Source organism: Chitinophaga sp. H8 (assembly GCF_040567655.1).
Taxonomy (GTDB): Bacteria; Bacteroidota; Bacteroidia; order Chitinophagales; family Chitinophagaceae; genus Chitinophaga; species Chitinophaga defluvii.
This window is the reverse complement of sequence record NZ_JBEXAC010000001.1, coordinates 57,672-115,342: the sequence shown is the minus strand read 5'-3', so window position 1 is coordinate 115,342 and position 57,671 is coordinate 57,672. Positions and strand designations below refer to the sequence as shown.

Annotated in this window: 50 protein-coding genes, 1 tRNA gene and 1 riboswitch (1 of these 52 only partly in view); of the genes, 13 read left to right on the top strand and 38 right to left on the bottom strand. The window is 44.5% G+C overall.

Annotation, left to right across the window (positions count from 1 at the left end; translation table 11 throughout):
- Positions 1–105: 105 nt before the first annotated feature.
- The 6 genes from plsY to ABR189_RS00440 form a co-directional block, all read right to left on the bottom strand.
- On the bottom strand, positions 106–747 hold the full coding sequence (gene plsY, locus ABR189_RS00465) for a glycerol-3-phosphate 1-O-acyltransferase PlsY (RefSeq protein WP_354658462.1): 642 nt from the start codon (positions 745–747) through the stop codon (positions 106–108).
- 126 nt (positions 748–873) lie between these two features.
- Positions 874–1,692 (bottom strand): 50S ribosomal protein L11 methyltransferase, encoded by an 819-nt coding sequence (gene prmA, locus ABR189_RS00460; protein ID WP_354658461.1) that lies wholly within the window; start codon positions 1,690–1,692, stop codon positions 874–876.
- Positions 1,693–1,734: 42 nt separating this feature from the next.
- Positions 1,735–2,538, bottom strand: coding sequence for an NIPSNAP family protein (locus tag ABR189_RS00455; protein WP_354658460.1), 804 nt, complete (start codon positions 2,536–2,538; stop codon positions 1,735–1,737).
- 160 nt (positions 2,539–2,698) lie between these two features.
- The gene (locus ABR189_RS00450) at positions 2,699–5,014 is read right to left on the bottom strand and encodes a polyribonucleotide nucleotidyltransferase (RefSeq protein ID WP_354658459.1); all 2,316 of its coding nucleotides are present in this window, start codon (positions 5,012–5,014) and stop codon (positions 2,699–2,701) included.
- An 83-nt stretch (positions 5,015–5,097) separates the two neighbouring features.
- Positions 5,098–5,370, bottom strand: a complete 273-nt coding sequence (gene rpsO / locus ABR189_RS00445) for a 30S ribosomal protein S15 (protein WP_354658458.1) — start codon at positions 5,368–5,370, stop codon at positions 5,098–5,100.
- Between the two features lie 144 nt (positions 5,371–5,514).
- Complete coding sequence (locus ABR189_RS00440; protein ID WP_354658457.1) at positions 5,515–6,213, bottom strand: cell division ATP-binding protein FtsE; 699 nt, start codon at positions 6,211–6,213, stop codon at positions 5,515–5,517.
- Between the two features lie 172 nt (positions 6,214–6,385).
- Between ABR189_RS00440 and ABR189_RS00435 the strand changes: the two genes are divergently transcribed.
- Both ABR189_RS00435 and ABR189_RS00430 read left to right on the top strand, forming a co-directional pair.
- The gene (locus tag ABR189_RS00435) at positions 6,386–6,757 is read left to right on the top strand and encodes a BlaI/MecI/CopY family transcriptional regulator (RefSeq protein WP_354658456.1); all 372 of its coding nucleotides are present in this window, start codon (positions 6,386–6,388) and stop codon (positions 6,755–6,757) included.
- Positions 6,754–8,391, top strand: coding sequence for a TonB family protein (locus ABR189_RS00430; protein ID WP_354658455.1), 1,638 nt, complete (start codon positions 6,754–6,756; stop codon positions 8,389–8,391). Before ABR189_RS00435 ends, ABR189_RS00430 begins: the two co-directional genes overlap by 4 nt.
- A gap of 287 nt (positions 8,392–8,678) precedes the next feature.
- On the opposite strand, the gene ABR189_RS00425 is transcribed toward ABR189_RS00430, so the two are convergent.
- Positions 8,679–9,857, bottom strand: a complete 1,179-nt coding sequence (locus ABR189_RS00425; RefSeq protein WP_354658454.1) for an AIR synthase related protein — start codon at positions 9,855–9,857, stop codon at positions 8,679–8,681.
- Positions 9,858–10,059: 202 nt separating this feature from the next.
- Between ABR189_RS00425 and ABR189_RS00420 the strand changes: the two genes are divergently transcribed.
- Positions 10,060–11,004 carry a bifunctional riboflavin kinase/FAD synthetase gene (locus tag ABR189_RS00420; RefSeq protein ID WP_354658453.1) on the top strand — a complete coding sequence of 315 codons (945 nt, stop codon included), beginning with the start codon at positions 10,060–10,062 and terminating at the stop codon, positions 11,002–11,004.
- Positions 11,005–11,017: 13 nt separating this feature from the next.
- On the opposite strand, the gene holA is transcribed toward ABR189_RS00420, so the two are convergent.
- Positions 11,018–12,013, bottom strand: a complete 996-nt coding sequence (holA, locus tag ABR189_RS00415) for a DNA polymerase III subunit delta (RefSeq protein WP_354658452.1) — start codon at positions 12,011–12,013, stop codon at positions 11,018–11,020.
- Between the two features lie 129 nt (positions 12,014–12,142).
- The gene (locus ABR189_RS00410) at positions 12,143–12,871 is read right to left on the bottom strand and encodes a ribonuclease H-like domain-containing protein (protein ID WP_354658451.1); all 729 of its coding nucleotides are present in this window, start codon (positions 12,869–12,871) and stop codon (positions 12,143–12,145) included.
- 103 nt (positions 12,872–12,974) lie between these two features.
- Here ABR189_RS00410 and ABR189_RS00405 point away from each other — a divergent pair, with 103 nt between their 5' ends.
- Complete coding sequence (locus tag ABR189_RS00405) at positions 12,975–13,937, top strand: DUF8428 domain-containing protein (protein WP_354658450.1); 963 nt, start codon at positions 12,975–12,977, stop codon at positions 13,935–13,937.
- Positions 13,938–14,326: 389 nt separating this feature from the next.
- On the top strand, positions 14,327–14,713 hold the full coding sequence (locus ABR189_RS00400) for a response regulator (protein ID WP_354658449.1): 387 nt from the start codon (positions 14,327–14,329) through the stop codon (positions 14,711–14,713).
- Positions 14,714–14,918: 205 nt separating this feature from the next.
- On the opposite strand, the gene ABR189_RS00395 is transcribed toward ABR189_RS00400, so the two are convergent.
- Positions 14,919–16,562, bottom strand: a complete 1,644-nt coding sequence (locus tag ABR189_RS00395; RefSeq protein ID WP_354658448.1) for an ABC-F family ATP-binding cassette domain-containing protein — start codon at positions 16,560–16,562, stop codon at positions 14,919–14,921.
- Positions 16,563–16,841: 279 nt separating this feature from the next.
- Between ABR189_RS00395 and ABR189_RS00390 the strand changes: the two genes are divergently transcribed.
- A complete protein-coding gene (locus tag ABR189_RS00390; protein WP_354658447.1) occupies positions 16,842–17,495 on the top strand; it encodes a carbonic anhydrase in 654 nt (217 codons plus the stop codon).
- A 44-nt stretch (positions 17,496–17,539) separates the two neighbouring features.
- A complete protein-coding gene (gene murI / locus ABR189_RS00385; protein ID WP_354658446.1) occupies positions 17,540–18,355 on the top strand; it encodes a glutamate racemase in 816 nt (271 codons plus the stop codon).
- Between the two features lie 210 nt (positions 18,356–18,565).
- Here the strand turns inward: murI and ABR189_RS00380 are convergent, their stop codons facing one another.
- From ABR189_RS00380 to ABR189_RS00340, 9 genes are all read right to left on the bottom strand, one after another.
- Positions 18,566–20,617, bottom strand: a complete 2,052-nt coding sequence (locus ABR189_RS00380) for a S9 family peptidase (protein WP_354658445.1) — start codon at positions 20,615–20,617, stop codon at positions 18,566–18,568.
- 205 nt (positions 20,618–20,822) lie between these two features.
- Positions 20,823–22,214 carry a Gfo/Idh/MocA family protein gene (locus ABR189_RS00375; RefSeq protein WP_354658444.1) on the bottom strand — a complete coding sequence of 464 codons (1,392 nt, stop codon included), beginning with the start codon at positions 22,212–22,214 and terminating at the stop codon, positions 20,823–20,825.
- A gap of 84 nt (positions 22,215–22,298) precedes the next feature.
- On the bottom strand, positions 22,299–24,116 hold the full coding sequence (locus tag ABR189_RS00370) for a hypothetical protein (RefSeq protein ID WP_354658443.1): 1,818 nt from the start codon (positions 24,114–24,116) through the stop codon (positions 22,299–22,301).
- A gap of 172 nt (positions 24,117–24,288) precedes the next feature.
- Positions 24,289–25,053: a succinate dehydrogenase/fumarate reductase iron-sulfur subunit gene (locus ABR189_RS00365; RefSeq protein WP_354658442.1), complete on the bottom strand. Its 765-nt coding sequence runs from the start codon at positions 25,051–25,053 to the stop codon at positions 24,289–24,291.
- 63 nt (positions 25,054–25,116) lie between these two features.
- Positions 25,117–27,090: a fumarate reductase/succinate dehydrogenase flavoprotein subunit gene (locus ABR189_RS00360; protein WP_354658441.1), complete on the bottom strand. Its 1,974-nt coding sequence runs from the start codon at positions 27,088–27,090 to the stop codon at positions 25,117–25,119.
- 19 nt (positions 27,091–27,109) lie between these two features.
- Entirely contained in the window at positions 27,110–27,787 is a 678-nt protein-coding gene (locus tag ABR189_RS00355) for a succinate dehydrogenase cytochrome b subunit (RefSeq protein ID WP_354658440.1), read from the bottom strand.
- Between the two features lie 141 nt (positions 27,788–27,928).
- The gene (locus ABR189_RS00350; protein ID WP_354658439.1) at positions 27,929–28,492 is read right to left on the bottom strand and encodes a hypothetical protein; all 564 of its coding nucleotides are present in this window, start codon (positions 28,490–28,492) and stop codon (positions 27,929–27,931) included.
- An 11-nt stretch (positions 28,493–28,503) separates the two neighbouring features.
- Positions 28,504–29,322, bottom strand: coding sequence for an N-acetylmuramic acid 6-phosphate etherase (murQ, locus tag ABR189_RS00345; protein WP_354658438.1), 819 nt, complete (start codon positions 29,320–29,322; stop codon positions 28,504–28,506).
- A 187-nt stretch (positions 29,323–29,509) separates the two neighbouring features.
- Positions 29,510–30,361 (bottom strand): N-acetylglucosamine kinase, encoded by an 852-nt coding sequence (locus tag ABR189_RS00340; RefSeq protein WP_354658437.1) that lies wholly within the window; start codon positions 30,359–30,361, stop codon positions 29,510–29,512.
- Positions 30,362–30,511: 150 nt separating this feature from the next.
- Between ABR189_RS00340 and ABR189_RS00335 the strand changes: the two genes are divergently transcribed.
- From ABR189_RS00335 to ABR189_RS00325, 3 genes are all read left to right on the top strand, one after another.
- Positions 30,512–32,122, top strand: coding sequence for a S41 family peptidase (locus ABR189_RS00335; RefSeq protein WP_354658436.1), 1,611 nt, complete (start codon positions 30,512–30,514; stop codon positions 32,120–32,122).
- An 85-nt stretch (positions 32,123–32,207) separates the two neighbouring features.
- Positions 32,208–32,777, top strand: coding sequence for a Crp/Fnr family transcriptional regulator (locus tag ABR189_RS00330; protein WP_354658435.1), 570 nt, complete (start codon positions 32,208–32,210; stop codon positions 32,775–32,777).
- A 76-nt stretch (positions 32,778–32,853) separates the two neighbouring features.
- Positions 32,854–33,186, top strand: a complete 333-nt coding sequence (locus tag ABR189_RS00325) for a DMT family transporter (protein ID WP_354658434.1) — start codon at positions 32,854–32,856, stop codon at positions 33,184–33,186.
- A 151-nt stretch (positions 33,187–33,337) separates the two neighbouring features.
- Here the strand turns inward: ABR189_RS00325 and ABR189_RS00320 are convergent, their stop codons facing one another.
- On the bottom strand, positions 33,338–33,922 hold the full coding sequence (locus ABR189_RS00320; protein ID WP_354658433.1) for a hypothetical protein: 585 nt from the start codon (positions 33,920–33,922) through the stop codon (positions 33,338–33,340).
- A 99-nt stretch (positions 33,923–34,021) separates the two neighbouring features.
- Positions 34,022–34,507, bottom strand: a complete 486-nt coding sequence (locus ABR189_RS00315; RefSeq protein ID WP_354658432.1) for a hypothetical protein — start codon at positions 34,505–34,507, stop codon at positions 34,022–34,024.
- Between the two features lie 163 nt (positions 34,508–34,670).
- Between ABR189_RS00315 and ABR189_RS00310 the strand changes: the two genes are divergently transcribed.
- On the top strand, positions 34,671–35,549 hold the full coding sequence (locus ABR189_RS00310) for a metallophosphoesterase (RefSeq protein WP_354658431.1): 879 nt from the start codon (positions 34,671–34,673) through the stop codon (positions 35,547–35,549).
- A gap of 244 nt (positions 35,550–35,793) precedes the next feature.
- Here the strand turns inward: ABR189_RS00310 and ABR189_RS00305 are convergent, their stop codons facing one another.
- From ABR189_RS00305 to ABR189_RS00285, 5 genes are all read right to left on the bottom strand, one after another.
- Complete coding sequence (locus ABR189_RS00305; protein ID WP_354658430.1) at positions 35,794–35,994, bottom strand: hypothetical protein; 201 nt, start codon at positions 35,992–35,994, stop codon at positions 35,794–35,796.
- A 91-nt stretch (positions 35,995–36,085) separates the two neighbouring features.
- Complete coding sequence (gene der, locus ABR189_RS00300) at positions 36,086–37,402, bottom strand: ribosome biogenesis GTPase Der (protein ID WP_354658429.1); 1,317 nt, start codon at positions 37,400–37,402, stop codon at positions 36,086–36,088.
- Positions 37,403–37,524: 122 nt separating this feature from the next.
- On the bottom strand, positions 37,525–38,394 hold the full coding sequence (era, locus tag ABR189_RS00295; protein ID WP_354658428.1) for a GTPase Era: 870 nt from the start codon (positions 38,392–38,394) through the stop codon (positions 37,525–37,527).
- A gap of 95 nt (positions 38,395–38,489) precedes the next feature.
- Positions 38,490–38,561, bottom strand: a tRNA-Met gene (locus ABR189_RS00290).
- A gap of 109 nt (positions 38,562–38,670) precedes the next feature.
- Positions 38,671–39,084: a single-stranded DNA-binding protein gene (locus tag ABR189_RS00285; protein ID WP_354658427.1), complete on the bottom strand. Its 414-nt coding sequence runs from the start codon at positions 39,082–39,084 to the stop codon at positions 38,671–38,673.
- A 183-nt stretch (positions 39,085–39,267) separates the two neighbouring features.
- Positions 39,268–39,361, top strand: a riboswitch (TPP riboswitch).
- 155 nt (positions 39,362–39,516) lie between these two features.
- Here ABR189_RS00285 and ABR189_RS00280 point away from each other — a divergent pair.
- A complete protein-coding gene (locus ABR189_RS00280; protein ID WP_354658426.1) occupies positions 39,517–41,898 on the top strand; it encodes a TonB-dependent receptor in 2,382 nt (793 codons plus the stop codon).
- Between the two features lie 152 nt (positions 41,899–42,050).
- Here the strand turns inward: ABR189_RS00280 and argH are convergent, their stop codons facing one another.
- The 10 genes from argH to ABR189_RS00230 form a co-directional block, all read right to left on the bottom strand.
- Positions 42,051–43,382: an argininosuccinate lyase gene (gene argH / locus ABR189_RS00275; RefSeq protein WP_354658425.1), complete on the bottom strand. Its 1,332-nt coding sequence runs from the start codon at positions 43,380–43,382 to the stop codon at positions 42,051–42,053.
- A gap of 11 nt (positions 43,383–43,393) precedes the next feature.
- Positions 43,394–43,975, bottom strand: coding sequence for a GNAT family N-acetyltransferase (locus ABR189_RS00270; RefSeq protein WP_354658424.1), 582 nt, complete (start codon positions 43,973–43,975; stop codon positions 43,394–43,396).
- Between the two features lie 35 nt (positions 43,976–44,010).
- The gene (locus ABR189_RS00265; protein ID WP_354658423.1) at positions 44,011–45,075 is read right to left on the bottom strand and encodes a M20 family metallo-hydrolase; all 1,065 of its coding nucleotides are present in this window, start codon (positions 45,073–45,075) and stop codon (positions 44,011–44,013) included.
- 3 nt (positions 45,076–45,078) lie between these two features.
- Positions 45,079–45,861 (bottom strand): acetylglutamate kinase, encoded by a 783-nt coding sequence (argB, locus tag ABR189_RS00260; RefSeq protein ID WP_354658422.1) that lies wholly within the window; start codon positions 45,859–45,861, stop codon positions 45,079–45,081.
- Between the two features lie 27 nt (positions 45,862–45,888).
- Complete coding sequence (locus ABR189_RS00255; RefSeq protein WP_354658421.1) at positions 45,889–46,848, bottom strand: N-acetylornithine carbamoyltransferase; 960 nt, start codon at positions 46,846–46,848, stop codon at positions 45,889–45,891.
- Positions 46,849–46,945: 97 nt separating this feature from the next.
- The gene (locus ABR189_RS00250; protein WP_354658420.1) at positions 46,946–48,073 is read right to left on the bottom strand and encodes an aspartate aminotransferase family protein; all 1,128 of its coding nucleotides are present in this window, start codon (positions 48,071–48,073) and stop codon (positions 46,946–46,948) included.
- 19 nt (positions 48,074–48,092) lie between these two features.
- Positions 48,093–49,079, bottom strand: a complete 987-nt coding sequence (gene argC / locus ABR189_RS00245; protein ID WP_354658419.1) for an N-acetyl-gamma-glutamyl-phosphate reductase — start codon at positions 49,077–49,079, stop codon at positions 48,093–48,095.
- A gap of 11 nt (positions 49,080–49,090) precedes the next feature.
- Positions 49,091–50,284 carry an argininosuccinate synthase gene (argG, locus tag ABR189_RS00240; protein ID WP_354658418.1) on the bottom strand — a complete coding sequence of 398 codons (1,194 nt, stop codon included), beginning with the start codon at positions 50,282–50,284 and terminating at the stop codon, positions 49,091–49,093.
- Between the two features lie 120 nt (positions 50,285–50,404).
- Positions 50,405–51,175 carry a GNAT family N-acetyltransferase gene (locus ABR189_RS00235; protein ID WP_354658417.1) on the bottom strand — a complete coding sequence of 257 codons (771 nt, stop codon included), beginning with the start codon at positions 51,173–51,175 and terminating at the stop codon, positions 50,405–50,407.
- 526 nt (positions 51,176–51,701) lie between these two features.
- Positions 51,702–53,789 (bottom strand): discoidin domain-containing protein, encoded by a 2,088-nt coding sequence (locus ABR189_RS00230; protein ID WP_354658416.1) that lies wholly within the window; start codon positions 53,787–53,789, stop codon positions 51,702–51,704.
- A gap of 276 nt (positions 53,790–54,065) precedes the next feature.
- Between ABR189_RS00230 and ABR189_RS00225 the strand changes: the two genes are divergently transcribed.
- Positions 54,066–55,460 carry a Gfo/Idh/MocA family protein gene (locus ABR189_RS00225; protein ID WP_354658415.1) on the top strand — a complete coding sequence of 465 codons (1,395 nt, stop codon included), beginning with the start codon at positions 54,066–54,068 and terminating at the stop codon, positions 55,458–55,460.
- A 270-nt stretch (positions 55,461–55,730) separates the two neighbouring features.
- On the opposite strand, the gene ABR189_RS00220 is transcribed toward ABR189_RS00225, so the two are convergent.
- On the bottom strand, positions 55,731–56,864 hold the full coding sequence (locus ABR189_RS00220; protein WP_354658414.1) for a redoxin domain-containing protein: 1,134 nt from the start codon (positions 56,862–56,864) through the stop codon (positions 55,731–55,733).
- Between the two features lie 21 nt (positions 56,865–56,885).
- Positions 56,886–57,671, bottom strand: the 3' portion of a protein-coding gene (locus ABR189_RS00215; RefSeq protein WP_354658413.1) for a RagB/SusD family nutrient uptake outer membrane protein. It continues 663 nt past the right edge of the window; only the last 786 of its 1,449 coding nucleotides appear in the window; the start codon falls outside the window, past its right edge; the stop codon is at positions 56,886–56,888.

Here is a 57,671-nt window from a genome sequence, read left to right as displayed (position 1 = left end):
TCGGTATGCCAATTCATCCCGGCAAAGGTAAGCACAAAAAAAAATGTGAAAAACAGACATAGTGCTGTGTTCCACATTTTTATTATTTGAAATTATTTATACTCCCTATTCCTTGTCTTTCCTGTTCTTAAACAGTGGCACTTTACTCTCATTGCCTTTTAACAGTCGCGTAATATTTTTCTGATGGGTCAATACCACCATCAGTGCTACGGCTATGGCAAATATGCGGTAAAATACTTCCGGCTCATTGAAGATATACAGAATGAGTATAGGAAACGCAATACTTGCTATGATAGAACTTAAAGAAACATACCTGGTTAAAAAGAGGATCATTAAAAATACACCTACACAGCAAAGTGCTACCAGCGGCTGAATGGCTAATACCAACCCAAAAAGTGTGGCAATACCCTTACCGCCTCTGAAACCTGCCCAGATAGGAAAGATGTGCCCTACTACGGCTGCCAGCCCCAACCCGATCTGAAAGTTGACCAGTTGTGTTAAATGCTCTGTATTCTGATAATAAGGAAGCAAATAAGCCAGTCTTACGGCGGCTACCCCCTTCAGCATATCAATCACCATCACAAAAGTACCCGCTTTAGGCCCCAGCACCCGGAATGTATTAGTAGCCCCGGCATTACCGCTGCCATACTCCCGGATATCCATGCCAAACACCCCCTTACTTACCCAAACAGCAGTAGGGATAGATCCAATCAAATAGGCGCAAAAAAGAAATAATAATTCTATCATCACAATAAGTTAGCAATGCTAAGATAACAAATAATGTGTTAAAAATACGGGAATATTAGAATATTTTATAACACAATAGTGGGATAATCAATGCATTTCATATAATCAATATAAAATTTCATCTTTTTATCCTGCTATAAACTGCATCGCCAGCCAATTATCCTTATCTAGTTTAGTCTGTAAATCAAAGCCTTGTGCCTGAGCCGATGCTAATATAGCAGCTTCATCTGCCGGCATAATACCACTAAGCAGTAAGATGCCACCGGGCAAAAGTAAACGGCGCATATCCCCCATAAATGCCAGTAAAATATTGCGGTTGATATTAGCCAGTACAATATTATAAGTGTCTTTTACCGCCTCCAGGCTATCCGCCTGCCATACTTTCACCAGTTTTCCCTGATTAGCCGTAATGTTTTCTTCTGTATTGGTAACGGCCCACTCATCGATATCAATGGCATCTACCTGGGCGGCTCCCAGCTTTTCGGCCAGGATAGCCAGGATACCGGTGCCTGTACCAAAGTCAAACACCTGCTTATCTTTAAAATCCAGTGCCTGCATCAGTTGTATCATGCAAAAAGTAGTGGCGTGATGTCCGGTACCGAAAGACATCTTGGGAGTAATCACTATCTCATACGTAGGGGCCGGGGTAAAAGGAGGATGAAAATCAGCCCGGATCCCACAAAAATCCCCTACCTGCACCGGTTGAAAATTACTTTCCCACACAGCATTCCAGTTGGTTTTTGCAATCGTTTCCCTGGTAAAGCTTACCTCATGCTGCTGTAATATTTCCAGCAGTGCGGCTTCATTAAAATCCTGCTCGGGTATATAAGCGACCAATGCAGTTGTTTGTTCTTCAAATCCCTCAAAACCAGCCTCCGACAGCTGTGCTACCAGCATATCCGTTAATTCCGGCCGGGTGGCAATCGTAATAGCAATGTATGACATGGCGGCAAAGATAAAGAAACATTATGGTCTGCTGCGCTCACATCAGATATCCGAATAATCTGCCGGATACAGGAACAGTATGGTAGACCCCGACACATTATGCTGATAGCCGGGATCCGCGCTTAATTTTTTCCAGTAAGGATCACTGCTGAAAGCCTTCCAATGCTCTTCCCTGGAGGCTTTATTTTCAAAAGTGGTCATATACATCAGGTTGGGCATACGGCTGCCGCTGAGCACCTCTCCATAAAATACCGCATTGAATCCAAGACGCTTGAATAAGCCTACTTCATCCCCTTTGTTAAACATCTGCACTTTATTACGGTACAAAGCTTCTGTGGGTCCTTCATAACTGCGTAATTCATATATCCTTTCCCGTTTGTTGCCCGTTAATGAGGAAAGTGTTAACTGCGGCTGCCCGGTAAATGCCTGTAGCAGGATAGACTCCATACGGGTATAGGGGGGTGTATCATAGCCTGCTTCCAGATATTCCTTTCCGGCAGCAGCATGTTCTTTGCTACCAGCCAGCAACTGCGGCAGTTTTACAAACTGGTCCATTGAGCGGTACGGTATCAGTACATAAATGCGCCGGTCGACAGCCGTATCATTTCCTACAGGTTTAAATACACCTACTTTGCGGATACCGGCCTTATGCAGGGCAGGGATAAATGCCTGTTCCAGGTATTTATCTATGGTGGCTTCCTGTGTGGCATCTTTCAGGTGATACACCTTTATTTCATAATATTCGCGTGCCGGCGGAGTTGCCCCGGCCCGTACATGGTTGCTGACTATAAATAACACCAGCATACTTATCAGGTAACGGTATCGCTTAAACGTTTGGACAGTCATACGTAACAAGTGGAATTAAAAGGTGAAAGGTATGACAGGAAAATTATCAGAAAGCAAGGGGATTTCATAAATTTTGTGAGGAGTGGTATAAAACAAAAACAGCCAGCTGTAAGGCTGGCTGCGTTTGCATTTATCTAATTTTCAGTTATCGGCAATATGACTACTCCTGATCAAAAGTAGGTTCCATTGGTTCCTGTGGTTTAGGCGGACGGGCATCGCGGTTTTCGCGTCTGTCATCACGTCTGTCAAACCCACCACGGCGATCTCCGCCACGGTCACCACCACCACGACGGTCACGGTCGCCACCGCGATCACCACGGTCGCCGCGTTCGCCACGGTCATCAGGTCTTTCTACATAACCTTCCGGTTTAGGCATCAGCACCTTGCGGCTCAGCTTAAACTTACCGGTTTTAGGATCTGTACCTGTCAGTTTCACTTTTACTTTTTCACCTTCAGTCAGCACACCTTCCATAGTTTCCAGGCGTTTCCAGGAAACTTCAGAAATATGCAGCAAACCTTGTTTGCCAGGCATAAACTCTACAAAGGCACCGTAAGGCATGATAGACTTAACGGTAGATTCGTACACCTCTCCTACTTCAGGAATGGCTACGATACCTTTCACCCAGGCGATGGCCTTATCCAGGCTTTCTTTCTGTGCAGAGAAGATACTTACTTCACCAGTTTCACCCACTTCCTCAATGTTAATGGTAGCACCGGTTTCGCGCTGTATTTCCTGTATAATTTTACCACCTGGCCCGATCACTGCACCAATAAATTCGCGGTCGATGATCAGTTTTTCCATGCGTGGTGCATGTGGTTTAGGTTCGTTACGCGGAGCCGGCATACATGCGTACATGGCTTCCAGGATATGCATACGGCCACGGTTAGCTTGTGCTAATGCGCTGCGCATTACATCCATGCTCAAACCATCTACCTTAATATCCATTTGTATACCACAGATACCATCACGGGTACCGGTTACTTTAAAGTCCATATCACCCAGGTGATCTTCATCCCCCAGAATGTCGGTCAATACTGCCCACTTTCCATCGGAAGCACGGGAAATCAATCCCATGGCCACACCGGAAACGTGCTTAGGTACAGGTACACCTGCATCCATCAATGCCAGGGAACCGGCACATACGGTAGCCATGGAAGAAGATCCATTAGACTCCAGGATATCAGATACTACTCTTACCGTATAAGCGTAATCGTTGCCAGGCATCATTTGCTTCAGGGAACGCATGGCCAGATTACCGTGTCCTACCTCACGACGGCCAGGGCCACGCATAGGTTTGGTTTCACCGGTAGAGAACGGCGGGAAATTATAATGCAGTATAAACTTGGTATAGTTAGAAGTAGCAGCGCTTTCAATCAGCAGCTCATCATCCGGTGTACCTAAGGTAACGGTGGTGAGGGATTGGGTTTCGCCACGGGTAAACAGGGCAGCACCATGCGGAGAAGGCAGTGCATCTACTTCCATGGCCAATGGGCGCACCTGGTCTAATACGCGGCCATCCAGGCGTACGGATTCGTCCAGGATCATGTTGCGGATCACTTCTTTTTCCAGGTCGTGCAGGTATTGTTTTACCAGCGGTTTGTCTTCGTCAGACAATTCACCCAGATGCTCTACCAGATCCACACCGATCTGTGCAAATGCATCGCTGCGGTCATGTTTCGCAGAAGCAGATTTTGCTACCTGGTAAACACGTTCTTTGGCAAAAGCAGCTACTTTGGCTTCCAGTTCAGGATTAGTGTAAGGTTTTGTGTATTCGCGCTTAGCGGTAACACCTTTCAGCTTACGTAATTCTTCCTGTGCTTTTACCTGTATGCGGATAGCGTTGTGCGCTGTTTCAATAGCAGTGATCAGGTCTTCTTCGTTACATTCTTTACTTTCACCTTCTACCATCATGATGTTCTTGTCGGTAGCGGCAATGATAAAGTCCATATCGGCTTTAGCCAGTTCAGTACGGTTCGGGTTAATGGTATATTTGCCGTCAATACGTGCTACCCTTACTTCGGAAATGATTTCCTGGATGGGCACGTCAGAAACAGCCAATGCAGCAGATGCAGCCAATGCAGCTAATGCATCCGGCATTACTTCTTTATCAGAAGATATCAGGGTTACCAATACCTGTACTTCGCAGAGATAATCATCTGGAAATAAAGGACGCAAAGCGCGGTCAATCAAACGGGAGATTAAAACTTCGTAATCGGAAAGACGACCTTCCCGCTTAAAGAAGGACCCGGGGATACGGCCAGCGGATGCAAATTTTTCCTGGTAATCAACAGTCAGGGGGAAAAAGGATTGGCCCGGTTTAGGCTCTTTATTTGCAACAACAGTAGCTAAAATGATGCAGTCACCCAAACGCACAGTCACAGCTCCATCTGCCTGGCGGGCTAACTTGCCGGTCTCGATGGTCACTATACGGCCGTCTCCTATATCGAATTTCACTGAAATAGGTGTCAGATTCATAAAAAAGTGAGGATTAAAAGGTATACATAAAAAAACTATTCCCAACCTAAAAAGTTGGGAATAGCGCTATAAAAAGGTCACAATTACTTCCTGAGACCTAACTTCTCGATAAGGGCACGGTAGCCGGAAAGATTAGTTTTGGACAGATAAGAGAGTAAGCGCTTTCTCTGACCAACCATTTTCATCAGACCACGGTGGGTAGAAAAATCTTTTTTGTTTTCCTTCAGGTGACCGGAAATGCTGTTGATACGCTCAGTCAGCAAAGCGACTTGCGCTTCCACAGAGCCAGTATTTTTATCACTTCCGCCAAATTCTTTAAAAATATTGGCTTTCTTTTCAACAGTTAAGTAAGACATCTTAATAAATAATAAAGTTTTTTTCTTGCTATTTTTCCGGTGCAAAGGTATATTAATTATTGGAAATAACAATCTTCGCCTTCCACCAACAAGAATTAATAATGAATAATTAAAAAATAATAACTATAATACAGTGACAATAGTCTAATTAGAAAAATTTACTGCCGCATTATCCGTCACCTGCCCATTCTCCGTACGTAATACCCTGGACGGAAACTTCTGCAATACAATATAATCATGGGTGGCCATCACAATCGCTGTATCATCTTCCCGGCAGATGCGGAACAACAGCTGCATAATGCCGTCTGAAGTTTCCGGATCAAGATTACCGGTTGGCTCATCCGCCAGTATCAACCGCGGAGAATTGAGCATCGCCCTCGCAATATCTATCCTTTGCTGCTCTCCTCCGGACAACTCATAAGGCATCTTAAACCCTTTGGTTACCAGGCCCACCTTATCCAGCACATCATTGATCTTATCTTCCATGGCCTTATTATCCTCCCATCCGGTAGCCCGCAGCACAAACTTCAGGTTATCATGCACATTCCGGTCTGTCAGCAACTGAAAATCCTGGAATACCACCCCCAGATTACGGCGAAGGTAAGGTACTTTTTTCCAATCCATTTTTTTCAGATCAAATCCAACTACCTGCCCCGTGCCATCGTGCAATGGCAAATCCCCATACAATGTTTTTAATAAACTCGATTTGCCTGTACCTGTTTTACCAATCAGGTACACAAACTCACCTTTATTCACACTGATGTTCACATTGGATAGAATCAAAGAGCTGCCCTGGTATATGTTTGCATTCGATAACTGTACTATGGGTTGATCTGCCGTCATGTCCTTTTTCTATTTATATCGGACAAAAATAACCAATTAAAAAATAACTCCTTATGAATGTGGGCAGGAATTATTTTTTCTACCAAAACTAAAAAAATAGTTTTCAAACTAAATATTTAGTTATACATTCGTAATAACGGATGCTTGCCTTAACTTTTAATCCGATTGTAGTATGAAAACACTGACCAAAGCAGAAGAACAGATCATGCAGGCCCTCTGGAAAACAGGCCCTGCCTTTGTGAAAGAGATCATAGATGAAATGCCCGAACCCAAGCCGCACTATAATACCATCTCCACCCTGGTAAAGATCCTCATAGAAAAAGGCTTCGTGGATTTCAAGGCATACGGCAAATCACACCAGTACTTTCCATTGATCACCAAAGAGGCCTATAGTCACAAAACACTTAACGGTATCGTGAAAGGCTATTTTGAAGGCTCCTTTAGTAATATGGTCTCCTTCTTCGTAAAAGAAAAAGACCTGAGTGTAAAGGAACTGGAAAGCCTGATTGAAAAAATTAAAGACACCCAAAAGCCAAAGTCATGAACCCATTCACTTATTACCTGGCCAAAATGCTGCTCTGCTCCGGCATTTTCTATATCTATTATTATATAGTGCTGCGCAACAACAGGTTTCACCAGTGGAACAGGTATTATATCCTGATGACCACCCTGCTGTCACTGCTGATACCACTGCTGCAAATACCTTTATCCTTTTCTGCCCAGCCGGAAACGCCCGCTGTACTGACTTATACGGCCCATATCATTACCCTGCGGGAGCACCTGCTGCCAGCTCCCCACCCGGTCAACTATACCCTGCTCTTTACCATAGGATATTGCCTGATCGCCACCCTCCTGCTCCTAAGGATCGGATATAGCTGTCTGAAAATATACCGGCTGATCAAAGCACAGCCCGTGCAGGCGATCCCTCCTTACCTGTTTGTGCAAAACCAGGCGGTGACAGCTCCCTTTTCTTTCTTTTCCTATATTTTCTGGGGTGCGCACACCAACCTGGAAAGCAGGGAAGGCAGGCAAATACTACGGCACGAACTGGTGCATATACACGAAAAACACAGCATAGACAAAATGATCATGGAAGTGATCACCGCCATTTGCTGGATCAACCCTTTCTTTCATCTCTTCAAAAGAGAGCTGGCTATCATTCATGAATTTATTGCAGATAAAAAGGCGGCGGCACAAAGCGATGTGGCCAATTACGCACAAACCATCCTGCAAATGGCACTACAAAGCAGCCAGCTGGCTATTACCAACAGTTTCTTCCATCCACCAATAAAACGCAGAATTCTTATGTTAACACAACTCAGACAACCTAAATTCAGCTACCTCCGCAGGCTGCTCGTATTACCGCTGGCCGCATTCATTTTTTGTTCCCTGGCATTTGTAACAGGCAATACCGGACAGGCGGCGGACCTGTCCGGCCCAATAGCTGTAAATGATACGGTACCTACTACTAAAACTACGCCTGTTCCTACCGTACCAACCACTCCGGTAGATCAAACGGACAAGGAAGAAGTATTTACTTTCGTTGAACACCCACCACAATTCCCTGGTGGGGAAAAAGCCCTGATTAAATACCTGGGAGATCATATCAAATACCCCAAGGCGGCGGTTGATAATAAAATAGAAGCTACCATATTTGTGCAGTTTCTGGTAGATAAAGAAGGAAATATAAAAAGGGTCAAAACGGTAGGCGCTCCCAAAGGTTACGGGCTGGAAGAAGAAAGTATGCGGGTAGTGAATGCCATGCCCAAATGGGTACCTGGTGTGCAAAACAAGCGAAAAGTGGCCGTGCAGTTCAATCTGCCCATCCGTTATTCCCTGCAGTCCAAAGCTCCTGCCGGCAGTGAACCCGTCTCTTTTATAGAACAGCCCCCACAATTCCCTGGCGGGGAGGCAGCACTGATGCAATATCTTAGCAAAAACATTAAATATCCTGCTGAGGCGGAGAAAAGAAAGGCAGAAGGGACCGTTTTTGTGCAAATGATCGTTACTGAAACAGGCGAACTAACAGCTATTAAAGTACTGGGCAAATCTCCCGATGGCGCCCTGGCAGATGAGGCAGTAAGAGTTGTGAAGGCCATGCCTAAATGGAAGCCCGGCAAACAGGATGGTAAACTCGTGGCTGTCCGGTACAATCTCCCGATTCGCTTTACGCTTTAGTTTTTTAGCGGTCAGGCTTTAGCTTTTAGCTAAAATACAGCTAATGGCTAAAGCCTGACAACTGCTTCAAAGGCAGGTCAGGCTTACCTTGAAGCATGCTTGAAGCATGGTTAAAGCATAGATAGAGCATAGATAGAGTATGAATAGTGTATAAAAGGCTATAAAAAGGGATATGGTAAAAACCGTATTATAATACTATATTAACCTTAATTAAAAACACATACCACATGATGCAATCAATCGCTGCATTTAAGCTAACAGCTAATAGCTAAAGGCTAACAGCTCAACTATAGATATACAAATTCGCCCTTTTCGCTGCGTACGGTTACCTGTTTCTGTTCGGCAGCGGCTACCCTGCCTACTACCTGTGCTTCGATATGGAAGCTTTGGGCAATACTGATGATGGCCGGAGCAAGCGCTTCCGGTACGTATATTTCCATACGGTGCCCCATATTAAATACCTGGTACATTTCTTTCCAGCTGGTACCGGACTGTTCCTGAATCAAACTGAATAAAGGAGGAATGGGGAACAGGTTATCCTTGATCACATGCAGCTTTTCAATAAAATGAAGCACTTTGGTTTGTGCACCACCACTGCAATGTACCATACCATGGATCTGATCACGGTACTGGGTTAATATTTGTTTGATAACCGGTGCATAGGTACGGGTAGGAGATAATACCAGTTTGCCGGCATCTATGGTACCAAATCCTGGTATGTCTATCTTGTCTGTAACTGATTTACTGCCGCTGAATACCAGTTCGGCAGGGATGCCGTTATCAAAGCTCTCCGGGTATTTACCGGCAATTGTTTTATTAAATACATCATGCCGGGCGCTGGTCAGGCCATTACTGCCCATCCCACCATTATATTCCTTTTCGTAGGTAGCCTGTCCGTAAGAGGATAGTCCTACGATCACATCTCCTGCCTGTATCCGGTCGTTAGAGATCACCGCTGCCCTTTTCATCCGGCAGGTAACGGTAGAATCTACGATAATCGTCCGTACCAGGTCGCCCACATCTGCGGTTTCTCCTCCGGTAGAATGAATACCGATACCATAACTACGCAGTTCTTCCAGGATCTCCTCTGTTCCGTTAATGATCGCAGCGATCACTTCTCCCGGCACCAGTTGCTTATTACGGCCAATAGTAGAAGACAGTAAAATATTATCTGTGGCTCCTACACAAAGCAGGTCGTCCAGGTTCATGATAATAGCATCCTGTGCAATACCTCTCCATACGCTCAGGTCACCGGTTTCTTTCCAATACACATACGCCAGTGAAGATTTGGTACCAGCACCATCTGCATGCATGATATTACACCAGTTGGCATCACCACCTAAAATATCCGGTACTATTTTGCAAAATGCTTTGGGAAACAATCCCTTGTCAATATTTTTAATGGCGTTATGCACATCTTCCTTACCGGCTGAAACACCGCGTTTGGCGTAAATATTCTGATCCACCTGGAATTAAAAGTTAAGGTAAAAGTTAAAAAGTTAAACCTACCGGCAAGAATTTAAAGTATATAGCTAAAAATTAAAGCCTGTAGATAAAAGTACTTCAAGCTGCAAAAGTAACAGATTCTCTGCATAATCGGGGCAACCTGCTGAAACATGCGCCAAATCGTTTAGATTTGCACGGCGTTTTTGACCGTTATTGATTTCTATGCAGGTTCACAGGGATTTAGACCACTTGCCGGATTTTAACCGCGCAGTGATCACCATTGGTACTTTTGATGGCGTACATGCGGGACACCGGTACATCTTACAACAATTAGAGCAGGCTGCCACAGCATGTAATGGAGAAACTGTGATCATCACTTTTGATCCGCATCCCCGTGAAGTACTGGCCCCACAGGCCAATCCCATCAGACTGCTCACTACACTCCCGGAAAAAATACAGCTCCTCGCCCAACAGGGCATTGACCACCTGGTAGTGGTACCTTTTAACCGTGCCTTTTCCGAGCTTTCCGCCATGGAGTACCTGGAAGATTTCCTGATATCCCGGTTCAAACCTCATACCATCATTATCGGATATGATCACCGCTTTGGTCACAACCGGGAAGGTGGGCTGGAATTGCTGGAAGCAGAACAACATAAATATGGTTTTCAGCTGATAGAAATACCACAGCAGGTAGTACACGACCTCACCGTAAGCTCTACCAAAATACGCAACAGCCTCCAGGAAGGCCATATAACGCTGGCCAACGAACTGCTGGGCTACCCCTATTTTTTAAGTGGGATTGTTATCCATGGCGATAAAATGGGCAGACAACTAGGCTACCCTACCGCCAATCTGCAATTGCCTGACCAGCGGAAACTCATCCCTGCCGAAGGAATTTATGCGGTGAAAGTGCAGTTAACCCTGGACCAGGAAGTTATGCATCTGAACGGCGTAATGAGCATAGGCACCCGCCCTACTTTCAATGGCAGCGATCTGCGCCTGGAAGTACACATTTTTGATTTTGATGCCGATATCTATGGCAGGGAATTAAGCGTATCTTTTATTGATTATATCCGGGCCAACCTGAAATTTGATGATATAAAGGCGCTGATTACCCAAATGGATAAGGACAGTGAAATAGCCCGTGCAAAATGTGCGGCTTTTTAACTTCTTTCCCGCTTTAGTTCATGATTTTATACATCATTTCCTTCATCAGTTCCCCATCTTCCACGCCGCTATCATTGATACCAATGCTACGCAGGTTATAGGTATGCAGGAGTAAAATGGCTTTTTCAGCCCCATCAGCGCCATACTGCCTGGCAGCCTGCATGTAATCCTTCAGAAAAAAAGGATGTACTCCCAGGGCGGCAGCAATTTCCTTCTCCCCCCCTTTTACACCGAAGATCAGGTTTATTTTACTGAAGAAATTATACAATGCAGGGATCACCATCTGTATAGGCGCCGCCTTGGGGTTAGCAGAAAAATATTGAATGATACGGATCACTTTTGCAAAATCCTTCTGGCCCGTAGCGTTCTGCAATTCAAAAACATTGTATTCCTTGCTGATGCCTACATACTTTTCAATATCGCTTTCATCTATCTTTTTCTTCTCCGGCAGGTTTACCAGCACCTTATCTATTTCATTGGCTATTCTTGACAAATCATTGCCGATATGATCTACCAGCAAAATGCACCCTTTCTGTGTAATGGCCAGCCCCTTGCTGCTCACATAACTTTCCACCCAGGCAGGCAGCTGATTGTCATACATTTTCTTGGTAGACAGCATCACCCCTTTTTCCTTAATCAACTTAGCCAGTTTGCTGCGGCCATCCACCTTTCCCTGTTTATAGGCTACTACAAACACCGTAGAGCTTAAAGGGTTTTCAATATAGGCTTCCAGCTTTAAAATATCCCGCATCGCCTGCGCTTCTTTTAATACCACCACCTGCCTTTCGGCAAACATCGGATAACGGCGGCAGGCATTTATCACAGTGCTCCAGTCAGCATCCTTACCATACAGAATAGTAAGATTAAATCCCTTTTCGGCCTCGTCCAGCAAATGATGCTCCGCATAACTGCTCACCTGATCAATAAAAAAATCCTCCTCTCCCTCCAGCCAGTACAGGGGCCGGAATTTCTTTTGCTTCCAATCTTTGATAATATCCTGGTAGTCCATGTTATTTTATAAAGCTGTTAGCTATTAGCTGTTAGCCATTAGCTAAGATTTTTTGGTCCTCAATTTATTTACTTATCCACCGCCGCAGTATTCAAATAACGCTGGCCCCTAAAAGCCAACTGCTAATAACTAACTGCTGATAATTACCACTTCCTCCTCTTTCAGTAAGGGCACTCCTTTAAACCGCAATAGCAGCTGGGCTACAGCTACTACATCTTTCTGGCAGTAAGTGGCTATCCGCAACAGGTCCTTTTCCTCCCAATATACCTTCCCTACCATACTGCCATCTATATCATCCTTGGGAGTAGGAATCCCCATCACTGCCGTCAGCAGTTTCAGGGAAGTATAATTCTTGAAATCACCAAAACGCCAGAGATGCAGGGTGTCCAGCATAGGCACTTCCCAGGGCTTAAACCCATGTAGCTGCAAGGATGGTGGTAAAGATAACTGCTGGATAACAGCACGCCTGCAAATATAAGGGATATCAAATTCGCGGATATTATGACCTGCAAATAAAAAACGGGGGTGCTTTGCATGAAACTTATTCACCAATTCTAAAAAATCCTGCAATACAACCCTTTCATCATCATTGTAAAATGACTTGATACGTAAATGATACCTGTTATCTTCTATGTAAAAGAAGCCTACCGAAATACATACGATCTTCCCAAATTCCGCGAAAAGTCCTGCCCTGTCTGTATATGCTTCCCTCCCATCCTCAGAATCGGGCACAATTTTTGCAATTTTCTCTATCCAGAGATTTTGCATTTCTTCCGGAAGATGCCCAAAGCCTTGAACACCGGGAGTTGTTTCAATATCCAACAACAGTAATTGGTCTAAAGCAATGTTAGGTAACACAGTTGAAAAACGGTTTATAACTTTTGTAAATTAAGTAAAATTTATAGCTACTTTTGAATTACGACTTTTAACCATATAATAAAAAAACATAAAACAAACAACTATGACTGAGAACACTTTCAACACACCTGCACCGGGTTCTCCCGGACCGGAAAAACCCCGCAGTAAGAATGGGCTAATTTACGGTATTTTAATTGCGGCGCTGGCAGGTACCTGGATATATATGTTGTATGACAAAAATAAGGCTAGTGAAACAATTGTGCAGCAGTCCACTCAGATAGACTCTATTTCCTCTTCCCGTGATGCCTTACAACAGGAATATAACGCGGCTAATGCCCGTCTGGATGACCTGATTTCTCAAAATAGCCGGATGGATAGCCTCGTAAAAACAAAGGATAAGGAAATTGCTGATGTAAAAGCAAGGATTCAGAGTATTCTGGCTAATAAAAATGCTACACAGGCACAACTGGCTGAAGCCCGCCGGCTGATAGAACAAATGAAATCTAATATCGAAGGATATACTCAAACTATTGAGCGCCTGGAAGGAGAGAAAATTGTGCTGGCAGGCGAAAGAGATGTGGCCCGTAAAGAAAGGGATTCCGTTTCTACTGTAAAGGATAGCCTGAACAAAAAAGTAGACCTCGGATCCGTATTGCATGCTTCCAATATTAAACTGGCTCCCATCAATGTAAAACGCAGCGGTAAAGAAGTAGAAACCACCAAAGCCAAACGTGCAGACATGATGCGGGTAATTTTTGACCTGGATGATAACAGGATCGCACCTACCGGCGACAAGGAAATCTATGTAGCTATCTCTGCTCCGGATGGTTCTCCCCTGGCTGTAGAAGCATTAGGCTCCGGCCGCTTCACCCTGGAAGATGGTACCGAAAAATTATATACGGCTAAGAAAACCGTAGCCTACGTAACCGGCCAGAAACAAACCGTGTCTATGGACTGGAAACAAAATTCTGATTTCAAACCAGGCGATTATGCCGTGGAAATCTACCATAACGGTTTTAAAATCGGTCAGGGTAAAGTAGTGTTGAAAAAAGGTGGCTTGTTCTGATCAAATACCAGAAAAATAATTTTTACAGCATAAGGGTGAAACAATCGTTTCACCCTTGTTTTTTTTATACTGTATGCCACAACATCTTACCACCTTTTCCTACAGGCAGATTAGTAAAAAGCATTAGTCTTTTTGCATATGTATATGATGATCATATTATTAACAACATAAGTTTTGTTAACGATTAGTTATTGGCAAAAACATATATAAAAATAAAATAAAATTAACTTTCTTTGCGTATGTTTTAGCGTATAGCCGGAGCCGGAAGACTGATTTACAACCCATGCTGTAGGAAAAACAACCTGAATGCAGACGAATATTGTTATGTGCCTTGCCGACTATTGGGAAAATAGTACCACCTCCAGACAAAACACACAAGCATAGAAGACATGAATAAACTAGTGTATGTTGTAGACGATGATGAAATATTTCATTTCATCATTAAAAAGATGTTAGATCAAGAAGCCGATAATGTGGTGGTTACTTCTTTTTTGTGTGCTGAAGAAGCATTGGAACACTTAACATCTCCAACACAACCCTTGTTGCCCTCTCTGATCATCCTGGACATGAATATGCAACGTATGAATGGCTGGGATTTTATCGAGGCTTTCCGTGATATTAAACCCTCTTTGCAACAACCCATCCCCATTATCATGTGTTCTTCCTCTATCGATGTAAGAGATATGCAAAAAGTACAGCGTACCCCCGAACTCATGGCTTACATTACCAAACCCCTTGACGCAAATAAAATGAAAGTAATCGGGGAATTTCTGTAAGCACACAGCTCCACTCATCCTCCTCCCTTTTAAATACAGGAATTCGCCTGAAAAAGTACAGGCATAAAAAAAGGCAGTTTACAGTTGATAAGCAAGCTTTTTAATATTGCTGCTTATCGGCTGTAAACTGCCAGCTTATGTTTAATTCCTTACTATTACAGACTAAACTGCTCCCTGCTTTTTCGCCATATACCGGTGCATAGCATTATGCTGGTACACCCTCTCCATAATATTCTTCACGCAGCGCTTTTACACGGTCATCCGCCAGATACTCATCAAACGTCATCAGCCTGTCAATTACGCCTTTAGGTGTTATTTCTATAATACGATTCGCTACGGATTGCATAAAGGTATGGTCATGCGTTGTAAACAATACCACGCCTTTAAAGTTGATCATACTTTCGTTGAAAGCCTGAATGGACTCCAGGTCCAGGTGGTTGGTAGGCTCATCCAGCACTAATACATTCGGGTCCTGCAACATCATACGGCTTACCATACAACGTACTTTCTCTCCTCCGCTCAATACAGCGGTCTTCTTCATGATATCATCCCCGCTAAACAGCATTTTGCCCAGGAAACCACGCAGGAAAGGCTCATCCACATCTGTAACGTGTGGGGGCACATACTGCCGCAGCCAATCCATCAGGTGCAGGGTTTTATCTTCAAAGAATTGTGCATTATCGTTTGGCAGGTAAGCCTTCGTTACGGTAGTACCCCATTCCAGCTTTCCACTGTCTGCATCTACTTCCCCATTAATCACTTCAAAGAAGGTGGTCAGCGCCATATGATCCCTGGACAGGAAAGCGATTTTATCACCTTTGTTTACAGAAAAGCTGATATCTGTAAACAATTTGCGGCCCTCATTGGATTTCTCCAGTTTTTCCACATTCAGAATCTGGTTACCCACTTCACGCAGCTGCTTGAAGATAATCCCCGGATATTTACGGTTTGATGGCTGAATGTCTTCCACCACCAGTTTTTCCAATGCTTTCTTACGGGAAGTAGCTTGTTTGCTTTTGGACGCATTGGCGCTAAAACGCGCAATAAAGTCCAGCAAATCTTTACGTTTCTCTTCCATCTTCTTGTTCTTGTCGGAAAGCTGACGGGCCATTAACTGAGAAGACTCGTACCAGAAGGAATAGTTACCGGTAAAGATCTGAATCTTGCTACGGTCCACATCCGCTACGTGCGTACATACAGCATCCAGGAAGTGACGGTCGTGTGATACAACAATTACAATATTTTCATAGTCGCCCAGGAAGTTCTCCAGCCAGCCAATCGTTTCCACATCCAGGTCATTCGTAGGCTCATCCAGCAACAGGATATCCGGGTTTCCAAATAATGCCTGCGCCAGCAATACCCGTACTTTCAAGCTACCACTGATATCTTTCATCAATATCTGGTGCATTTCTTCCTTTACTCCCAGATCCCCCAACAATACGCCGGCATCACTCTCTGCGGTATATCCACCCATCTCTCCATACTCTGCTTCCAGTTCTCCTGCACGCATACCATCTGCTTCGGTAAAATCTTCCTTGGCATAGATAGCATCCCTTTCCTTACCCACTTCCCAGAGCTTCTTATTACCCATCAATACCGTATTCAATACCGTAACTTCGTCAAATTCAAAGTGGTTCTGCTTCAATACGCTCATGCGCTCTCCTGCTGTAATCTCTACAGTTCCCTTGTTCGGCTCTATTTCGCCGGACAAAATTTTCAGGAAGGTAGATTTACCTGCCCCATTTGCACCAATTACACCGTAACAATTTCCTTTGAGGAAATTGAGGTTTACTTCGTCAAATAATACCCTTTTACCGAAAGAGAGCGTTACGTTTTTTACACTGATCATACTGACTATGAAATTTGAATCCGCAAAGGTACAAATTTATGCCCGCTTTCCAATTTAAAAGAACGTTAATCATATCCATTGATTTCAATGTACTTACAGGCCGCCCTATTATTTAAATAACCCTATTTTACATTCTATAAACAACTGTAAACAAATCAGATACCAGCCATTTTATCCACATTATATAGATTTTAACTGCAATACCTATCTTTATCGCCCGTTACAGATCAAATAAAATGCTGGTAAGCAAATGCTTCCGGCACTCAAATCATAAAAATTATGCCTGGATATAAACAAATATTCGAAAACAATAAAGCATGGGTAGCCTCAAAAATCGCAACTGATAAAGATTTTTTTGAGAACATGGCCAGGGAACAAAAACCGGATTATCTCTATATAGGCTGTAGCGATAGCCGGGTACCGGCTAATGAAATCATGGGCCTGGGTGGTGGAGAAGTATTTGTACACCGCAATGTAGCCAACCTGGTAAATAATACCGACCTCAGTGTAATGGCTTCTATCAACTATGCCGTAGTACAGCTGGAAGTGAAGCATATCATTGTATGCGGGCATTATTCCTGTGGCGGTGTAAAAGCAGCCATGCAGGCAGAAGACCTCGGCTTACTCAATCCCTGGCTCCGGAATATCCGGGATGTATACCGCCTCCATATGGTAGAACTGAATGCTATAGAGGATGAACATCAACGCTATGACCGCCTGGTGGAACTGAATGTACAGGAGCAATGTATCAATATTATCAAAACGGCGGCAGTGCAAAAGTCCTACGTGGCAAAAGGCTATCCGATCGTTCACGGATGGGTATATGACCTGCACCAGGGATTACTGATAGATCTCGAAATCGATTTTGAAGGCGTACTGCACGAAATCCAGAAAATATATGACCTTACCGGCCGCGGGCTTAAAAACCAATAAACCGACATAGGCTCATTATACGTATCACTAACCATTATAATTTTATGCAACAGGGACCCATCGGTGTATTTGATTCAGGATATGGAGGTTTGACCGTATTAAAGGAAATCATTGCTGAATTACCTGCATATGACTATATATACCTGGGCGATAATGCGCGCGCGCCCTATGGCAACCGTGGCTTTGATACCATACATGCCTATACGCTCGACTGTGTAAAACAATTGTTTGATATGGGCTGTCCACTGGTTGTCCTGGCCTGCAATACCGCTTCAGCCAAAGCACTCCGTACTATCCAGCAAAAAGACCTGCCCACCCTGGCTCCTACCAATCGGGTGCTGGGTGTGATACGCCCTACTACAGAAATGGTAGGCACCCTCACACAAACCGGTGAAATAGGCATACTGGCTACTCAGGGTACGGTCAACTCAGAATCCTACCCTATTGAGATCAGTAAGTTTTTCCCTCATGTAAAAACACAGCAGCAGGCATGCCCTATGTGGGTGCCGCTGGTAGAGAACAATGAGCATGAAAGTGATGGCGCCGACTATTTTGTGAAAGAATACCTGGACAAAATCCTGACCACTGCGCCCAATATAGATACCCTGGTAATGGGCTGTACCCATTACCCCTTACTGATGAAAAAAATAAAGGAATACCTGCCAGGGGGTATTACCGTTATCTCACAAGGCAAAATAGTGGCCCACAGCCTTAAAGATTACCTGCACCGGCACCCGGAAATGGAAGTTCGCCTAAGCAAAAAGGGCCTCCGTGATTATTACACCACAGACGACCCCGTTATTTTTGACCGTATGGCCGAAATATTTTTAGGAAAATCAGTTAGTTCGAGGAAGAAATAGAAGAGAAAGCTATTAGCTTTTAGCCTTTAGCTGTTAGCTTTTGTAATTCAAGCCTTTCAACAAAAGGCAGGAAACTAACAGCTAAAACAAAGGTTCCCAATCATGGTCTTCAACAAAGAAACGGAAGCCAAAAGCTAATGGCTATAAACTATGTTCTTCAATAAACGGCAGGAAGCTAATAGCTAATAGCCAAAAGCTAATAGCTAAAGATTAATAGCTGTTTTCCAGTTTCAACAAAAACGCAAATTCCAATGCTACATCCTTCAATGCTTTAAAGCGGCCGGATGCGCCACCATGACCAGCATCCATGTCGGTATGCAACAGCAGCAGGTTGCTGTCTGTTTTCATTTCCCGCAATTTAGCCACCCATTTAGCCGGCTCCCAGTATTGCACCTGAGAATCATGCAACCCGGTAGTAACCAGCATATTGGGGTATGCCTTATGTTCTACATTATCATAAGGAGAATAAGACTTCATATAATCGTAAGAATCCTTGTTCTTGGGATTCCCCCATTCGTCAAACTCTCCGGTGGTAAGTGGAATACTTTCGTCCAGCATCGTGGTCACTACATCTACAAAGGGTACCCCTGCCAATACCCCATGCCACAGGTCAGGACGCATGTTGATAACAGCGCCCATCAGCAAGCCTCCCGCACTGCCCCCTTTGGCATACAGGTGCGCTTTGCTGGTGTATTTATTGCTGATCAGGTATTCTGCACAATCAATAAAATCAGTAAACGTGTTTTTCTTCTTAAACATCTTACCATCTTCATACCATTGACGGCCCATTTCCTGGCCTCCACGGATGTGGGCAATCGCATAAACAAACCCACGATCCAGTAAACTCAACCGGTTGGAATTGAAAGAAGGCTCCATGGTAATACCATAAGAACCATAGCCATACAACAATAAAGGTGCTTTGCCATTCTTCTCAAATCCTTTTTTGTACACCAGCGATATAGGTACTTGGGTACCATCTTTAGCTGTAGCCATTAAACGCTCAGTGGTATAATGCTGCGGATCATATCCTCCTAACACTTCCTGCCGGCGCTTTAACTCATTCTTCCGGGTTTCCATGTTGTAGTCGTAGGTAGAATTAGGCGTCGTCATAGATGCGTAGGTATACCGCAATTCTTTTGTATCAAACTCCGGATTCACAGCAATGCTGGCTACATAAGCAGGCTCATCAAAATGCAGGTAATGCTCCTGCTGATTGTTGGAATTGATTACCCGCAATTGAGCAAGCCCGTTTTTGCGCTCCGACAGCACCATATAGTCCTTAAACAGTTCCATGCCTTGCAACAATACATCTGTCCGGTGGGGAATTACTTCCTTCCAGTTTTGTTTACCGGTTTTGTCCAGCGGACTTTCCATCAATCGGAAATTCTGTGCCTCCCAATTGGTAACGATGTAAAACTTATCGCCTTTATGATCCACCTCATACAGTACATTCTTTTCGCGGGGATAAAATACCCGGAAACCATTTTCCGGTTTGTCGGCATCCATAATCCTGCTTTCGGAGGTAAGTGTACTTTCACTATTGATCACGATGTACTTATCCGACTTCGTTTTATGTACTTCTACCGAAAACATCTCATCCTTTTCATTAAACATTTCCTTGTCTGTCTTTTCGCCCAACACATGCTTCATAATGCGGTCGGCACGCAGGGTAACAGTATCCTTGCGGGAATAGATCAGGGTTTTATTATCATTGGCCCAGGTAGCATCCCCTTCCGTTTGGGGGATAGCATCCGGTAATATCTCTCCTGTTTCAAGGTTTTTAATATGGGTGGTGTATTCCCTTCTGCTTACAGTGTCTACGCTATAGGCCAGCAACTTCCCGTTAGTACTGACGTCCATACCGCCTACGTGAAAATAACTATGCCCTGCCGCCATTTCATTTACGTTGAGCATAATCTCTTCTGTAGCCTCCAGGCTTCCCTTCTTACGGCAATAAATAGGGTATTCTTTGCCCTGTTCATAACGGGTATAATAATAGTAGCCGCTTTTAAGATAAGGGACACTCACATCGGTTTCCTTGATACGGCCTTTCATCTCTTCAAACAGGTCGTCCTCCAGCTTCCTGGAAGGAGCCATAATGGTATCCAGGTATGCATTTTCTGCATTCAGCCAGGCTATTACCTTTGGATCCTCCCGGTTGTTCATCCAATAGTAATTATCAATACGGGTATCGCCGTGAATGGTCAGTTCTTTTTTAATCTTTTCTGCTACGGGCGGTTTGATCGCTATCTCCTCAGACATCTTGCGTTTGTTTTCATTACAGGATAGTATGCTGATCATTCCAAGCATACAAAAAATTGGAGCGCCTTTCATATTGGCATTTGGTTTAGAGGAAATAAATTTAAGAAAAGGTACTGAGATACTGGTATTTTCCTGGGCAATAGCCGCTACAAAGGGGGGATTTAACAAAAAAGGGAGGCTGTCCGCCTCCCTTTTGATATCCTTACTATTTGATTACCTGCATTTTCAACGGGTCCCAGTTGATCGCTTTTCTTTTAAAATAACTTTCATTGGTGACCAGAGCTGGTCCGGCTGCACGCAGTCCGAAAGTAGCGTCTTCTACCACCGGCTTACCACCTCTCATGGCTTCAAAGAAGTTTACAAAGTGGTCATAACGCTCATCATAACCATTTGGCGCTGCATAAGCCGATTCAGCCACACTCACCTCTTTACGGTCTGCTTCAGAATATTTGGCATTGTATTGTTTGATATAGGCTTCCTGTTCCGCTTTGGTAAACGTATTGAAGGTATCCCATCCGCCATAACCCGGTGCTACAGGCAGCTTATGCTTTTTGATCTTAAAGTCATTCCATCCCATTTCCATCACACCTTCTGTACCAATCAGGCGGGTGTACTCACCACCACCGCTACCATCTGCAAAGTTGACCCGCAGCGTCATCTGGAATGCCGGATGTTCTTTGGTTTCAGGGTAATCGAAAATAGCTACCACTACATCCGGTACATCCCGGCCATCTTTCCACTGTACCAGGTTGCCACTGGCATAGATGCGGTTAGGTCCCAGGGAACCGGTGATATAATGCAGTCCGGTGATCAGGTGTACAAACAGGTCACCAGGGATACCGGTACCATAAGCCTGATAATTTCTCCAGCGGAAAAACCTTACCGGATCAAAAGGTACTTTGGAAGTATCCTTCAGGAAGGTATCGAAGTCGATCGTAGCCGGAGAAGCATCTGTAGGGATGGAATACTGCCAGGCTCCCAAAGCGCTGTGACGGTCCATACGGGCCTCTACGATATTGAGCTGTCCTATTTCACCAGCCTGGTATCTTTTACGCGCCTCTGCCATGGCAACACTGCTTACCCGCTGGCTACCCACCTGGAACACGGCTTTGGTGCGTTGCTGCGTAGCAATCACTTTATGCCCTTCCGCTACCTGCTGTACCATCGGTTTTTCGCAGTATACCGCTTTCCCTGCTTCCATCGCAGCGATAGAAATAGTGTCATGCCAATGATCCGGCGTAGCTACTATAAACGCGTCAATATCCTTGCGGTTCAGCAATTCCCGGTAATCACGGGTAGTATGTACCTGCGCACCAAATACTTCTTTTACTTTGGCCAGATGACCATCATACAGGTCTGCTGCGGCTACAAACTCCACACCAGGTACCTGGATAGCTGTCTGCACATCACCAAATCCCATAATCCCCATCCCCACGCAAGCCACTCTGATCTTATCGTTGGCGGAAACCTTTCTGTCGGGATGTAAAATATTCACTGGCACATGCTCTTTCCCAAAGGCGGATAAAGAACCAACTCCTAATAATGCAGCAGTGCTGCCTAAATGTTTAATAAATTTTCTACGTGATTGATCGGACATAATACATTAGTTTTTATGAGCGCGGATGGCCATAATAATACTGACATTTCGGAAGAAATGCAATTATAATCCACGAACAGCAAACTATGCTATTACCTCCTGATGTGCTTTCCACAGTTGTTCTAATTCCGCAATCGATTTCTCAAGCCCTCTCTGCATGGCAGCTTTCATGCTGTCAGAAAACTCCTCCAGCTGTGCCATAATACTTTTGTAATAGGCTACTCCGGACAACAGGTTGTTATAAAACTCCTGGAAGTATTTGGGTTTCTTGTCAGACAGCCCTGCTCCGGCCTCTTTCAGCATTTCCTTAAAGTAGGATACATACAGCTGCATTTCTTTTACAAACAGATCCGGACGGTCTACTCCTTCCAGTAAATCATGCCGGCCATAGATGTGATCCGTCATTTCCTGCAAAGACACTTCTTTCGAAAAATAGGCAATATTAGGTCCGGGGCAGATGGTTACTCCCTGCAATTTTTTGATGAGCGGTAACCCGTACTTATGATTTGCGGCATTACTCAGCCCTATACATAAACACTCTTTTTCCTGCATCACGGCAATCCGTTTCTTCCGTTCAGACTCCGGCAGATCCAGCTGGTCAATCTGTGTTTGTTTTAAACGCTGATATTCCAGGGAAGCAGTGCAGATAGGTTTCTCTGTAAATTCAGTATTGGATACCAGGTATTTCTGCGGACAAGCGCTGCCTGCTATCCCCTTGTGAATACGATCCAGCTTTTCTATTTCTCCGGAAGCGCCTTTCAGATAGTTAAAGCGTACCCCCAGCGGAGAGTTGTTACTCAATATCACATCATCTTCCTCTGCCTGACATAAAAGCTCCAACGTAGGCGCATCTACGGTAGTAGCCTCAGGTACCAGTAAAAAGGGAGTTCCCCAGCCTACGCTGTCTACCTGGTAAAAACGCGTCAGGAAGTTTTGTTCTGCGGCATTACCTATTCCTCCCTGCACCGTTATCTTTACGGGATGCGGCGCATCATAGATAACTTCCCCTTTTGCCTGCAGTGATTTATTGTATAACTCAAACAACGTAGCCACCAATTCTTCCCGGCGGGTTTTAAACTCTTCCATAATAGGTCCCAGCAAATACCCGTCAGACGCAAATGCATGCCCTCCGCAGTTAAGGCCGGATTCAATCCTGAATTCACTTACCCACAGCCCTTTTTTGGCCAGGTACTTTCCCTGGATCAGGGCAGACCTGAAATCACTCACCTTGATGACTATCTTTTTTTCAAACACTCCCAGGCCTTTTGCCTGAAATACTTTCCACTTTTCCAGGTAGTTATACAAACGGGGATTCATCCCTGCAGAGAAAACAATCGACGAGTTTTCCAGGTCACTTTCTGCATATCCACGCAAGGATACCAGTGCATCAGATCCTTCTTCTACCGGTATGCCATCCTTATCATAATTATTCTTGTCTACCTTGGTCATGATATTGACATCTATGCTTCCCGGTACGATCTGGCTGCGCAGGTATGCCTGCATCGTCTCCTTTTCTGTTACATCCTGTGTGGCAGTCATCTTGTTATACAACTGTTTCAGCGCATGATCTTCCGGCAGCATTTCAAAATACTTTACTACGTTGGATCCTGCTTCAAAAGCAGCTTGTCTTAACTGTTCCACCTGCTGCTTCACCGTTCTGTTTACCAGGTTCAGGTAGTCTGTAATACGCCTGGAACGGTAGTTTTCCTCTTTATCAGAAATAGGTTCATAAGTTTCCTGCAGTTGTTGGTAATAATATCTCCGCATCAGCTCAATCAGCCGGTCTTCTATAATAGACATCACAGAAGCAATACCGAACTGTGCCACCTTTAGTGGAGAGTCAATAGTATAGGCTAATCCCATCACAGGGATATGAAATTTGTGTAAAGTGCTATTTGTCATGTATGAAGCTTTCTGAAATACAAAAGAAAGCTATAGGCAGAAGATAAAGAATGACATTCGTCAGGTCTCAGAAAGTAGGGGATTTTAAACGGGGTTAAGGCTATATAAGTCATTAAATAACAAAGCCTTCCCGAAGGAAGGCTTGTTACTAATTTCTATCTATTTGTACTTTTTACTTTTCAGACGTAAATCCTGCTCCGATGAATTCACGGTTCAGGCGGGCAATGTTGGTAAGAGAAATACCTTTAGGGCATTCAGCTTCACAGGCACCTGTGTTGGTACAACTACCAAAACCTTCCTTATCCATTTGTGCTACCATGTTTAATGCACGGGTTTTTCTTTCAGGATGTCCTTGTGGTAACAACGCCAGTTGGGACACCTTAGCAGAAACAAACAGCATAGCAGAAGAGTTCTTGCATGCCGCCACGCAGGCACCGCAACCAATACAGGCAGCAGCAGCAAACGCAGCATCCGCATGATCTTTTGCAACGGGAAGATTGTTGGCATCCTGGGCATTACCTGTGTTTACAGAAATAAACCCACCTGCTTCCATAATACGGTCAAAAGCCTCCCGATGTACGGTCAGGTCTTTAATAACCGGAAACGCACCTGCTCTCCAGGGCTCTACCGTGATAGTATCACCATCTTTAAATGCCCGCATGTGCAGCTGGCAGGTAGTAGTACCCTGCCATGGACCATGTGCACGGCCATTGATATGCATAGAACACATACCGCAAATACCTTCGCGGCAGTCGTGGTCAAATGCAATAGGATCTTTTCCTTCGTTGATCAGGCGTTCGTTCAGTACATCGAACATTTCCAGGAAAGACATTTCAGATGAAATATCCTTCACCTCATATGCTTCAAATCTACCCTGATCCTTTGCGTTTTTCTGCCTCCACACCTTTAAGGTGAGGTTCATGTTATAATGTTCCATATACTTTGGACAATTATTTGATTTACAATTCCTGGTTAAACCGGTAACGGTCCACCAATAACCTTATTTGTAAGAACGTTGTGTTGGTTTGCACTCAACAAATTCCAGTGGTTCCTTATGTAGTTCAAACTGGCTCTCACCCTTGTATTCCCACGCAGATACATAGCTGAAGTTGTCGTCATCACGTTTTGCTTCCCCTTCTTCTGTCTGTGATTCTTCACGGAAGTGACCACCACAGGATTCACGACGGTTCAGGGCATCCATACACATCAGTTCTCCCAGTTCGAGAAAATCAGCCACACGGCCTGCTTTTTCCAGCTCAGGATTAAACTCATTGGCTTCACCAGGCACTCTTACATCTTTCCAGAACTCTGCACGTAACGCTTTGATTTCTTCAATCGCTTCTTTCAGATGAGCTTCATTCCTGGCCATGCCACATTTATCCCACATGATCTTGCCCAGTTTTTTATGGAAGTGATCCACCGATTTCGTGCCTTTGATGCTCATCAGCTTATCAATCGTATTTTTCACATTCTTTTCTGCTTCCACAAAGGCAGGATGATCTGTAGGAATAGCTTTGGTACGGATATCATCAGCCAGGTAATTACCCATGGTATAAGGAATAACGAAGTAACCGTCTGCCAGCCCCTGCATCAGCGCAGAAGCACCCAGGCGGTTAGCGCCGTGATCGGAGAAGTTGGCCTCACCAAGGGCATATAAACCCGGTACGGTGGTCATCAGCTCATAATCTACCCACAAGCCACCCATGGTATAGTGTACGGCTGGGTAAATACGCATCGGTACATTGTAAGGATCTTCACCGGTAATTTTGGCGTACATGTCAAACAGGTTACCATATTTCTCAGCTACTACTTCTTTACCCAGCTTAATAATTTCTTCTTTGGAAGCGTTGGAGATCTGGCGTTTGCCCGCTTCAATATTTCCATAACGCTCAATAGCAGAAGCATAATCCAGGTATACTGCCTGACGGGAGCTACCTACACCATGTCCGGCATCACACCTTTCCTTAGCAGCACGGGAAGCCACATCGCGTGGTACCAGGTTACCAAAGGCAGGATATCTTCTTTCGAGGTAATAATCTCTTTCTTCCTCCGGTATTTCGTTAGGCTTACGGGTATCTCCCTTTTGTTTTGGTACCCAGATACGTCCGTCATTACGTAATGATTCTGACATCAGGGTCAGTTTAGACTGGTGATCACCGGATACGGGGATACAGGTAGGGTGGATTTGTGTAAAGCAGGGGTTACCGAAGTAAGCTCCATTTTTACAGGCTTTCCAGGCAGCGGTAACATTGGAGCCCATAGCGTTGGTAGACAGGTAAAACACGTTACCGTATCCACCGCTGCATATCAATACCGCATGACCAAAGTGGCGCTCCAGCTGACCGGTGATCAGGTCACGGGCAATGATACCACGGGCTTTGCCGTCTATCTTCACAATTTCCAGCATTTCATGCCGGCTGTACATTTTCACATTACCCAGGGCTACCTGGCGCTCCAGGGCGGAATAAGCACCCAGCAGCAACTGCTGACCAGTTTGACCTGCAGCATAGAAGGTACGCTGTACCTGTGTACCACCAAAAGAGCGGTTGCTCAGTAATCCGCCATATTCACGGGCAAAGGGAACACCCTGTGCCACACATTGGTCAATAATATTACCACTTACTTCCGATAAGCGGTGAACGTTGGCCTCACGGGCACGGTAGTCACCACCTTTTACAGTATCATAAAACAACCGGAATACGGAGTCACCGTCATTCTGGTAATTTTTAGCAGCATTGATACCACCTTGTGCAGCAATACTGTGAGCACGGCGGGGACTATCCTGAAAGCAAAATGCTTTTACCTTATATCCTAACTCGCCCAAAGATGCCGCAGCTGACGCGCCTGCCAATCCGGTTCCAATGATGATCACTTCCAGATTACGCTTGTTGGCAGGGTTTACCAGCTTACAATGTCCTTTATAGTCTTCCCATTTTTTTTCTAATGGTCCGGCAGGAATTTTTGCATTCAACATATATCCTTACTTTACAGAATTATTTAAAAAATATAATCAGGGGAATAACAGCAAAACCAACAGGAATCGCTATTCCGAACAGCCAGATACCTACGAAATTGATTAACCCGTTATACTTTTTATGATTTAAACCAAAAGTTTGAAAGGCACTTTTAAAGCCGTGGATCAAGTGAAAAGATAAAGCAATCATTCCCACTACATACAGTACTACCAGCAAAGGCTGCTTAAAGGCTACCTGTACTACCTGGTAAAGATCTTTGTATGCTGTGCCTTCATAGCTCTTCACAGGTATTTCACCATAGTGAAAACCCCACCAGAAATTGGCCAGGTGAATAACAATAAAAATAAACAGGATGCTTCCCATAATAGCCATCTGACGGCTGTACCAGGAGGATGTCTGGTTACCCGGATTAATAGCATACTTTACCGGACGGGCAGCTCTGTTACGAATAGTAAGCTGGATAGCAATAAAGGCATGGATCACTATTACGATCTTCAATCCCCATGCAATAAACTGGATCAGGGAGTTATGTCCCATGAAGGCTGCATAAGCATTAAAAGCCTGCCCCTCATCATTATACAACAACTGAAAATTACCTGCCAGGTGCACTATTACAAAACTGCATAGAAACAAACCGGTAGCACCTACTAATAGTTTTTTCCCTATCGAGGTATTAAAGAACTGTGACCACTTCATAAATTAAATTCTAAGCTTCCTTAAAGTAATATAATGTTATTCCGAAATGTCGGGCAAAATTAACCCAGTAAATGTTAAAACCAAATGATATTTCTCAGGTAATTTTAATACGATAGTTCATAAATTACCGCATAAACAATATTATTCCAGCCTTCTGAGCATAATATTATCAATCATATTATACAAATGCTGAGGCTGAAATGTTCGCCATTTATCATTATCAATAAAATGCATATAATTGTACAGGCGGGCCTTTTCAAATTCCTGCCGGGTATGCTCCGGCATGTTCAGGCTCACTATCCAGCCTCCCTCATCTTTGATATCATCCCACCATTCTTCGTAATAGCAATCATCTGAAGAGTGAAAATTCATCACATTTTCAGTGATAAGGATAAATTTGTAGATCTTCTCTGCTATCATCAGGTCGATGATCTCCCTTTTCAGGGTCATAATATCATTTGCAATGCAATCATCCCACTCTCCCAGCACTTCTATAATCGCATAATTAAACTGGTAATCTGCAAAGAGTACTTTAAGATATAGGTTACGGGCACCAAAATCGTCCCATTGCGGATGTACATAATAATTATATACGGTGTTGGAAAAGGTAAACTCGCTATACTCCCGGCCATAAAATGGGGAAAGCTCATCCTCTTCGGCTGTATATAAATGCCTCCAGTTATAAAAGGGTTCTATATTATGCATAGTTTCTCGTGTTACCGGCCTTTGTATTCATCCACCGCGCTTTTAACGCTTCCGGCTTTGAGCAGCATATCACGGGCAGTATCATAGTCGGTCAGGCTTAAACGTTCCATCAGCATTTTCACTCCCCTGTCTACCAGCTTATCGTTACTTAACTGCATATTAACCATCTTGTTATCTTCCACCCTGCCCAATTGTATCATCACAGCGGTAGATACCATGTTCAGGACCAGCTTCTGGGCTGTACCACTCTTCATACGGGTGCTGCCGGTTACAAACTCCGGCCCTACAGATACTTCCACCGGGAAGTCGGCCTCGGCAGACACCGGTGCACCGGGATTGCAGCTGATGCTTCCGGTAACGATCCCCTGTTCCCGGCATTTACGCAATGCACCTATTACATAAGGAGTGGTACCACTGGCCGCAATACCCACCACCACATCTTTATTACTGATATCATATTCCACCAGGTCTTTCCACCCCTGCTCCCGGTCATCTTCTGCAAACTCCACTGCTTTACGGATGGCAGCGTCCCCACCAGCAATCAATCCAATCACCAGACCATAAGGCACCCCAAAAGTGGGCGGGCATTCAGATGCATCCACAATACCCAATCTCCCGCTGGTACCGGCCCCCAAATAAAACAGCCGTCCACCGGCCAGCATCTTATCGGCAATAGCGCTCACCAACCGGTCTATCTGTGGTATAGCGGCCTCTACCGCCAGGGGTACTGTTTTGTCCTCTTTATTGATATTTGTGAGTATTTCCTGTACACTCATCTTCTCCAGGTGATGATAATGAGAAGATTGCTCTGTTATTCTTGTAAAAGACATCTGATTTTAGTTTACGCTTGTGGCAAACAACCTATGAAACAAGTGCTGCGCCCACAAATTAAAACGAATTACACAAATTTAACGCATGTGCTGTTCACTGGATCAGCCATGCTCCAACAGGATTTATGGGATGCAAGTTATTACGAAAGTATTTAACAACGCTCATTTCCCTGCAAATTTCATCTGCCTACCCCTGATGAAAAGCTACCAGACCTTCCATAGGCCGGTGCACGATTTTACCCAGCGGCAGTTCATATAACTCACACAGTTCCTTGATGATATCCTGAAAATACCAGGCTACACTTCCTACAAAATGCAGCGAGGTGGTCCAGCTTTCCCGGTATTTATAAATATGATTAAAGAAAAAATCGTTCAGCCCGTCTTCCAGGATATTCTCCACCATATAATGCCCCCTGTTCTCTGCCAGGAAAAGGGTAAAAGAAGCCAGGTACCTGTTGGCCAACGGCTTGCGGTACACGTTTTCTAGGATTTCGTCTTTATTGGTATTATACTTCAGGTCAAAACGCTCACGGATCTCTTCATCAAACGTATTGTAGAGATAGTACTGTATTACCTTTTTGCCCAGATAAGCACCACTCCCCTCATCTCCCAGCACATAACCCAGACCGGGATTATTCTTTACAATCACCTCCCCATCATAGTAACAGGAATTGGAACCGGTGCCCAGAATACTGGCAATCCCCTTTTCATGGCCACATAACGCCCTGGCAGCTGCCATCAGGTCGTGTGAAACGCTCACTTTCCCATCCGGCCATACCGCACCAAGACTCTCTTGCATCAGCTGCGCACTTTTAGCCTGCGCACAACCGGTACCATAATAAATGATCTCATCTATCTTTACATCCGCAGGTAGCTGGGGGACTAATTCCTTCCGGACAATTTCCTGGATCTGCCCGCCAGACAAAAAATACGGGCTCATTCCCTGGGTAGTGTAAGCGTGGGTTTCCTGCCCCGTTACCAAACACCAATCCGCCTTGGTAGATCCACTATCAGCTATCAGCTTTACGGTTGCTGGCATATCCGGTTATTTATTAAATTAAAGAATCGTAAATAGTTTGCTCTTGAATTATGCTATTTTTGTCACAATTTAAACAAAAGGGGCTCACATATACAAATTAACGCGGATCCCATTTGCCGGTTCAATATCTGGCCAGATAATATTTACGCTATGTCGAATAACAGGAAACTGAACGTTTTTTTACCTCTTTTACTGGCAGCCACATTAGCGCTGGGCATGTTCCTCGGAAATAAAATGCCGGGAGCCCAAAGCGGCGGCACTGCCATTTTCTTTAATAAAGGTAACCGGGGAACTTTACAGGAAGTGATGGACCTGATCAAAGTAAAGTATGTAGATACCCTCAATCTTGATAAATTACAACAGGAGGCAATAGACGGTATGCTTACCCACCTTGACCCGCATTCGGTATATATCCCCCCCTCCAGCCTGCAGGCAGTGAATGAAGACCTGGAGGGTAACTTCGAAGGGATAGGAGTAGAATTCAATATCAGCGCCGATACTGTCAATGTAATATCTGTACTGGCTGGCGGTCCTTCAGAAGCTGCTGGTGTGCAAACCGGTGATAAGATCATTAAAGTGAGCGACTCCCTGGTAGCAGGTAACTCCATTACGCCGGAAAAGATCCGTAAAGTATTGCGTGGTCCTAAAGGTTCCAAGGTAAAAGTAACCATGCTGCGCCAGCAAAAACTGGTAGATGTTCAGATCACACGCGGCGTTATTCCTTTATGGAGTATTGATGCCAGTTATATGCTGACCCCGGAAGTGGGTTATGTGAAAATCAGCAAGTTCTCCGCTACTACCTATACCGAGTTTATGGATGCCATGCGTAAACTGGAAAAGCTGGGGATGAAAAAACTGGTGATAGACGTACGCCAGAACCCCGGTGGGTTCCTGGATGCTGCTACCCGTGTGGCAGACGAACTGCTGGATGGCAATAAACTGATCCTTTACACAGAAGGCAAAAGCTATCCCCGTACCGACTATAAATGTCAACGTCCGGGTATGTTTGAAAAAGGTGCCCTGGCCATATTAACGGATGAAGGCTCTGCCTCTGCCAGCGAAATACTGGCGGGTGCCATACAGGACTGGGACCGTGGTACGATCATTGGCCGCCGCACCTTTGGTAAAGGGCTGGTGCAGGAACAGTTTGACCTGAATAATGGTGGTGCATTACGCCTTACCGTTGCCCGCTACTTTATTCCTTCAGGCAGAAGTATCCAGAAACCGTATGCCAATGGCCGTGAAGCATATGATGAAGATATCATGAACCGGTTCAACCACGGCGAATTCTTGAACCAGGACAGTATCAAACAAACCGATACAGTACCTTATAAAACAGGAAACGGTCGTAAAGTATATGGTGGCGGAGGTATCACCCCCGACATCTTTATGCCGTATGATACTACCCGCTTCTCCGGTATCCTGCCCGCCTTATATGCACGTAATACTTTTGGTAACTTTATCTACAAGTACTACAGTGAACATCTGAACGACTTCAAACGTTTTAAAACACCGGAAGACTTCCGTAAACAATATCAACTGGACAACAGCATCTACAATGCTTTTAAAACATTTGCCCAGGCCGACAGCATCAAAGGGATAGACCGGATCACTGCTAAAGAAGAAACGGAGATAAAAACCCGCCTGAAAGCCCTCTTTGCCCGGCAACTATGGCGTAATGAAGGTTTTTATGAAGTGATGAATGAAACAGACCCGATGGTAGAAAGAGCAATAAAAGAAGTTCAAAAAAGAGAAGAATAAAAACACCGTTTGAAATAATAGCCGCAAGGAGGAATTCGCTTTTCAACTTGCGGCTTTTGTTTTTAACGACCACAATCACCTGCTGATGGAAAACATCCTCCAACGGATCAAAGCCTTTAACACCCTTTCCGATCATGGTATCGAAAAGTTCCTCGCATTACTTACAGAGGTAAAGTTACCTAAAGGGCATATCCTCATCGAAGCCGGCAAAATAGATCATCAGCTGTACTTAATAGAAAAGGGTATTGTCAGGGCATTTTCCATCACGGCTACCCAGTATGAACACACCTTTTGGTTCGGTCTGGAAGGGGATGCCGTATTTTCATACAACAGCTATGTGAAAAACCAACCCGGCTATGAAAGTGTAGAACTGCTGGAAAACTCCCTGCTTTATAAAATCAGTTTGTCCGACTTACAACAGCTTTATAATACAGACATCGAATTTGCCAACTGGGGCAGAAAGCTGGTGGAACATGAAGTGGTACGACTGGAAGAACGCTTTATTTCGCACCAGTTCAAAACCGCAAGTGAGCGATACAAAGACCTGCTACATAACTCCCCGGACCTGCTCCAGCGGGTACAGTTATCCCTGCTGGCCTCTTATCTCGGCATTACCCCCGTTTCCCTCAGCCGTATCCGGGCAGAAATCCGGTAACGCCTTCATTAATTATCATTTGTAAATTTTTTTTTGCTACTCAAGTCAGAACTTTGCATCCAGAAAATATATCATTATGAACTGGATCATGTTAATTATTGCCGGGTTATTTGAAGTGGGCTTTGCTTCCTGCCTGGGTAAAATGAAAGAATCTACCGGTAATACGGCTATTATATGGGGCGCCGGATTCCTGGTTTGCCTGACGATCAGCATGGTATTATTGTTCAAAGCCACGCAAACACTTCCTATTGGTACGGCCTATGCGGTATGGACCGGCATAGGAGCTGTGGGCACCGTGCTCATGGGTATTATCTTCTTTAAAGAACCTGCCACCTTCTGGCGCCTGTTCTTTATCTGCACCCTGATAGGGTCTATCGTGGGACTGAAATTTATGTCTTCAGCGCACTAGGTTGATGTTGTGTTTTATAAAAAAGCCGCAGCGTAATAACTGCGGCTTTTTGTTTTATACTAAAACTGAATATCCGGAGGCGGTATGGGTGGAGGAGTGCTTGCCGATTTCTCCTGTTTAATCTGCTCTTTTAATAGCTGAAGGGTTACTATTATCTTATAAGGGTTTGTATTTCGCTATAAAGCTCCCTTACCTCTTGCTCTTTCTCCTCGTATTTCTTTGTAATCTCTCCCCCATTTTGAAGCCAGCTAATAACATTGTTATTACGAAGCACTATCTTATCAACGGTAGTACTATCTATTTTTACATCTTTAGATATATAAATTGGTTCCTTATAAAAGAATGTAGTGCCAATATAAAAAACGGGGTAACTATTCCTAAGATAAAGTACATATACACTTTTCCCCATTTCCCGGTAAAAAGTGATGTTAATTTTTAAGGTATCCTTCCCAGACAGATAAAGTACAGCTTCACCGCCCTCCGAAGATACATCAAGATTTTTCTTGACCTTTTTTAATGTATTAATTTTACTGTCTAAACTATCTGCATAACGTATAATATTTACATTGTACAAAGAATCAGCTTCTGTCGATATATTGGTAGAAATAACTTCTTTCTTCTTAAAATTACCAGGCCATAATGTATTGCTATCTATTACTTCCTGTTGAAGTTTATTGTTGACTGATGGATTAGCACAACCCATTACCCAAATCGCAATTATTATTAGTCTAAACATTGTTTTACTTAGTAGGTAAGTCGATATAAGGAACTAAAAATAATAAACCCGGATCAAATTAGATTTAATCCGGGTTCAATATAACATTGAAACTAAAAACTATGGAATAAACTCCACCGTCAAAGTGCTGCCCGGATCAAACTCTGTCCGCTCTTCCAACAAGGTGTTGGCAGTATAAGTTTCTGCTACAATCTGCGGATTGCTGAAGGTAGTATTAAATGCTTTGAAACTCCCATTGCTGGGGGAACTTAAACGTAGTGTATACTTAGTAACGATGTGGTGAAAATCAGTGTAGGTGGTAGGATCTCCGGCTGTGTAATAAAACACGGCCACCACTGGATTAGGCGCACCAATACGCCTGTCAAGAATTTCGACCTGATACGATAAGGAAGATGCTGACAATACCACATTTACCAAACTGGTGGGAGCTGCTGGTGCAACTGCATCCTGATGGGCAGACACGACCGGCATTACGGCGCTCAGGGTTTTATCACTTTCTAAAGATTTATGCTGGCTGTATGTGGGATGAATAGCAGTCAGCAAGACAATACATAAAGCAACAAGGAAATAAGGGCTTCTTTTCATAAAGTGGGTTTAAATGTTTAGGGATAATAATTGAGGTCTTTTATCACTATCAATTTAGTGAATTTTATAATTCGTTGTATATACTTCCGTTATAAATCTTACCTGTAAATGAGTACTTTTATTCCTTGTATTGACCAATCTTCCAGTTAAGAATATGAAAAACATGATGACTAAATTCAGAGGAGCTGCATTCATTTTAAAATTCCGTTTTCTTTTTATAGGTATTGCCTGCATGTGTATACTGGCAGGATGCGCCTCTCAACGTATTGCCCGTAATGCTAAACCCTTCTTTTTCATTCAGATATCTGATACCCAGTTAGGATTCTATCCTAAGAAACTACAGCAGGAGATTGCGCTATATGAAAAAGCCGTAGCAGAAGTGAACAGACTAAAACCTGATTTTGTTGTCATTACAGGCGATCTGGTAAATAATGCGAAAGATGAAAACCAACAGGCTGAATTCAAGCGCATTACCGCGATGATCAGCAAAAAGATACCTGTATATGTTATCCCGGGCAATCACGATGTAGGCAATACCCCTACGCAGGAAGATGTGAGCTTCTATACTAACCGATATGGTTATGAGAAATTTTCATTTGAACATAAACAAAGCAGATTTATTGGCTTTAATTCCAATTTTATAAAAGCCAATACACCTGTCCTGGAACAAGCACAGTATGAATGGCTGGAGCAGGAATTAGCTAAGGCTAAAGGTGCAAAACATATTGTACTCTTTAGCCATCATCCTTTCTTTATCAGCCAGCCGGATGAACCGGAAGCCTACTTCAATATCGGCATCAAAACCCGTAATCAATATTTAGCCCTCTTTAAAAAATACGGCGTAGCGGTTGTTTTTGCCGGGCACCTTCACCAAAATGGCTTTGGAAAATATGAGGATATGGAAATGGTGACCACCAGTGCTATTGGTGAACCTTTAGGCAAAGATCCTTCCGGATTCCGGATCATTACAGTTGGAAAAGAAAAAGTGACACACCAGTATTACAACATAGATTCCATACCTACTAAAGTAGCAATCAAATAAGCAGGAACTTATGTAAAAAACAAAGTCCGGATCAAATTAAATTTGATCCGGACGTTGTTTTTATACTAACCACCGCAATAGCAACATAAAAATTACGGGGGAGGCAATCAATACCAGCAGTGAAATAAAACGCGGCTCAATCTATAAGAACTCCCCCCTCCTCAAAACAAAAAACCCTTCCGCTTACGCGAAAGGGTTTATAATTTTCTACTGATAAAGGCGCTTGTTAAAAGAGCGCGCTTTACTACTTAGCTGTAGAGTCAACTGGAGCCTGGGCAGTAGTATCAACTTGTGCCAGAGAATCAGCAGGAGCAACAACTGGAGCAGAAGCTGTAGTATCAGCAGGAGTAGTTGCAGTTGAATCAGCAGATGCACCGGAGTTAGCACCATTACATGCTACGAAAAACATACCGGCTGCGATTGCGAATACAAATAATTTTTTCATTTTTATTGTTTTGTTTAAAAACCGCCGCAAAGGTACTCAAATATTTAATATTACAAAATGTATTTTTTCTTAATAAGCGGTTTTTTGCTATTTATTTCTTGCGGAAGAACACCTTAATAGGTACTCCTTTGAAATTAAAATTAGTACGTAATTGGTTTTCAAGATAGTTACGATACGGCTGCTTTACATCATCCGGTAAATTACAGAAGAAGGCAAAAGCGGGTGTATAAGTCGGCAACTGTGTAACATACTTGATCCGGATAGGAATACCTCTTACCACCGGCGGATTGTATGATTGAATAGCCTTCAGCATCACTTCATTCAGCCTGGAAGTAGGGATCTTCTTCAGACGGTTATCATACACTTCCAGCGCCGCTTCAATAGATTTGAAAATACGCTGCTTCTCTAATACAGAAGTAAAGATGATAGGCACATCAGAGAATGGTGCCAGCCGCTTCTTCAGATTAGCTTCATAATCACGTGCTGTATTGGTTTCTTTTTTGTCAATCAAATCCCATTTGTTTACCAGCACTACTACCCCTTTCCCTTTTTTCACTGCCAGTCCAAAAATACTAAGATCCTGTGCAGTAATACCTTTGGTTGCATCCAGCAGCAGCATACATACATCTGCTTCATCCATCGCTTTGATAGCACGGATCACAGAATAAAACTCCAGGTCTTCATGCACTTTTGTCTTTCTTCTTACTCCTGCTGTATCAATCAATATGAATTCCTTCTGGAACATATTGTAATGCGTGTGAATAGTATCACGTGTAGTACCCGGAATATCGGAAACAATGTTCCGCTCTTCTCCCACCAAAGCATTCAGCAAAGAGGATTTCCCCACATTTGGCTGGCCTATAATGGCTATCTTGGGCAAGTCTGATGTAACAGATTCCACCTGGGTATCTTCTGTAATGTAGGATACTACTTCATCCAGCAACTCTCCTGTACCGCTTCCACTGATAGAGGAAAGAAAATGGGTCTTCTCAAATCCAAGGCTGTAAAACTCCGTAGCATCCAGCTGACGTTGTGGATTATCTACTTTATTCACAATCAGGAATACCGGCTTGGAAGAACGGCGCAGCAAATCAGCTACTTCCGAATCCAGATCGGTAATACCTGTGGTTACATCGCACATGAACAACAACACATTTGCTTCTTCCATCGCAATTTTCACCTGTTTGCGGATCTCCCGCTCAAAAATATCATCACTGTTGGCCACAAAACCACCAGTATCAATAACATTGAATGTTTTACCACTCCAGTCTGCAATACCATACTGCCTGTCACGGGTTACCCCGCTTACATCATCCACAATGGCCTTACGCTGTTCCAGCAGGCGGTTAAATAAGGTAGATTTTCCCACATTGGGGCGACCTACTATCGCTACTGTAAATCCGGACATACTTTTTCAATTACAAATTGTCAATTACAAATCAGTTTCCATGGTCAAATGCCATAGCCGGTTTGCGTTGATAAGGCTTCAAAACAATGCTGAAGCCGCTATGACCTGTGACCAATGAATGGTCAATACCCATATTCTTTTAAATACAAATCACTATCACGCCACTTGCCTCTTACCTTTACAAAAAGTTCCAGGAATACCTTCCGCTCAATGAACTTTTCTATTTCTGTCCGGGCCAGTGTTCCCAGCTTCTTTATTGATTGCCCCTTTTCTCCCAGTATAATCCCTTTCTGGGTATCACGGGTTACAATAATCTCTGCTGTTATTTTAGTAAGTGTTGCTTTTTCTTCAAACTGGCTAACTACAACGGCTGTATGATATGGGATCTCTTCTTCAAATAACTGGAAGATCTTTTCACGGATCATCTCCGCTACCAGGAAACGCATGGACTTATCCGTCAAAGTATCTTCAGGATAAAATGGCTCTCCTTCCGGCAGCAGTTCCACTATTTTCGAGATCATCTCCTTCGTGCCGGTTTGTTTCAATGCAGAAATGGGTATTACCATTTTGGCTTTCCCCCAGGCATTGCAACGTGCCAGCAAATCATCCAGTTCTTCTTTCTTCAGCAGGTCTGTTTTATTCACCACCAGTATACAAGGTGCTTTTAACCGCAGTGAATCAAATAGTTCCAGATTCTCTGACAAATCATCTTTTGCATCCATGATCAGCAGTGCTACGTCTGCATCTTCCAGGGCAGACTTTACTGCGCCCATCATTTTTTCATGCAGCCGGTACTTCGGATCTATAATACCCGGGGTATCAGAAAATACAATCTGAAAACCTGGTTCTGTGACTACTCCTGTAATACGATGGCGGGTGGTTTGTACCTTAGGGGAGATAATGGCCAGCTTTTCGCCTATTATGGCGTTCAGCAAGGTGCTTTTGCCTGCATTAGGCTTACCGAAAATATTTACAAAACCTGCTTTATGCATAATCATAGCTTTTAGCTCTCAGCCTTTAGCTTCTCGCTTTTAGCCACAAACTTACCAAAAATAAAAAAAGCCGAATTTCTTCGGCTCTTTATTTGTAGCGAGGAGCGGATTCGAACCACTGACCTTCGGGTTATGAGCCCGACGAGCTACCTCTGCTCTACCTCGCAATGAGGGTGCAAAGATAAGGGCATTATTTTTACCTGCCAAATCTTTTTCAATCTATTATTAATAAGAGCCAATCAATTGAATGATTGGCTCTTATGTTATTCACTTACATTAAAATGGAAGATCATCTGCTACTTCTTCCACTACAGGCACCGCCAATGGCCGGGCTGCCATCACCCCTTCTGCCTCCGCCTTATGCTTTTCCTCATCTCTGCGGCTGCCCAATAACTGGATCTGTAATACCCGTAATCTTAGCGTAGCAGCAGGCTCTCCTGCATGATTGGTATATGCATCTACGCTGGGCGTACCTTCCAGATACACCTGCTGTCCCTGCAACAGATAAGGCGCCAGGTTATCCCGCTCCCATAATGCACAATCTACCCAGGTAGTCCGCTCCTGCAATACCCCCTGCGCATTTTTAAAGCGTTCTGTGGAGGCTACCGTAAAACTTAATACTGATTTGCCATTTGCTTCTCTCTTAATAGCATTCCTGCCTAAATTTCCAATTAGCTGAAGTTTGATCATCAGAAATAAATGTTTAAAAGGTTAACGATAAAAATTGGGGTCGATTGAAAGAAGTAGATGGAAATTAAGAAAAAATGCCAACACCAAAAAATATTTTGCCTTTTTAAAAACTACCGGCATAACTTTGCACCGGAAACTGGTTATTCTATCAATACCATTTGGTTGTCATAAAAATCAACAACCAGTTTCACCTCGGGGTGCCTTACTATCAGGCTGAGATCAGACTCGTTGAACCTACGCCAGGTAATGCTGGTTAGGAAAGGTAAGTGATCAATCTCCTTACCATCTGAGCATTTAGCTGCTAGCTTTTAGCCGTTAGCTGTATCCGCGCATGGATATTCAGCGCCTGCTACAAAGCTAATAGCGCAATAATATACGGCTGTTAGCTAAATGCTAACAGCTAATAGCTAATAGCTTAAACCTAAATCGTCCATGAGACAAATGATGCTTTGGCTGCTTGTTTTTATAACAGGCGCCTTACACGCGCAATCCGTTATTACCGGTACCGTTACCAACAAAACCAATGGCCAGCCATTAGCAGGTGTTTCCATTATCCTGCAGGAGAAAGTACAGGCAGGCGTTCACAGTGATGCAAAAGGTCATTTCAGTATTACCATACCAACAAAAGGCACATATACGCTGACGGCCAGCTACCTTGGCTTCAAATCCTTTACTACGCAGGTTCACGCCGCCAATACGCCGGCTGTTCTTGATATTACCCTCGAAGAAACCGGCCTCTTTGTTAAGCCGGTAGAGATCAGCAGCCTCCGTGCGGGTAAAGATGCTCCCTTCACACAATCCACTTTAAGTGCAGCAGATATCAAAAAGGATAATATGGGGCAGGACCTGCCTATCCTGCTGAACCAGCTTCCGGGTGTGGTTACCAGCTCCGATGCGGGTACAGGTATAGGTTACACCGGCATGCGTGTACGTGGTTCCGATATTACGCGTATTAATGTTACTGTCAACGGTATTCCTGTCAATGATGCAGAATCACAGGGTACTTTCTTCGTCAATATGCCCGACTTCGCTTCCTCTGCCAGCAGTATTCAACTCCAGCGCGGTGTTGGTACTTCTACCAATGGTGCAGGTGCTTTCGGTGCTTCCCTCAATCTGAGTACCAACGAATTCCGCGAAAAGGCATATGCCGAAATCAATAATAGCTACGGTTCTTTCAATAGCTGGAAACATACGGTAAAAGCTGGTTCGGGACTGATCAATGACCACTTTACCTTCGATGCCCGCTTATCAAAAATAACCTCTGATGGATATATCGACCGGGCTACTTCTGACCTCAAATCTTTCTATACTTCGGCAGCCTATATCGCTAAAAAAACAGCGATCCGCCTCAATGTATTCAGTGGTAAAGAAAAAACTTACCAGGCATGGAACGGGGTACCTGAAGAACTGCTGAAAACAGACCGGACCTACAATAGCGCCGGCACTGAAAAACCCGGTACACCGTATGATAATGAAACCGACAACTATCAGCAGGATCACTACCAGCTGTTCTTTAACCAGGAGATAAATGCCAGCCTCAACTTCAACGTAGCTTTTCATATGACCCGTGGACGTGGCTACTACGAACAATATAAAGCAGCACAAGCTTTTGGCGAATACGGACTGGAAAAGCCGGTGATCAATGGGGACAGTCTCCATACTACCGACCTGGTACGCCAGCTATGGCTCGACAACCACTTCTATGGTGGTATCTTTTCTGTAAACCGTACCGGCCAAAAGCTGAACTGGAGCCTGGGTGGTGGCTGGAACCGTTATGAAGGTGACCACTATGGGAAAATCATCTGGGCGCAACATGGTATTGATAAGGACTATAAATATTATAACTACCCGGCGGATAAAAACGATTTAAATGTTTACTGGAAAGGAGAATTTAAAATAACGGACGCCATCCGCTTTTTTGCAGATATGCAGTACCGCACGGTACAGTACAACATGAATGGCTTTGAAGATGCGCCACTGGCAGCACCACATAAAAGCTACCACTTCTTTAATCCTAAAGCGGGTGTTTTCTACAACATCAATCCACATCACCAGGTATATGCTTCCTTTGCTATCGGCAATAAAGAACCTAACCGTACCGACTTTGAAGTAAACCTGAATGGTACAGAACCCAGGCCGGAAAAGCTGAAGAATATAGAAGCCGGATATGCTTTCCGCACCACTAATACAACGGTAGAAGCGAATCTCTACTACATGAACTATAAAGATCAGCTGGTGCTAACCGGTAAACTAAATAACGTAGGAGCCTATGTAAGAACCAATATCCAGAAAAGCTACCGTATGGGAGTAGAACTGCAAAGCACTACCAAGCTGGGCAACTTCTGCTCCCTGTCGGTGAATGCGGCGCTTAGTCAGAACAAAATCGCTGACTTTACCGCTTTCATTATGAACGCTGATACCCAACAGGAAGAATCACGCCACTTCAGCAAAACGGATATTGCTTTTTCCCCCAATGCCGTAGCTGGTTATACTTTCACCGTAGCGCCGGTTAAAAACCTGGACCTTAGCATTGTAGGAAAATATGTAAGCCGCCAGTTCATGGATAATACCTCCAATCCCAACAGCCAACTGGATGCCTATTATGTGAATAACCTGCGTTTCAATTACCTGGTGCCACAACCCTTGTTTAAAGAACTGGGATTACAGTTTACATTGAATAATATATTCGATACCAAATACTCCTCTAATGGTGCTACTTACCCAGCGATTGAGGGTGGTGAAATAGTTCCCTATAATTACTATTTCCCCATGGCGGGCATCAATTTCTTTGTAGGAGTCAATATTAGCTTTTAAGAATGAGCTATTAGCTGTTGGCTATTAGCCGTTAGCAATAAAAAAATAGAAAGAGGAATATTCATTACTGGATATTCCTCTTTCTATTCAAAATATATTTAAACACCTAAACATCTCCGCTCTAATCAGCTAAAAGCTAACAGCCAACAGCTCTATTTCAACAGTTCCTCCACCGCTTTATCTACCTTCTCAAAAGAAAAACCTTTTAATACTTCGTCCATCATTTGTGCAATCTGTGTTGTGCACAAATTACCGATACTACCTTCATGGGTATGAGAGATGGCAGTACCTGGTGCAAACTCCCCTTTTTCAATATCCATACCCACTTTCTTATAGGCTTCCCGGAATGGCATTCCTTCCAGTACCAGTTTGTTCACCACTTCTACACTAAACAGGTATTGGTATTTGCTATCGTCCAGTATACCTTCGCGGACCTTCACATGTTCCAGCATCAGGCGTGACATACGCAGACAGTCCTTCAAAGTGTCAAATGCAGGGAACAGATTTTCTTTCAACAGCTGCAGATCACGGTGATAACCGGAAGGCAGATTCGTGATCATCATGGTGATTTCATTGGGCAATGCCTGCAATTTATTACCATGCGAACGGATCAGTTCCCATACATCGGGGTTCTTTTTGTGCGGCATAATGCTGGAACCGGTGGTCAGTTCATCAGGAAAGCTGATAAAACCAAAATTCTGGTTCATAAACAAACAGGCGTCCATGGCCATCTTAGCCAGTGTGCCTGCTATACCTGCCAGCGCAAAGGAAACGATCTTTTCCGTTTTACCACGCCCCATCTGAGCATATACCACATTATAGTTCAGGTCTTCAAATCCTAACAATGCGGTGGTCATCTTCCGGTTCAGGGGAAATGAAGACCCATACCCTGCGGCAGAGCCCAGGGGATTTTTATTCACCACTTTATAGGCACTCTGTAACACCGTAAGATCATCTACCAGGCTTTCTGCATAAGCACCAAACCACAACCCAAAGGAAGAAGGCATCGCTATCTGCAGATGGGTATAACCTGGTAACAAATGCTGTTTATATTCCTCGCTTTTCTGTTGCAACAGATCAAATAATGCTTTTACTTCTGTTACCAGTGTTTGCAACTCATGGCGCAAAAACAACTTTACATCTACCAGCACCTGATCGTTCCGGGAACGGCCGCTATGTATCTTTTTGCCTACTTCTCCCAACCGGCGGGTCAGCAGCAACTCTACCTGGGAATGAATGTCCTCTACCCCTTCTTCCAGTACAAAATCGCCTGCTGCTATTTCGCTATAAATATTCCGTAATTCTTTTTTCAGTATATCCAGTTCTGCTGCTTCCAGCAAACCAATACTTTGGAGCATGGTAATATGTGCCAGTGATCCCAACACATCAAATGGCGCCAGGTAAGCATCCATTTCACGGTCGTTGCCTACTGTGAACTTTTCCACAGCGGCTAACGCTGCCTTATCTTTTTGCCATAGCTTCATACAAACGCGAATTAAAAATTATACTTACCAAATATCCGTTCCCGGATATCCGGCCATTCTTCTTTTATTATGCTGAAATATACCGTATCCCGCAGGCGTCCGGTAGAAGTGATCATATGATGCCGGAATATACCTTCCTGCGTGGCGCCAATGCTTAATATCGCATTGCGCGACTGTGTATTCAGCACATCTGTTTTTAGCTCTATCCGGTTCAGGTCCATCACTTCAAAGGCATGTTGCAACATCGCATGTTTCATGGCTTTATTCAAACCACTACCCTGTAATGCCGTATCTATCCAGGTATACCCAATCTCTGCCCGCTTATGTGCCAGCGCCATTCCTGCAAAACGGGTGCTGCCCGCTACCCGCTGCGTCTGCTTATCTATGATTACAAAAGGTACAGATACCTTTTGTTCTCTTTCACGCATCGCAAGCGCTATGTAGGCTTCCAATGCAGGTTTATTATCTATACGCCCCAATCCCACCGTCCACAAGGCCGGTTGTAGTGCTACCGGCAGTAATGCTGCTGCATCTTCCGGTTGCAACGGACGCAGTATAACTCGCTTATTCTCCAATACCGGGTAAAAATCCATTTCAATAACTGTTAAAGATGAAACACTTACTTTGCTTATACGATTTCTTCCAGCAAATTAATGTAACTATCAATACCATCCCTGATCTCGTCCAGGTAAATAAATTCATCTGCGGTATGCGAACGGGCGGAATCACCAGGCCCCATTTTGATAGAGGTGGCCGGAATCAATGCCTGATCCGAAGTAGTAGGCGATCCATACCATGATTTACCCAGCCTGATCCCCGCTTTTACAAACGGATGATCCAGTGAAATACCGGATGGCCGCATACGCATGGAACGGGGCTTTACCTCACAACGCACCTGTTCCTGTATGATAGCCAGTACTTCTTCCAGCGTATACTGATCCGTTACCCTTACATCCACTACAAAGGAGCAGTCGGCGGGCACTACATTGTGCGCTTTGTTAGAGGTGTTGATCACCGTAACGCTCATTTTCACAGGTCCTAATGTTTCCGATACCTTCGGGAAACGATAATCCCTGAACCAGGCCAGATCAGGCAAAGCATTATACAATGCGTTCTCTCCTTCATCACGCGCAGCATGCCCAGCCTTACCATGACTTACACAATCCAGCACCATCAATCCCTTTTCGGCGATGGCCAGCTGTGTTTTAGTAGGTTCCCCCACAATCGCAAAATCAATGGCAGGCAACAGGTGTAGAATACTCTCTATCCCGTTTACCCCACTGATCTCCTCTTCTGCGGTGGCCGTTAAAACAATATTATAACGCAGGTTGTCCCGCTCATAAAAGTATAGAAAGGCGGCAATCAGACTTACCAGACACCCACCGGCATCATTACTTCCTAATCCAAACAATTTCCCATCTGCTATATCAGGACTAAAAGGATCACGGGTATATTGCGGGTTGGGTTTTACGGTATCATGGTGGGAATTAAACAGTATCACGGGCTTGGACGGATCAAAATGTTTGTTCAGCGCCCATAGATTATTGCCATGCTGTTGATGGGGGATATTCCTGGCAGTTAAAAAACTGCTGATCAGCCGTGCGGTATCCTGTTCCTCCCGGCTCAGGGATGGTGTAGCAATCATATGCTTTAAAAGCGCTACAGCATCCTGATAAAGTTGTTGATTCCACATAGGCTAACGTATTAAAGTACCCGCTACTGAAGGGGTTGTATTCCGGATCACATCCTCCGCATGTCCTATCAGCACTTCTTTTACCCCGCTTTCAATAGCAGCAAAAGCATTTTCCAGTTTGGGCAAAATACCCGCTGTCAATATCTTCTCTTCCAGCAACTGCTGGTATATTTCCCGGTTGATCAGGTTGATGACAGCATTATCATCTGCTGCATCTTTCAATACTCCTTTCTTTTCAAAGCAATAGATCAGCCTCACAGGGTAGTGGGCAGATAAAGCGATGGCAAGAGCAGAAGCGATCGTATCTGCATTGGTATTCAGCATTTGCCCTTGTCCGTCGTGTGTAAGTGGTGCAAATACCGGTGTAAGGCCCGCTTCAAGCATCGCCTGCAAAGGACCTCCATTGACTTTTCCAGCATCAACATCACCTACAAAACCGTAGTCGATCGTCTTTACCGGACGCTTTACCGCAGGGATAATGTTGGCATCAGCACCCGTTATCCCGATAGCATTACAACCGTTGGCCTGCAATTTTGCAACCAGCTGTTTATTGACCAACCCGCCGTATACCATTGTCACTACATCAATCGTTTCCGCATCAGTAATCCTTCGGCCATCTACATAGTTGGATACAATGCCCAGCTTATCTCCTATGCGGGTGGCTATTTTTCCGCCCCCATGAATCAGTATCTTTTTACCGGGTATAGCAGCAAAATCTTTCAGAAATGCCTGCAATAACTCCGGATTGTCGATCACATTACCGCCTACTTTTATTACATATACCATTGCTGATGCTTTAAGTTTTTGCTTTTACTATTTGCCGCCGTTCCGCAGGATTTCGCTCAGTACTGCCTGCGCTGCCCATACACGGTTGCCTGCTTCCTGGATCACAATAGATTGTGGACCGTCCAGCACTTCATCAGCTATTACCACATTTCTTCTTACCGGCAGGCAATGCATCACCTTAGCCTGGTTAGTATGCTTCAGCTTATCGTTCGTCACCATCCAGGAAGGATCTGTACAAACAATTTTACCATAATCCTGGTAGGATGACCAGTTCTTCACATATACAAAATCGGCGTCCTGCAATGCTTTATCCTGATCATATTCAATAGTAGCATTGCCGGAAAACTTTTCATCCAGCTCGTATCCTTCCGGGTGGGTGATCACAAAGTCTGTTTCCCCCCAGGCATTCATCCATTGTGCAAAAGAATTGGGTACTGCCTGCGGCAATGCTTTTACATGTGGTGCCCAGGTCATTACCACTTTAGGCTTACGTGCCTGCTGCCAGTTTTCCTTGATAGTGATCACATCAGTCAAACTTTGTAAGGGGTGCAACGTAGCACTTTCCAGGCTTACCACCGGCACACCGGAATACTTTATAAACTGGTTGATATACTTTTCTGTATAGTCTTCCTCTTTATCTTTCAATCCAGGGAAAGTACGGATGGAAAGAATATCAAAGTATTGCCCCATTACAGCAGCTGCTTCTTTCACATGTTCTGTGGTATTGCCATTCATCACTACACCATCATTCATTTCCAGCTGCCAGCCTTCTTTGTCTATATTAAACACCACCGCTTCCATACCCAGGTTTCTGGCGGCTACCTGTGTACTTAATCGTGTTCGCAAACTGGGATTCAGGAAGATCATTCCTAATGTTTTATTCACGCCTAATTCCTTATCCCTGAATGGATTCTTCTTGTAATCCAGTGCGATGTCCACTAAACGCGGGACACCCGGCACATCTGCGGTGGATATAAACTGTTTCATGGGCTTTTCCCTTTCTTCCTCCCCGGGAGGGAGTGCTGTTTTTTGATGATAAAAGATTATTTGCAGAGGGCCGGCATTTTAGGCCAGCCCTTAATTATTATTTCGCTAATTCAGCTTTGAATGCAGCCAGGAACTCGTCTGCATGTGCTTTCGTTAATGCCAGGGAAGGCAGTAACCGGATCACATTAGGTTTAGCTTCGCCGGTAAATATTTTATGTTTAGCCAGCAATTCCTTTCTCACATGTGCCAGTGTTTCCGGTAATTCAATCCCGATCATCAAACCTCTTCCTCTTACTTCCTTTACCTGCGGGATGGTGCGTAATTGCTCCATCAGATAGTTACCCACCGTTGCTGCATTACTGATCAGCTGCTCACCCTCAATGACTTCCAATACTGCCAGTGCTGCTGCGCAAGCCAGGTGGTTACCACCAAAAGTAGTTCCCAGCATACCATAGCTTGGCTGGATCTTTGGAGAGATAATAATACCGCCAATAGGAAATCCATTTCCCATGCCTTTGGCCATTGTATAGATATCAGCATTTACGTCTGCATGATCGTGGGAGAAGAATTTACCACTCCGGCCGTATCCGCATTGTACTGCATCCGCAATGTATACCGCATTATGAGCATCACACAGGCTTCTGATCTTCCGCAGGAATGATTCACTGGCCACATTAATACCGCCTACTCCCTGAATACCTTCTATGATCACGGAAGAGATCTCATGGGCCTGAAAAGCTTGTTCTAAAGCAGCTTCATCTTCCCAGGGCAAAAAGATGACATTATCTGTTTCATTCACCGGAGCTACGATCTTTGGATTATCTGTAGCCGCTACTGCCAGCGATGTTCTGCCGTGGAATGATTTACGGAAGGCAATGACCTTCTTTTTACCATTATGAAAAGAGGCCAGCTTCAATGCATTTTCATTTGCTTCCGCACCTGAATTGCACAGGAACAACTGGTAATCTTCCTTACCGGATATTTTCCCCAGTTTAGCAGCGAGCGCTTCCTGTAAAGGCATCTTTACAGAATTGGAATAAAACCCTACCTTGTTCAACTGATCGGTAAGCCGCTTTACGTAGTGAGGATGTGTGTGTCCAATGGAGATCACAGCATGACCACCATACAGGTCCAGGTATTCAGTACCCTTCTCGTCCCATACATGAGAGCCCAGGGCTTTTTCAATAATAATATCGTTAACCGGATATACGTCAAATAATTTCATTTCAGGAATGCTTAAAGTTTTAAAACACGATTGACTTCAATTTCAACCCTGCAGTTTCATCCAGTCCGCACATCAGGTTCATATTCTGAACAGCTTGTCCTGAAGCACCTTTCAACAGGTTATCTTCAATAGAGTGGATCACCAGTTTATTGCCCACTTTTTCCAGCTGTACCAAACACTTGTTAGTGTTCACCACCTGCTTCAGGTCTATTTGTTTCTCGCTTACATGCGTAAAAGGATGCCCTGCATAGTAATCTTTATACAGTTGTACCGCAGCCTCCAGGGACAAATCACATGTCAGATAGGAAGTGATCCAGATACCCCTTGGATAATCGCCGCGCACCGGTACAAAATTGATGTCGCCGGTAAAGGCAGGCTGCAACAACTGCAGGCTTCGTCGTATTTCCCTGAGATGTTGATGACTCAGTACTTTATAGGTAGATACGTTATTGGCTCTCCAGGTAAAATGGGAAGTAGCCTGCAGGCTTTGTCCGGCCCCTGTGGAACCGGTAATGCCTGTGGTATGTACTTCCTGCAATAACCCTGCCTTGGCCAGGGGTAACAATCCCAGTTGCACCCCAGTGGCGAAACATCCGGGATTGGCAATATTGCTGGCTGTTTTAATCAGCGCTCTTTGCATTTCCGGCAGACCGTATACAAACTCCCGGCTGCCACTGGTTTCTCCCAGCCTGAAATCCTGGCTGAGATCAATTACTTTCACCTGAGGGGCAATGTTGTTTGCTTCCAGGAACTTCCTGGCTTCACCATGTCCCAGGCACAAAAACAACACATCTATATCATTGCTTAACTCACCGGTAAAAGTAAGTTCCGTTTCGCCCAGTAAATCGGCATGTACCGCATACAGGGGATTACCAGCATTGCTGCGGCTATGAACAAACGAAATATCAGCATTAGGATGATTCAATAATATCCGGATCATTTCTCCACCGGTATATCCTGCGCCGCCAACAATTCCAATCCGTACTTTTATAGGTGCATTAGTCATGTTCGTCTTTTTTATTTTCCACTGTCTGCTATCTGGTGCCAGATCATGGTCTGGTTACCAAATATTTTACTGAAACCTCTCACATCTTCCCCACTCCAGCCACTGTTCATTTCACCATATTTACCAAACTTGCTGCTCATCAGGTCGTAAGGCGATGCAATACCGGTTACCTGGAAGCGGTAAGGCAGCAGGGTAACAAATACTTCTCCGGTTACATGCTGCTGGGTGTTTTCCAGGAAGGCTTCAATATCACGCATTACAGGATCCATGATCTGTCCTTCGTGCAGCCAGTTGCCATAAAATTGCGCCAGCTGATCTTTCCAGGTAAGCTGCCATTTGGTGAGTACATGCTTTTCCAGCGCATGGTGCGCTTTGATGATCACCATAGGCGCGGCAGCTTCAAAGCCTACGCGGCCTTTGATACCGATAATGGTATCTCCTACGTGAATATCCCGGCCAATGGCAAAAGCCCCCGCAATGGCCTGCAGGTGAAAAATAGCATCTGTAGGGTGAGCAAATGTCTGATCATTGACACCTACCAACTCCCCTTTTTCAAATCTCAGCTTTACCTGCTCCGGATCCTGTTTGGTTAACTGTGTCGGAAATGCTTCTTCCGGCAGAAAACCATTGGAGGTCAGCGTTTCTTTACCTCCTACAGAAGTGCCCCAAATCCCCTTATTGATGGAGTACATGGCTTTATCAAAGTTCATCTGCACGCCTTTCGCTTTCAGAAAAGCAATTTCTTCTTCCCGGCTCAGCTTCATATCTCTGATAGGGGTGATGATTTCCACACCGGGAATCATGATATGGAATACCATGTCGAACCGTACCTGGTCATTACCGGCACCGGTACTGCCATGTGCTACAGCATCTGCTCCCATTTCCTTCGCATATTCGGCGATGGCCAGCGCCTGGCTCATACGCTCCGCACTTACGCTCAGCGGATAAGTGTTATTCTTCAACACATTGCCAAATACCAGGTACTTAATCACCTTATCATAATAAGTATGTATGGCATCTACAGCTTTATGACTCTTCACTCCCAGGTTATATGCGCGTTGTTCGATCTCCTGCAATTCTGCTGCTGTAAAACCACCGGTATTCACAATTACAGAATGTACTTCATATCCTTTTTCCTCTGTCAAATACTTTACGCAATAGGAAGTATCAAGCCCTCCGCTAAATCCCAATACTACTTTTTTCATTATGATCAGATTAGGTCTCCTTCCGCCCTTCCGCTACAGGAAGGAATATAAAAGAAGCGTTACAAAAAAATTGATTACAAATATGTTGGATCATGTTGCCCGGCTACTGCCTGGCTGCACTTAAAAATTAAACAGGAAAAACTTTTTCCTTCCACCGCCGCTGCCATCTCTCCTGGTACTTTTCAGCAGTACATATCTTTTAAACCTTACCCATCGTTCAAACAGCTTAAAGTTGCCTTTAAACCGCCGCCGTTTTCTTTCTTCCCGGCCACTGCTGCCTATGCTGGTAACGCTCAGTTTGTTTTTCTCCTCAGCTATCTTTTTTGCTTTCTCCTCTTCTTCTTTGGCTTTTTCAACCGGATCATAGAGCATTGCCGTACACAGACAGTTCTTTCTGCCCTTACCCGTCAGGATGTCAAAGTTAACACAGCTTTGGCAGCCTTTCCAGAATTCTTCATCATCCGTCAGTTCTGAATAGGTAACCGGCTCATATCCGAGGTCAGAGTTGATCTTCATTACTGCCAGCCCCGTAGTTAAGCCAAAGATCTTGGCATCCGGATATTTCTTCCTGGACAGTTCAAATATTTTTACTTTGATAGACTTGGCTACGCCATGTCCTCTGAAGGCAGGGTTAACAATCAACCCGGAATTGGCAACGAATTTTTCGTGGCCCCAGGCTTCAATATAGCAAAAGCCTACCCATTCGCCCTTGTCAGTGACTGCAATAACGGCTTTCCCTTCCATCATTTTAAGCTCCACATAAGCTGGCGAACGCTTGGCTATACCGGTTCCTCTTGCTTTGGCAGATGACTCCATCTCATCGGTGATGGTGTTTGAATAGTGTATATCGTCAGGAGTGGCTACTCTGACAATTATATGTTGATTTTCCAACTTTTTAAATTGAAAACGTGAGTCAATAAATCTTAATTGAAATCCATTTCAGGCAAAACAATGATCGTGGGGAAAATCATTGTGCGACAGCGGGCCATATGACGAACGCTATCAAATCCGGGGTCGTCGGGAAAGATATCTAAAGACATTGAACCCAACAGTATATTCCCCTTCAAATAAAGCAGGATGATATGCGGAGATGTTGGTATGAGTTGCGGTATTTTCCAACTTCAGTTCAGCGTTAAATTGTTATAAAAATTGTCTTTAGTTTAAGATAAATGCAAATTTATAACATTAAATTTTTAAATGTTCGAATTTTTTTTGGGGGATCGTCAAATTTTACAAAACATTAAGAAAAAGCCTACCCTTTGGGTAGGCTTTTTAGCTTTTAGCTGTTGGCTATTAGCTTTTAGCCTCTTCAGGCCACCTGGCTGCTATTGGCTAACTGATAATAACTATTAACCAGGCTTTCCTCGTCCATACAACAAAACACAATAGCCAAAGGCTAAAAGCCAACAGCTAAAAGCTATTTAGTAACCACCCCCAGTTCTGCCACACTAGCCCACTCGTCGGCTTCGTTGGTAGCCCGTTTGGCCACCAGCTTTATAAAGCGGCCTTTCACCGGCTGTTTGAACCGGATGGTTTGTTTTACCGGGTTATTGCGGATATTATCGAAAGCGCCTTGTGCTGCTGCCTGTCCCCAGTTCTTACCATCTTCGCTCACGTAAAAGGCATATTCCTGGATATTGCCACTGTTCAGGTTATCGCGGCGGGGCACATAGGTAAATCCTTTTAATAACAGACTTTCTCCCAGGTCTACCTGCAGCTCATGCGGATAAGCGGCACCCTGCCCTTTTTTATTGGATGCCCAGTAGGTGTCCGCATTGCCGTCGATCGCTTTTTCTGCCTCATGGCCACCTGCTTCCCCATCTTTATGAGCGATAGACCAGCGTGCCGGGGCCACATCAAAATCAGCTACCACTGTATTGCTGGCGGTTTTTCCGTTGTTAATGAATGCTTTAGCTTTCACCACCCCACCTGCAGGCAGGCTGATAGCCCCCGTGTACCGGGCAGACGATACAGTAGGCTCACTGCCATCTGTAGTATAATACAATACAGGATCGGTAGAGGCTGCGGTAATGGTTACCTCACCTGCTTTATTGCGCTTAATTTCCGGCGTAGTCAGTACTTCCGGGGCTTTAAACAGCTGTACTTCAGTGAGCACCGGGCATGCTTTGGCATCCAGGATATTGATACGAACGCGGGAGGTAGTGATATTGGGCAAACGTAAAATGCGTTTATGTCCTATCGTCGTTTCCCTGGCTACTTCCTTAAATGCGTTGCCTTCCCATACTTCTACGGTAAATGCTTTTACCCGCTGGCCCAGCGCAATATATTCCGATACCAGGAAACGGTTAAAGGTAACCGGTTGTTTCAGATCCAGGGTGATAGTAGCCTGTTGTACATTGTCTTCACTGGCCCAGTATGTTTTGCTGTTGCCATCCGTCAGATGGCTGGCTAACACGGCTTTATCCTTCCGTACGTTCGACGCAGTTACTTTGGCACCTTTGGCCAGGTTGGTTTTAAACGTGGCGTCCAGGTTGCTTTTCAGTTCCATTAAGCGGATAGAGTCATTGGCGTGGATCAGCCCTCTCCGGTCTATCGGCACATTCAGGATCAGGTTACCATTACGACCTACGGAACCATAGTAGATATCCAGCAGATGCGGGAGTGTTTTTACTTTGTCATCGGTGGCAGGACTGTAAAACCATCCTGGCCGGATCGACACGTCGCATTCAGCCGGGATCCATTTTTCGCCGTCTTCATTCCCCATATTCAGCACCGGAGCCGGAGGCCCCGCAGCCCCTGGGGCAAAGCCTTCCACATTCAGGGTGCTCCAGTTGGTAGTGCCTGCAATACCATTTTCATTGCCTACCCAGCGGCAACCTGGTCCTACATCACTGAAGATAACTGCATTGGGTTGGTGTTTATATACTACACTGTGAAATAAAGGCCAGTCGTACACCTGCTTTTTGCCCCCTTCTGATTCACCGTTGGCACCATCAAACCATTGCTCAAATACAGGACCGTAGTTGGATAATACCTCTGTTAAAGTATTGGCAAAAACCTGGTTGTAAGTAGGAGTTCCGTACTCAGGATGGTTACGGTCCCAGGGGGAGAGGTATACCCCAAATTTCAGCCCGTACTCTTGACAGGCGGCCGACAGCTCTTTCAGCACATCGCCCTTGCCATCTTTCCAGGCGCTTTCCCGAACGGTATGCGTACTGTATTTACTGGGCCATAAACAAAAGCCATCATGATGTTTTGCGGTCAGTACAATCCCTTTCATCCCGGCCAGCTTGGCGGTACGTGCCCATTGACGGGCATCCAGCTGGGAAGGATTAAACACTTTAGGATCTTCATCCCCATGTCCCCATTCCTTGTCGGTAAAAGTATTGGGGCCGAAATGGATGAACATATAATACTCCATATCCTGCCAGGCAAGTTGTGCTTTGGATGGCAATGCGCCATAAGGCTTAATGGATTGTGCCTGTGTGGCAGCAATGCTGCTGCAAAACAATCCCGCCAGTAAAATGACATTTCTCTTTTTCATGTGCAGTATTATAACAATACAAGTATTTACAAGTGAACTAAAAATACTATTAAATACAGGATAGTTCCAGTGCCGCTAAAATTGATGCAGGGAATGTTAAAATACTACTGCCGGCAGGTGCAGATCGGGAGAATACTATTACATGCCGCCACATCCCAATTCACCGTTAATCACAAAAATGTCAGAAAAAACGGGCTTCATTTGCATTTCACAATTCAAATTATATACATTTAAACCCTCCTTTTATCAAATCATGCACGTTTAAATATTTCAAACATGAGTAAGCAGCAACTGCATCGTAGAAGTTTTATCAAAGGCACGGTAGCGGCAGGAGTGGGTTTATCACTGCTGAATACACCAGCAAAACTGTTTGCCAACGAAAAGAAACCTAAAGTCAGAGTAGGCCTCATAGGCGTTGGGGCAAGGGGTAGCGGGCATCTCAGCCTGTGCCTGCACCGGGAAGATGTAGACGTGATCGCTATTGCCGATCCGGACACGAAATTTGCAGTTCCCAAATGCCGGGAAATCATCAGCAAGGTATATGGTGCTAAAAGAAAAATAGCAGAATATACCAACGGGCCGGAAGATTATCTCAACCTGCTGAAAAGGGACGATATCGATGCAGTCATCATTGCTACTCCCTGGGAATGGCATACCATTCAGGCGGTGGCTGCTTTAAAAGCAGGCAAAACACCTGCTGTGGAAGTATGCGGCGCTGCTGATGTACAGGAATGCTGGCAACTGGTGAACGCCAGCGAAGCTGCTAATATCCAGGTATTTGGTATGGAAAATGTTTGTTACCGCCGCGATGTTATGGCAGTACTGAACATGGCCCGCCAGGGACTATTTGGTGAAATTACCCACCTCCAGGGTGGATACCAGCACGATCTGCGTGGGGTTAAATTCAATGATGGTAAACAATACTACGGTGGTGGGGTGGAATTTGGAGAAAAAGGTCTTTCTGAAGCACACTGGAGAACCAATCACTCCGTACACCGCAACGGCGACCTCTACCCCACACACGGCCTCGGCCCTGTGGGTAATGTGATCAATATGAACCGTGGCAACCGCCTCCTGTCTTTAACATCTGTGGCTACCAAATCACGCGGACTGCATAAATACGTGGTAGATCATGGTGGTGAAAACCACCCTAATGCCAAAGTAGAATTTAAACTGGGCGATATCGTGAGTACCCTCATCCGGACCAGCAACGGTGAAACCATCATGCTATCTCATGATACCAACTCTCCCCGCCCTTATTCCCTCAACTTCCGCGTACAAGGTACCAACGGCTTATGGATGGATGACCAGCAATCTATCTACATAGAAGGGAAAAGTAAACACGACGAATGGGAAAAAACCGGTAGTGAAAATGACCCGGCTTCCTACTTCGGTAAATACGACCACCCACTGTGGAAACGCTTTACCAAAGATGCTGCCGGCGCCGGACATGGTGGTATGGACTGGTATGTGATCAACTCCTTTATCGAGAGTATTAAAAGAGGTGCACCATATGCACTGGACGTTTACGACCTGGCTACCTGGTACGCTATTACTCCACTGAGTGAACAATCCGTAGCAGAAGGTGGCAGCCTGCAATTCATCCCCGACTTCACCCGTGGACGCTGGATGAACCGCAAGCCTATTTTTGCGCTGGATGACCAGTATTAGTAGAGCTGTTAGCCTTTAGCTGTTAGCCTTTAGCTGTTAGCCTTTAGCTGTTAGCCTTTAGCTGTTAGCCTTTAGCTTAAATGCAGCGAATGAAGAAAGCTATTGTGAATTTGTTGAATGATAAATTCAAATACTGCCTAAATAAAAAGTAATTAGCCGTTAGCTTGTCGATAGCCTTAAAAGGCTAAAAGCTAACGGCTAATAGCTAACAGCTCTAATGACAAAACACAATCCATCGCTGCATTTAAGCTAAAGGCTAACAGCTAATAGCTAAAAGCTTTTTTCAAGCATTCTATCCAATTCATCTCCTTCACTGCCATAACGGCCAATGATCATACCTTCCGGGTTGATTAATATCTTAGTAGGCAGTGAATGTATGCCGTATTTCTCACTGATATCCTTATCGCTGGTCTTACCTGCTCTCATCAGGTTACGGTCCATACCACGCAATACATGCCTCCAGGGTAAATCATCTTTTGCGACCGCTTTTTTCCAGGCAGCAGGGTTGCTGTCATCGTCTGATATGCCGATAAATTCTATCCCCTTATCTTTATATTGGGCATACAGTGCTTTCAGATGTGGATTTCCTTTGCGGCAAGGCACGCACCAGCTGGCCCAGAAATCGAGCAGCACATATTTACCTTTGTAGTCTGATAAAGACAACTTTTTTCCGTTGATATCCATAGCAGAAAAGTTGGCGGCCTTACTTCCCGGAGAGCCGTTCCGCAGTTTTCTGATCTCTGCGGCGATTTCCCTGCCACCGGCAGTTTTTTGCAATGCAGGCCCCAGCTTATCATAATATTTTTGCTGGGCTTCGATCGGCAGATCTCCACTATGGAAACGCAGCTGCCATAACGTTACATAGGATTGTGGATGCTGATCAAAAAAACGGTAGTCGGCCTGATCCATTTCTTCAAAAAAAGGTGCCAGCCTTTCCCTGATCTCTGACGCCTTTTCATGATCAGGTTCATCTCTCATAGAATCCAGTTGCAACTTGTATTTTTGTTCAATCCCCTTTTTGATCTGCTCCAGACCACTATATGCAGTCTGCGTAGCAGAACCTGTTAAGGTAGCTTTGCTAAAATCTTCAAATGGCACGGTTAGCTGCATCTTACCAGGTTCCAGGAACAGCATGGTGCCATGTGCTTCATTATAAGGCTCTTCCTTATAATAAAACCGCGCCGCCATTGTATGGGCAATATTTCCACTAAACATAAACTGCCCGTTTTTAACAGCTGCACTGGTATTGATCTGTTTGCCACCCGCACCATCATAACTCAATACCACCACGCCATCCGGCTTGCCTTCCAGGGTGCCTTTAACAGTGAAGTTAGGTTTGGCCTGTGCCAATACCATCTGCGATATACCTGCCCACAACAGCAGCATCAAACTTTTCTTTATCATATAAACTGGTTTAGATAATGATTATGGATTTTGTTCCAGCGAATTGGATACGCCATTGGTTTCGTCCTGGGGTAAAAAATACACTACCCGTTTATCCGTTGGCTTTATGGTGATAAAAGAACCCGGTATACCCGCCTTTCCATAAGTACGTATCATAGGCAGGTTATTGCGCCAAAGATCATCCCGGCGTATCCCCCCTTCAAAAGCAAACTCTATTCTCCGTTCATCCAATACTACCTGCAATACCGTGCTGCGGCCATGCAGCTGGCTGAGAGAGTACAGCTCACTGCCACTCATTCCGGCTCTTTTGCGGATCAGGTTCACATCATCCAGGGCTTCCTGGTTTTTTCCCAGCCGGGCATTCGCTTCCGCACGGTTCAGGTACATCAGTGTCAGGCGGTACAGAGCAGGAGAACTCACCTGCTCTGTTGGATTGGCTACAGGGTTTTGTACAAATTTGGTGGTAAAAGTATACTCATCGCCATCTGCTGTGCGCAATGGCTTATAAAAGCTTTTCCTTACATCCCCACTGCCTTCATCCAGTAAGTCCAGTAAGGGTTTGGATACTGCCGCAAACTTCTCTACGGTGTAGCTCTGGTTGTAATAATAATACCCACTACCGGTACCATCCAGGCTCCTCATACAGAAAATAGTTTCTTTGTCACCGGTACTGTGGTCTGTCGAAAAATACTTTTTATATACATCTCCCTCAGCCAAAGAATACAGGCCACTATTGATCACCATATTGGCATATTCCACCGCCTTGGCAGGATTATCCATATTCAGATAAAGGCTGGAGAGCATGGC

Excerpts from the sequence above, each read along its gene's own strand:
- plsY (WP_354658462.1), bottom strand. The coding sequence starts at position 747 with ATGATAGAATTATTATTTCTTTTTTGCGCCTATTTGATTGGATCTATC.
- prmA (WP_354658461.1), bottom strand. The coding sequence starts at position 1,692 with ATGTCATACATTGCTATTACGATTGCCACCCGGCCGGAATTAACGGAT.
- ABR189_RS00455 (WP_354658460.1), bottom strand. The coding sequence starts at position 2,538 with ATGACTGTCCAAACGTTTAAGCGATACCGTTACCTGATAAGTATGCTG.
- ABR189_RS00450 (WP_354658459.1), bottom strand. The coding sequence starts at position 5,014 with ATGAATCTGACACCTATTTCAGTGAAATTCGATATAGGAGACGGCCGT.
- rpsO (WP_354658458.1), bottom strand. The coding sequence starts at position 5,370 with ATGTCTTACTTAACTGTTGAAAAGAAAGCCAATATTTTTAAAGAATTT.
- ABR189_RS00440 (WP_354658457.1), bottom strand. The coding sequence starts at position 6,213 with ATGACGGCAGATCAACCCATAGTACAGTTATCGAATGCAAACATATAC.
- ABR189_RS00435 (WP_354658456.1), top strand. The coding sequence starts at position 6,386 with ATGAAAACACTGACCAAAGCAGAAGAACAGATCATGCAGGCCCTCTGG.
- ABR189_RS00430 (WP_354658455.1), top strand. The coding sequence starts at position 6,754 with ATGAACCCATTCACTTATTACCTGGCCAAAATGCTGCTCTGCTCCGGC.
- ABR189_RS00420 (WP_354658453.1), top strand. The coding sequence starts at position 10,060 with ATGCAGGTTCACAGGGATTTAGACCACTTGCCGGATTTTAACCGCGCA.
- holA (WP_354658452.1), bottom strand. The coding sequence starts at position 12,013 with ATGGACTACCAGGATATTATCAAAGATTGGAAGCAAAAGAAATTCCGG.
- ABR189_RS00405 (WP_354658450.1), top strand. The coding sequence starts at position 12,975 with ATGACTGAGAACACTTTCAACACACCTGCACCGGGTTCTCCCGGACCG.
- ABR189_RS00400 (WP_354658449.1), top strand. The coding sequence starts at position 14,327 with ATGAATAAACTAGTGTATGTTGTAGACGATGATGAAATATTTCATTTC.
- ABR189_RS00395 (WP_354658448.1), bottom strand. The coding sequence starts at position 16,562 with ATGATCAGTGTAAAAAACGTAACGCTCTCTTTCGGTAAAAGGGTATTA.
- ABR189_RS00390 (WP_354658447.1), top strand. The coding sequence starts at position 16,842 with ATGCCTGGATATAAACAAATATTCGAAAACAATAAAGCATGGGTAGCC.
- murI (WP_354658446.1), top strand. The coding sequence starts at position 17,540 with ATGCAACAGGGACCCATCGGTGTATTTGATTCAGGATATGGAGGTTTG.
- ABR189_RS00380 (WP_354658445.1), bottom strand. The coding sequence starts at position 20,617 with ATGTCTGAGGAGATAGCGATCAAACCGCCCGTAGCAGAAAAGATTAAA.
- ABR189_RS00375 (WP_354658444.1), bottom strand. The coding sequence starts at position 22,214 with ATGTCCGATCAATCACGTAGAAAATTTATTAAACATTTAGGCAGCACT.
- ABR189_RS00370 (WP_354658443.1), bottom strand. The coding sequence starts at position 24,116 with ATGACAAATAGCACTTTACACAAATTTCATATCCCTGTGATGGGATTA.
- ABR189_RS00365 (WP_354658442.1), bottom strand. The coding sequence starts at position 25,053 with ATGGAACATTATAACATGAACCTCACCTTAAAGGTGTGGAGGCAGAAA.
- ABR189_RS00360 (WP_354658441.1), bottom strand. The coding sequence starts at position 27,090 with ATGTTGAATGCAAAAATTCCTGCCGGACCATTAGAAAAAAAATGGGAA.
- ABR189_RS00355 (WP_354658440.1), bottom strand. The coding sequence starts at position 27,787 with ATGAAGTGGTCACAGTTCTTTAATACCTCGATAGGGAAAAAACTATTA.
- ABR189_RS00350 (WP_354658439.1), bottom strand. The coding sequence starts at position 28,492 with ATGCATAATATAGAACCCTTTTATAACTGGAGGCATTTATATACAGCC.
- murQ (WP_354658438.1), bottom strand. The coding sequence starts at position 29,322 with ATGTCTTTTACAAGAATAACAGAGCAATCTTCTCATTATCATCACCTG.
- ABR189_RS00340 (WP_354658437.1), bottom strand. The coding sequence starts at position 30,361 with ATGCCAGCAACCGTAAAGCTGATAGCTGATAGTGGATCTACCAAGGCG.
- ABR189_RS00335 (WP_354658436.1), top strand. The coding sequence starts at position 30,512 with ATGTCGAATAACAGGAAACTGAACGTTTTTTTACCTCTTTTACTGGCA.
- ABR189_RS00330 (WP_354658435.1), top strand. The coding sequence starts at position 32,208 with ATGGAAAACATCCTCCAACGGATCAAAGCCTTTAACACCCTTTCCGAT.
- ABR189_RS00325 (WP_354658434.1), top strand. The coding sequence starts at position 32,854 with ATGAACTGGATCATGTTAATTATTGCCGGGTTATTTGAAGTGGGCTTT.
- ABR189_RS00320 (WP_354658433.1), bottom strand. The coding sequence starts at position 33,922 with ATGTTTAGACTAATAATAATTGCGATTTGGGTAATGGGTTGTGCTAAT.
- ABR189_RS00315 (WP_354658432.1), bottom strand. The coding sequence starts at position 34,507 with ATGAAAAGAAGCCCTTATTTCCTTGTTGCTTTATGTATTGTCTTGCTG.
- ABR189_RS00310 (WP_354658431.1), top strand. The coding sequence starts at position 34,671 with ATGATGACTAAATTCAGAGGAGCTGCATTCATTTTAAAATTCCGTTTT.
- ABR189_RS00305 (WP_354658430.1), bottom strand. The coding sequence starts at position 35,994 with ATGAAAAAATTATTTGTATTCGCAATCGCAGCCGGTATGTTTTTCGTA.
- der (WP_354658429.1), bottom strand. The coding sequence starts at position 37,402 with ATGTCCGGATTTACAGTAGCGATAGTAGGTCGCCCCAATGTGGGAAAA.
- era (WP_354658428.1), bottom strand. The coding sequence starts at position 38,394 with ATGCATAAAGCAGGTTTTGTAAATATTTTCGGTAAGCCTAATGCAGGC.
- ABR189_RS00285 (WP_354658427.1), bottom strand. The coding sequence starts at position 39,084 with ATGATCAAACTTCAGCTAATTGGAAATTTAGGCAGGAATGCTATTAAG.
- ABR189_RS00280 (WP_354658426.1), top strand. The coding sequence starts at position 39,517 with ATGAGACAAATGATGCTTTGGCTGCTTGTTTTTATAACAGGCGCCTTA.
- argH (WP_354658425.1), bottom strand. The coding sequence starts at position 43,382 with ATGAAGCTATGGCAAAAAGATAAGGCAGCGTTAGCCGCTGTGGAAAAG.
- ABR189_RS00270 (WP_354658424.1), bottom strand. The coding sequence starts at position 43,975 with ATGGATTTTTACCCGGTATTGGAGAATAAGCGAGTTATACTGCGTCCG.
- ABR189_RS00265 (WP_354658423.1), bottom strand. The coding sequence starts at position 45,075 with ATGTGGAATCAACAACTTTATCAGGATGCTGTAGCGCTTTTAAAGCAT.
- argB (WP_354658422.1), bottom strand. The coding sequence starts at position 45,861 with ATGGTATATGTAATAAAAGTAGGCGGTAATGTGATCGACAATCCGGAG.
- ABR189_RS00255 (WP_354658421.1), bottom strand. The coding sequence starts at position 46,848 with ATGAAACAGTTTATATCCACCGCAGATGTGCCGGGTGTCCCGCGTTTA.
- ABR189_RS00250 (WP_354658420.1), bottom strand. The coding sequence starts at position 48,073 with ATGAAATTATTTGACGTATATCCGGTTAACGATATTATTATTGAAAAA.
- argC (WP_354658419.1), bottom strand. The coding sequence starts at position 49,079 with ATGACTAATGCACCTATAAAAGTACGGATTGGAATTGTTGGCGGCGCA.
- argG (WP_354658418.1), bottom strand. The coding sequence starts at position 50,284 with ATGAAAAAAGTAGTATTGGGATTTAGCGGAGGGCTTGATACTTCCTAT.
- ABR189_RS00230 (WP_354658416.1), bottom strand. The coding sequence starts at position 53,789 with ATGAAAAAGAGAAATGTCATTTTACTGGCGGGATTGTTTTGCAGCAGC.
- ABR189_RS00225 (WP_354658415.1), top strand. The coding sequence starts at position 54,066 with ATGAGTAAGCAGCAACTGCATCGTAGAAGTTTTATCAAAGGCACGGTA.
- ABR189_RS00220 (WP_354658414.1), bottom strand. The coding sequence starts at position 56,864 with ATGATAAAGAAAAGTTTGATGCTGCTGTTGTGGGCAGGTATATCGCAG.